Source organism: Streptomyces sp. NPDC056231 (assembly GCF_048270745.1).
GTDB lineage: Bacteria > Actinomycetota > Actinomycetes > Streptomycetales > Streptomycetaceae > Streptomyces.
Genome location: NZ_JBLVKW010000005.1, coordinates 114,752 through 172,422 on the forward strand (window position 1 = coordinate 114,752; position 57,671 = coordinate 172,422).

A 57,671-nucleotide genomic window follows, 5' to 3' on the forward strand; every position below is an offset into this window, starting at 1 on the left:
CGTTGTGTCGTCACTGGATTGTGGGGTGCTTCGGATGGGTGAAGAGCGGGAGTCCGCCTCTGACGGGTTACCAGGTTCAGTGAGCGCGACAGGCGGTAGCGCGGCCGCGGGTGGGAACATCGAGATCCATGCCGAGGACGGCTCGATCGCCGCGCAGCGGATCGGCGAGGTTCACCAGCACCGGCACGTGCACCCTCCTGTCCGGGAGCCGGTGCCGTGGCCGCAGATGGTGGGGAAGATCCCGCCGCGAGCGGGGGCTTTTCAGGAGCGGGCCGAGCGCTCCCGGCTGCGGGACGCAGCCACCAGCGGCGGGACCGTGGTGCTGTGCCAGGTGCTGACGGGGATGGGCGGGGTCGGTAAGACGCAGCTTGCCGCCGACTATGCCGAGCAGGCGTGGAACGGCGGCAGCGGCGTTGATCTGCTGGTGTGGGTGAGCGCGACCAGGCGCGACGCGATTGTGGCGGCATTCGCGCAAGCAGGCGCGCAGGTGTGCGGGGCGGACCTGGCCGATCCTCAGCAGGCTGCCGCTACGTTCCTCGCGTGGCTGCATGCGGGACGGCCCAAGTGGTTGGTCGTCCTCGATGACGTCGCCGACCCGAACGACCTCACCGGTCTGTGGCCGCCCGCCGTGGCGCACGGCCGGACACTGGTGACTACGCGGCGCCGCGACGCAGCTCTCCTTCGAGGGGGCAGACGGCTCGTCGAGGTCGGGGTGTTCACGCCCGACGAAGCCGTCGCCTACCTGACGGACGTACTGGCCGCCAGCGGGCGGAACGAGTCCGACACCGAACTCGCCGCATTAGGAGCCGACTTGGGGTGTCTGCCGCTCGCTCTTTCGCAGGCGGCGGCGTACATCGCGGACGCCGGTATCCGCGTGAGCGCGTACCGGGAGCAGTTGGCGCGGCAGGTGCGCAGGCTCGAAGATCTCAGCCCGGACGCCCTGCCCGACGACCAGCCCGACACCATGGCCGCCGCCTGGAGCTTGTCGGTGGAGTACGCCGACCAGCTCCGCCCCGCCGGGCTCGCCCGCCCCATGCTGGAACTGACCGCCTTCCTCGCCTCGAACGGTATCCCGGCCGCCGTCCTGACCAGCGACCCTGCCCTGGCCTACCTGGCCGCGCACGCCGGTACGTCGGTAACGGCCGATGACGCGCAGGGCGCGCTGCGGGCGCTGCACCGCCTCAGCCTCCTCACCGCACCGTCGGCCGACGAAGCCGACCAGGCGGTGCGCGTTCACCAGATCGTCCAGCGCGCCACCCGTGACACCCTCACCCCCGAGCGGTACGAGCAGACCGCCCACGCGGCAGGCAAGGCCCTGCTGGCGGCCTGGCCGAACATCGAACGCGACACCGCCCTCGCTCAGGCCCTGCGCACCTGCACCACTGCGCTGATCTCCTGCACCGAGCAAGCCGGATGTCTCTACCGGCCCGACGTCAGCGCGGTGCTCGACCGGATCGGCAGCAGCCTGGGCGAGTCCGGACAGGTCAGCGCCGCGATCGCCCATTACCAGCAGTTTGCCGCGGCAGCCAACCGTCACCTCGGCCATGACCACCGGAGCACGCTCGGTGTCCGCTTCCAACTTGCCTTCTGGCGTGGGCATGCAGGTGATTCAGCCGGGGCCGCCGACGCCTTCGCCGCGCTGCTGAACGATTACGTTCGAGTGCTCGGTCACGATGACCCCGACACTCTCGCCACTCGCCACAGCCTCGCGAGTCAGCAGGGTTGGGCGGGGGACCCAGCCGGCGCCGCCGAGACCCTCGCCACCCTGCTGGACAACCGATTGCGGGTACTCGGCCCCGACGACCCCGTCACCCTCGCCACCCGCCACAGCCTCGCCTTCTGGCGGGGGGAAGCGGGGGATCCAGCCGGCGCCGCCGAAGCCTTCGCCGCACTGGTGAACGACTGCCTACGGGTGCTCGGCCCCGACCACCGAGAGACCCTGATCGCCCGAAACAACCTCGCCAACTGGCAGGGGTACGCGGGGGATCCAGCCGGCGCCGCCGAAGCGTACGCCGCGCTGCTGGAGCACCAGGTACTGGTCGTCGGCCCCGATCACCCCGACACCTTCGTCACTCGCCACAACCTCGCCTACTGGCAGGGGCACGCGGGGGATCCAGCCGGCGCCGCCGAAGCCTTCGCCGCGCTGCTGGAGCACCAGCTACGTGTCCTCGACCCCGACGACCCCCACATCCTCAACACCCGAAACAACCTCGCCGGCTGGCGGGAACGGGTCACCAGGGGCGAGCCGTAGACCTTTCCCCAGGCCGGCGGGAATGATCGCACGTCGGAAGGCCGGCCTGAAGAGGGTCCGCGAACTCTTGACCTCGGCGAGGTCAAGGAGCGGTGGCACTGGGAGGGAGGGGTGTGACCGTTGTCTCGGGGTCCACGACCACGGGCTTGGCCGGTGAGCGTGCCGCGAGGGGGCCCTCGAGATCTCTGTCGGTGGCACCGTGGATGATCGGGCGCATGACACATGGTTCCCCGGATGCCCTTCGGGCTCTCGCCTTGCAGCATCTTTCACCGGACATTGCCGGGAAGTGGGTCGGTCTGCTGCGCCCTGGTGTGCGCCTGGAGGCAGCGGCCGGCTCCGACGACGGCGTCGGCCGGCTCGGCGGCCTCCCGTCGTTGCCGGTCGACGTGGAGTGGCCGGTGTGGAATGAGCACGGTCCGCTCTCTTTCGTTGCCTCGATCGACTGTGCACGCCTACCGACGGCTGCCCTGGACATCGATCTTCCCGAGGCAGGAGCGCTGCTGTTCTTCTACTTCGACGGGCAGTTGGACGACGGGGATGCTCTCGTTCTGGCCGAGGACCGGGCGAGCTGGGCAGGCGCCCGCGTGCTCTACGTGGCGGCTGACGAGAAGGTGGCGGAGTGTGGGACGCCTGCCGGGCTCAAGCCGTATCCGATGGTGCCACTGGCCGCCCGGGTGGAGATGACAGCGACCGAGCCCTGGCATCCGTCCGTCCGGGCCGCCTTCGCTCCGGGTGCCCCGCTACGGAACCGGTACGACCATCCCGTCTGCTCGCAGGAGTTCCTCGACGCACTGTGGGGGTTCGACGACGAGGTAGGGCACCAGATCGGCGGCCACCCTCACTCGGTGCAGAACCCGGTGGAGATCGAGATCGCGGAGGCGGTCCTGGACGGCGAGGTGCCCTGGGACGACCCGCGCCTGTCCAAGGAGGCGGCCGCTTGGGTCCTGCTGGCCCAGTTCGACAGCGACGACGCCGCGGACATGATGTGGGGCGATGCCGGAGCCCTGTATTGGCTGATCCGCCCGGAGGACCTGGCCGCGCGACGCTTCGATCGGACGATGTTCACCTGGCAGTGCAGCTGATGGCCGCCGCACCTCCCGCCTGACATCCCTCCATGCTGCGGTGACCCCGTCCTTGAGGTGCCGGCCGGAGCATGTGGTGAGGATCTCGGCGAATGCGCACGGTACACCCACGGCATCGGATGCGTCCTGATCGTTCTGATGCCGCCGGCGGTGGACGAGTTCGCGCGGGCTGCCGCGGCAGTGTGTGCGCTGATCCGGGCCGTGCACCCGTGGGTGGACCGACGGCCGGAGCAGGCCGTCTGATGGCCGTCGTCCACCCGCGCGGAGCGGGGTCCGGCGCGCGGTTCAGCGCCGGGCCCCGCCGAGACGTCCCTCCAGCTGGACCAGCAACTCGCTGAGCTGGGAGCTGAGTTCGCCACGGGTCCGCTCGTCGAGGCCGGACAGCACGGCGCGTTCGTACGCCAGTTGCCTGGGCAGCAACTGGTCGACCAGGGCACGCCCCTCGTCGGTGAGACGGACGTGCGCGACGCGGCGGTCCCGGGCGTCGCTGCGGCGGTCGACCAGGCCGCGCTCCTGGAGGCCCCGGAGGCGTTTGGTGACAGCGGCGCCGGAGGAGAATGTCTCCCTCGCCAGTTCACCGGGGGTGAGTTCACGGTTGGTACGGCGCACCGCGCCGAGCAGGTCGAACTCGGCGCGGCTCAGTCCGGCGGAGCGCAACGGGGCGTCCTCCGCCTGCTGGAGCAGGGCGGCGCAGCGGTTGATACGCCCGATGAGTTCCATCGGTCCGGTGTCCAGATCCGGGTTGACGGCCTGCCACTGCCGTACCACCGAGGCGACGATGTCGTCGGTCACACCGCTCCGTTCTCCTGGGCGGGGACGATCAGCCCCTGCCGTGTTGCTGTCGCCGCGAGCGTACGGTGTCCGGCCTGCTCCGCCGCGAGCACCCGCTCCTCGGGCAGGGCACGCTGCCACCATTCGCCCGCCGCGGTGTCGCCCGCCTCGCGCAGCTCGACGAGCGATCCCGTCAGCGCGCGACGCGCGGCGTCGAGTGCGGCGGGTGCGGGTGCCGGGGCGGCCAGGGTCCGTGCGGCGTGGGCGCGGGCCCGGTCGGTGGCGGCAAGGGCCTGTTCCAGGCGCCCGGCGGCCCGGCGGTTGGTGACGGCCATGGCGGCGAGCAGTCCGACGGCGGCGCCGATGACGGTGTCCAGGACCCGGTCGCCAATGAGTTCACCGGCCGGATGGGTGCCGCCGAACTCGATGACGAGGAGGGCCATCGGGGTCACGGCGATGGAGCCGAGCCAGTAGTTGCGGGTGATCAGCGCCTCGGCGGCGAAGTTGAAGAAGAGGCAGCACCCGATGAGCGCCAGCGGCCCCGTCCGGGTGAGGGGAAGGACGGCGGCGAAGACGAGCACGCCGATGAGGTTGCCGAGGGTGCGCTGCAGGGCTCGGTTCCAGGAGAGCGTGACGTTGGCCTGGTAGAGGGAGGCCGCGGTGACGATCGCCCAGTAGGGGCGGCCGACGCCGAGGGCCATGGAGACGTATCCGGCGAGGGCGCAGCCGATGAGGGTACGGGCGGCGATGGGCAGCAGCGGGGAGCCAGGGGCGAGCGCGCGCAGCAGTGCCCGGCGGGCGTCGCGACGGCTGCCGGTCCCCCGGGCGGCGCGTTCGGCGTCGATCCCGAAGAGCTCCTCGGCGGTGCCGGGGGCGGGCGGCGGGGTCGGGACGGGTCCACGGGTCCGGGCCTGCTCCGCCCAGGCACGCAGTCGGTCGGGATCGGCGGTGCGGGACCCGAGGGCACCTTCGGCGAGGGCGGCTTCGGCGTGCACGAGGAGCCGTTCCAGCGCCCGGCGTACGGGAGTGGGGCGCCCGGCGGCGAGCAGCGTCTGCCAGCCGGCGTGCACGGCGGCGGCCGCGGCATGCCGGGTGCGGTGTCCCGGGTCGGTGGCGTACGCAGCGGCGGCGTTCAGCGCGCGGGCCGTGGCACGGCGCTCCGGGCCCTCCCGGCGGATCAGGGCGGGACTGACGGTGACCAGCCAGGCGACCGCGCCCGCCGCCACGGTGAGCGCGAGGTGCCCGGGTATTTGGCCGAGGTGCTGCGGGGCGAAGAGGGCGGCCGAGGTGACGAACGTGAAGATCACATGGCCGGGAGGCCCGATGCGGGTGGCGTCACAGAGCACCTTCTGCCCGGCTGCGAGGAGTGCGCCGACGGCGATCAGTACGGCCGTCGAGTCGGTGAGCGAGGCCGTGACCAGGGAGATCGCAATGCCGACGAGCATGCCGAGGACGACTCCGGCGACGGTTCGGGCGCGGCGGGCGTACGGGAGGTTGTGGCCGTACAGCGCACAGAGCGAACCGGCCATCGTGTACATGACGAGGTCGAGCCGACCGAAAGCGAAGAGCACCAGGTTCGGCACGGCGGAGGCAGCCACCACACTCAGCGCCGGCTTGAACCACATGTCCGAGGGACGGGCCAGGCGCAGGGCGGGGGCCAGCGGAAGCCTACGGACGAAGGGCTGCCGGGCCTGCATGGTTGTATCACTCACTTAAATATATTAGCAGGTATTACACCTGTAAAACACTTCACCCGACAGCGACGTCGTCGAGCACCCTCAAGGCCGCGCTCACTCTTTCTCGCGTACGCGGCCGTCAGAGGCCGGACGTTCCTGCGCCGAGGGGCTCCTCAGGGTTACGGAGCCCCTCCGCCGCGCCCGAGACCCGGCGCAGCAGATCGAAGAAGACAGTCTGCTCCTCGGCCGAGAGCGGGCCGAGGAAGACCTGGTTCATCCTGGCCGCCCGCAGGGAGATCCTGCGGTGGGTGCGCAGCCCGTCCTCGGTGAGCTGCAGCAGGGAGCGACGGCCGTCCTGCGGGTCGCGCACCTTGTCCAGCAGCCCGCGTCGCGAGAGCCGGCTGACGACCTCGGCGATGGTGGAGCGGTCGAGTCCGACCCGCTCCCCCACCGTGCGCTGATCGAGGCCGGGCTCGGCGATCAGGACATTGAGCACGGCGAACTGCGGAGAGGTCGTCTCTTCCGAGACCATCGTGTTCCACAACAGGTGGTGCGCCTGCTGGAGGCGGCGGGCCAGATGCCCGGGGTGCCTGCTCAAGTCGACCGCGGACACGGACATCACCCTCCCTGCTTCGCCCCTCAACAGGATCTCAGTGTACTGAGGGTCTTGACCCTGTTACCCCAGCATCGATAGCTTCTGGCGCGTCAAGAAATGCTCAGTGCACTGAGCAATGTGTCGGAGGAGAGGGTGATGAGCTGGTCCTCACCGAGCTGCACCCGGTGTCGCAACGCAGCAGGTGCGCGCGCCACCCGCTGGAAGCCTTGCACCGCCGACACGATCGGCACCACCGCGCCACCCGCACCCCGGGGGCTCACCGCGCTGCGCGCCCTCGAGGCCGCGTGACCCGGGCGTCCGGCGCGCCTCGTTCCCCTCGGAATCCAACCGTCTCCGGAGCCGCGACATGACAAACCCCGACATGACCACCTATCCCCTGCCCGACGGGCTGAGTCAGCGGGACATCGACGCCGAGGTCGCCAAGGTCGACGCCGCCGCGCCCGTCGGCGCGCACCATCCGCCGCGCGACTACCCTCCGTACCGCAGCAGCCACTATCGCCACCCGCACCGGCCCCTCATCCCGCTGGCCGATCCCGAGGCCGTCGAGCTGTCCGGACCCGCTTTCGGCGTCACGGACGTCACCGCGCTCGACAGCGATCTGACCCGGCAGCACCGGGGCGAGCCGCTCGGTGAACGCATCACCGTCTCCGGCCGGATCCTGGACCGGGAGGGCCGCCCGGTCCGCGGACAGCTGGTCGAGGTGTGGCAGGCCAACGCCTCGGGGCGGTACGCGCACCAGCTCGACCAGCACCCGGCGCCCCTGGACCCCAACTTCACCGGGTTCGGCCGCTGCCTGACCGACGACGACGGCGGCTACAGCTTCACCACCGTCAAGCCCGGCGCCTACCCGTGGCGCAACCACGACAACGCCTGGCGCCCCGCGCACATCCACTTCTCGCTCTTCGGGACAGCGTTCACCCAGCGCCTGGTCACCCAGATGTACTTCCCGGGCGACCCGATCTTCCCGTACGACCCGATTCTCCAGTCCGTCACCGACCCGGCCGCCCGGGAGCGGCTCGTCGCGACGTACGACCACGACCGTTCGGTCGCCGAGTGGTCGCTCGGTTTCCGCTGGGACATCGTTCTCGACGGACCGTCCGCCACCTGGATCGAGGAAGGCCACCACTGATGACCCACGCCCCGACCCCGTCCCAGACCGTCGGCCCGTTCTACGGGTACGCGCTGCCGTTCGCCGGCGGCGGCGACATCGCCCCGCTCAGCCATCCGGACACGATCACCGTGCACGGGCTGGTGCTCGACGGCAACGGTGACCCCGTCCCCGACGCGCTGATCGAGATCTGGCAGCCCGCCCCCGACGGCTCGCGCACCGGCCGCCCCGGCTCGCTGCGGCACGACCCGGTCACCGGCCGGGTCATCGGCCGCGACGGCGTCGGATTCACCGGCTTCGGCCGCGTCCCGACCGACGCCGACGGCCAATGGGCGGTACGGACCCTGCCGCCGGGCGGTGTCCCGTATCTCTCGGTCGCCGTCTTCGCCCGCGGGCTGCTCCACCACCTGTACACGCGGATCTATCTGAGGGCCGCCGACGGCGCCGTACCGGCCGGTGACCCGCTGCTGGAGTCGCTGGACGCGGAACGCCGGGCCACACTGATCGCGACGCCCACGGACCGGCGCACCCACCGGTTCGACATCCGCCTGCAGGGCGCCGGCGAAACGGTCTTCCTGGAGTTCATGTGACGTACGAGAGCGATGTCGGCCTGCTCGCCCCCGGGCGGGCCGGCGCCCCTGCCGAGGCCAGCACCGGCGACCGCGCCGTCCTGCAGGCCATGCTCGACGCCGAGGCGGCGCTGACCCGCGCCCAGTCCGCATGCGGGCTCGCCCCGGCGGAGGCCGGGCGGGCGGTGACGCAGGCGGCGGACGCCGACCGCTTCGACGTACGGGACCTGGCGCTCCGGGCACGCTCCGGCGGCAACCCGGCCATCCCCCTGGTCGCCGACCTCACAGCCGCGGTACCCGAGGAGGTCCGGCCGTATGTGCACCGGGGTGCGACCAGCCAGGACATCCTGGACACTGCGGCGATGCTCGTCGCCTCACGCACACTGTCCGGGGTGCTCGACGATCTGGTGCGGGCGGCGGACGAGCTGGCGCGGCATGCCGCCGCGCACCGCGATACACCGATGGCGGGCCGTACGCTCACGCAGCACGCCGTGCCGACCACATTCGGGCTCAAGGTCTCCGGGTGGCGTGCGCTGATCCTCGACGCGCGGGACCGGCTGGCTTCCGTACGGGATTCCCTCCCCGTCCAACTCGGAGGTGCGGCGGGGACCCTGGCCGCCTTCTCCGCCTTCTCCTTCGAGGAGAAGAGCGCGGACGGACTCGCCCTCGTCGCCGCGTACGCACGCGAACTCGGCCTGGTGGAACCCGTATTGCCCTGGCACACCCTGCGCACCCCGGTCGCCGATCTGGCCGGGGCGCTCGCCTTCACCGCGGGCGCGCTCGGCAAGACAGCGGTCGATGTGCTCACGCTGTCCCGTACCGAGATCGGCGAGGTCGAGGAGGGCCAGGCCGGCGGTTCGTCCGCCATGCCGCACAAGGCGAATCCGGTGCGCGCCACGCTGATCGCGGCCGCCGCCCGACGGGCGCCCGGCCTGGCGGCCACGCTGTACGGCTCGCTGGCCGCCGAGGACGAGCGGCCCGCCGGGGCGTGGCACGCCGAGTGGGAGCCGCTGCGCGATCTGCTGCGGCTCGTCGGCGGCGCCGCGCGGGACGGCGCCGAACTCGCGGCGGGACTCCGGATCGTCCCCTACGCCATGCTGGAGAACCTCCACGTCACCGACGGTCTGATCGTCTCGGAGCGGCTGGCCGCCGCATTCGCCGAACGCATCGGCCGGGCCCGCGCCAAGGACGTCCTGGCGGGCGCGGCGGACCGGGCCCGGTCCGAGACGACCGACCTCTCCGATGTGCTCTTCGACGTCCTGGACGAGGAGCCGGAGCTCGCCGGTCTCGATCTGGCCGAACTGACCGACCCCGCCCGGTACACCGGATCCGCGGGCCCCCTCACCGACCGCGCACTGGACCGCCGCTGACTTCCCCGCCCGACCGCATTCCGCACCACCGTACGGAGACCCACGTCCGGCCACGACGATCGCAGGCGCGGAGGCATTCAGCGCGGAAGCACCCAGCCCGGCGCCCAGGTTCCGGCGGCGTCGGGACCGGCCGCTGTGGCGGCGAGGTAGGCGCGGAGGGTGGCCAGCGCGGGGTGGGGGTTGTCGCGGTGCCAGAGGAGCGAGTGCGGGTAGACAGGTGTCGGGTCGATCACCGGGATGCGCCGCAGGCCGTGGCCCGCGGGCCAGATGAGGCGGCTGTGCTCGCCCATGAAGGTGGCCAGGGCCGGGGTGTCGGCGATGGTGTCCAGGAGCGCGTCGGAGCCGAAGTTGGGGCCGGTCGCCTCGATGGTGAGGCCGAACTCGGCGACGAGGTCGTCGTAGTAGGCGGTCCACTCGGTACCGGGGACGATGCCGGGCATCCAGATCCGGTGCCCGGTGAGCTGGGCGAGGGTCACCGCCCGGGCGCGCGCCAGCGCGTGGGCGGGGCCGGTGAGGAGCTGGAGCGGCTCGTCGAGGACGCGGACGGACTCGATGTCCGCGGGAAGGGGCCGGCCGGGCGCGGCGACGGCTCGGAAGGAGGCGTCGATCGCACCGGACCGGACGGCGGCGACGGCCGTCTCGATGTCGAACAGCATCACCACGTCGAGGTCGATCTCGGGGTGCGCGCTGTGGAAGCCGCGCATCAGGCCCGACTGCGCGCTGCGCGAGGCGATCACGTCGACGCGCAGCGGACGGTGGCCGGTGCGCACGGACGTGACCGCGCGCTCGGCGACGCGCAGCAGCTCGTGCGCGTGGGGCAGGAACGCCTGCCCGTCGATGGTGAGCTCGGCGCCGCGCGGGGTGCGGGTGAACAGCCGCACCCCGAGGTCGCGCTCCAGCGCGGCGATGCGCTTGGAGACGGCCTGCTGGGTGACCGCCAGCTCGGCGGCGGCCTCCTGGAACTGCCCCGCTTGCGCGACGGCGACGAAGGTCCGGACGGTGTCGAGGTCCATGCCGACACCCTATGGGCACAACCGATGGTTGTGGTCGGCGGCCCTGCAGTTGTTTGATCCCCGGGCACGGTGCTCGCTTTGATGCTTCCGATCACGGATCGGTTGTGCAGGCGAGTGGCGAGGGGTGGCGGGGATGAGGAGCGGGCACCGGCTGGGGCGGCCGTTCGGGTGGTTGTGGGCGGCCTACGGGACCAGCGCGCTCGGCACGTGGCTCGCCTTCGGCGCGTTGCCGCTGATCGCCATCCAGGTGCTGCACGCCGGACCGGCCGAGGTCGCCGCGCTCTCCTCCGCGGGGGCGGCGGTGGGCGCGGCCGTGGCGGTGCCGCTCGGGCCGTGGGTGGAGTTCCGCCGCAAGCGGCCCGTACTGATCGCGATGGACCTGGCGCGGTTCGCTGCGCTGCTGACGATCCCCGCCGCCTTCGCCCTCGGCGTGCTCACCTTCCTTCAGCTCCTGCTGGTCTCGGTCGTCGTCGCGGCGTCCGACATCACCTTCCGCGCGGCCTCCGGCGCGTACCTGAAGACGCTGCTGCCGGCCGAGGACCTGCTCGTCGCCAACGCCCGATTCGAGTCGACAGCCTGGACGACCACGATCATCGGACCGCCGCTGGGCGGCGTGGCAATCGGGCTCCTCGGTCCGGTGGCGACGGTGGTGGCCGACGCGGTCAGCTACCTGCTGTCAGCCCTGGGCATCCGCGCGACGGGCGGGCACGAGCCGCAGCCCGAGCGCCAGGAGGCCGCGCGCGTGCGGGCCCGGGACCTGCTCGACGGCTGGCGTTACATCCTCGCCGACGCGACGCTGCGCCCGCTGTTCTTCAACACCGCCTTGTTCAACGGCCTGGTGATGGCCACCCAGCCGCTGCTGGCCGTCCTGATGCTGGGCCGACTGGGGTTCACACCGTGGCAGTACGGTCTCGCCTTCGCCGCGCCCTCGATCGGCGGGCTGCTCGGTTCGCGGCTGGCCCGACCGCTCGTCACCCGGTTCGGACAGCACCAGGTCCTGGTCGCGACCGGGGCGCTGCGCGCGATCTGGCCCGTCGGCCTCGCCTTCCTGGGGCCGGGCACCGCAGGACTGCTGCTGGTGATCGGCGTCGAGCTCGGACTCATCTTCTGCTGCGGGGTCTTCAACCCCGTCTACGCCACCTACCGTCTCGAGCGCACCGCGACCGACCGGGTCACCCGCACACTGTCCGCCTGGGCCGTGACGACCAAGGCCTCGACCGCACTCCTGACAGCCGCCTGGGGCGTGCTGGGCGGCCTGCTCGGCCCGCGCACGGCCATCGGCCTGGCCGGCGTGCTCCTGCTGGCGACCCCGCTGCTGCTCCCCCGTCGCGCGGCAGCGCTTCCCTCCGAACCGGAGCCGGCACCGAACCACACCTGACGGTCCGTCATCGGCGGCATCACCGGCATCCCGACCTGATCACCGTGGAACCGCTGCTGCTCACCCGCGGCTGCGCGACATCCCGTGCGTGGCCAGATGGACGATGTGGGGCGGTACGGGGACATGCTCCGAGAGCGCCGGGTCCGGTTCCGGTTCCCCCCATTCCGTACGCATGGGGAGAACGCCCGCCCATAGGCCCAGTTCGGCGTCGGGTCCGTCGCCGTCGTCCGGCGGGCCGGTGCGCACTTTGACGGAGGCCTCGTCGAGCGGGAGTGCCAGCAGTGCGGTCGCCGCGAGTTCCTTGCGGTTGGGGAGGCGTGCGTAGCCCCACTGGCCCGCGGCGACGTGCTCGGTGAGGCAGCGCAAGCCGTAGAGCTTCTCCTCGGGGTCGGTCACGGCTCGCGGTATGCCGTAGATCATCGCGCTGCGGTAGTTGACCCCGTGCTCGAACACCGAGCGCGCGAGGACGAGGCCGTCGACGTGCGTGACGGTCAGGCACACCGACGCGTTCGGCGCGGCGAGCAGGCTCCGGCTTGCCACGGAGCCATGAAAATAGACCGTGCTCTCATCCGCTCCGTACACGGTCGGGACCACCATCGGGGCGCCGTCGACGACCACGCCGAGATGGCACAGGAACCCCGCGTCCAGAATCGCGCCGAGATCCGCCCGGCTCCGGCTGCCCTGCTCCCGCAGGCGTCGATGGCGGGTGCGCTCCGTGACGGGCAGGAGGGTGCCTGATGTCTCCTCAGTCATGCTGGCAGACGCTATCGATGTTGGCGATTTCAAGCCACTGATCTGACGATATTCGTTGGGAGTGACTTGTTTCACAACGGATACTGTTGCCCGGATGAAGACCGACCGGCACATGGGGGGCGGGAGGAGGAGCGGGGCTGGGTGCGCGCGGCGTGCGCCCGCCAGGGATTACGGGACAGCCCTCAGGATGGCGTCGGCGCGTGAGTGGTCCGTGGAGCTCGCAGCTCGGCCAGGTGATCGGCGATGACGGCGCGCAGCGCGTCGGGGTGTCGACGTCCGGGCGCATGGCGTCGTGCACGGCGAGCCCTTCCAGCAAGGCGTGGAGCCGGGCTGCCTCCCGCTCCGCCTCATCGGCCGGGGCCGATGAGGCCGGCCACGAGACCGCGGCATCCCGCGCCCCATACGCGAACGCACGAGGGCGCAGGCTGCCGCGTACGGCAGAATCCCGTCAGCCGAGGCCGCGGTCGTCCTGCTTCAGGGCCGTGTCCACGGTCAGGGCCGTCGCCAGGACGAGGCTGAGCAGCGGTTCGGGCAGCTGGTAATGGATCTGCAGCACGTAGTTGTCCGCCGTCGTGAACATCGTCTTCGCGAGGCCTTCCCAGGTCTTGGTGATCCGGGCGATCTCGGCGTCGTTGTGGTCGACGATCGCGAAGTTCCAGGCGCGCCAGTTCTCCGCCTTGATGGCACCGACCTGCCGGCCGTCCACCATGATGGCAAAGTTGATCTTGCCCAGAACGTTCTGCTGCACGATCTCGCCGACCGGCTGCCCGTCCGGGCGCTGCACGACGACCCGGGACTTGATGAGCTTCGCCGGCCGGGTCAGCAGCAGCTGCGGCCGCCCGTACGCGTCACGGATCTCCAGCTTGTGGGTCAGAAACTGATCGACGCTGGAGGCGAACCGCAGCACCTTGCGCAGCACGCTCTGGCCGACCTCGGTGACCGAGCCGATCGCGTTGCCCTGCTGATCGAAGACGCGGTACTCGTTCGTCAGCTCGATCAGTTTGGCCTTCTGGTTCACGACCAGGACCTGCTGATTGAAGAGCGTGGCACCGCCGGGAGCCGCACCCTGCTGCTGAGGGGCGGCCTGCTGGTGGGGCACCTGGACCTGAGCGGGAGCCTGCGCAGGCGCGTGGGACTGCTGTCCGCCGGCCGGGTTCGTGTGCTCGGTCCACTGGGAACCGTCCCAGTAGCGCAGCAATTGGGGCATGCCGTGCGGATCCGGATACCAGCCCGCAGATACGTTCGAATGCGATGTCACCGGGGCACACTATCCCGCCGATCCGGCAGAGCATGCCCCACCCGTCACAGTAGGCCGACCGGCACTCGTTGAAACTTCACACACCGGGTAGCATGCCGGGGATGACCAGACTCAGTGAACGGACCGGCCGACGACGGGACGGCGCCCGCGCGTCGGCCGTTCTCGGCTGGCTGCTCATCGTGCTGACCATGGTCTCGTGCTGTTCGCTCGCCACGATGGGCGCGACCGCACACCACGCCACGGCCCGAACCGCGACCGCGGCGCCGGCCCTGACTCCGGCCCCGGCCCCGGCTGCGCGGATCGTCGTGGCCGTCGCTTCGGAGGACCGGGGCGTCAGCAGTTCCTGCCATGGCGTCTCGGAGCACGCGAAGCCCGTCGTGATGCCCGCCCAGGCCGCACCTGTCGCGCTCCCAGGCTCGGCGGTCACCGCGCCGGTCGGCCCCCTCGTCGGCGCCGCCGGCATCCGCGGCCCCTCCAACGACGCCGTGGGCGCCGTCGACCATCTCCGCCTTCAGGTTCAACGCATTTAGAAGCAGGGCCCGTTCTCCCGCCCTGCCCTCTTTCCGTACATCGTGTTGAACCCGAGGACTCTCCATGGCTTCCGCCAAGAAGCAGAACACACCTGCCGCCGCGCGCCGCGCCAAGCTCGAGGAGGCCCGCCGCAAGGAGCGGGCCCGCGAGCGCAGGAACCGCATCATCACCATCTCCGCCTCCGTCGCCGTCGTCGCCGCACTCGTCGCGGGCGGCGGCTATCTGATGTCCGCAGCCGACAAGCAGGACCAGGCCGAGGAGAAGGCCAAGTCCTCGCCCGTCCAGGGCGAGCGGAGCTGGGACAAGCTCGCCCGGGACCATGTCGAGAAGCCGGTCGACTACCCGATGAACCCGCCGGTCGGTGGCGACCACAACCCCGTCTGGATGAACTGCGACGCCGACGTCTACACCGAAGCGATCCCGAACGAGAACGCCGTCCACTCGCTGGAGCACGGCGCGGTCTGGGTCACGTACAACGACAAGGCGCAGCCTGCCGACATCAAGAAGCTCGCGGACCGCGTCGCCAAGACCCCGTACTCGCTCATGAGCCCTGTGAAGGACCAGGACGCCCCGCTGATCCTCAGCGCCTGGGGCAAGCAGGTCAGGGTGAAGAGCGCGACCGACCCACGCGTGGCGCAGTTCTTCACCAAGTACGTCCAGGGACCGCAGACACCGGAGCCGGGCGCCGCCTGCACCGGCGGGATCGCCAAGTGACGTCCTCGGTCCGCGCGCCGCGGTCGATGGTGCTGGCGGGTGCTGCGGTGCTGCTGCTGGCCCTGGGGCTGGTGGCACTCATGCTCGTACGGCCGTCCTCGTCGTCCCTCGCGCAAGGAGCGGGCCGGTCGGCCCCGCCCGCGGAGACATCGGTCGATGTGGGGTTCGCACGTGACATGTCGATCCACCATCAGCAGGCGGTCGAGATGTCGTTCATCGTCCGGGACCGGACATCCGACGAGGACGTGCGGCGGCTCGCGTACGACATCATCAACACGCAGGCCAATCAGCGCGGCATGATGCTCGGCTGGCTGGAGATCTGGGGCCGCGCCAAGAGTTCCGGTCGCCCGCCGATGGAGTGGATGGGTCACACCGTCGTCCCCCGGGGCGACGGTTCGCTGATGCCGGGCATGGCGACCGACACCGAGCTGGACGCGCTGCGGGCGGCGAAGGGCAAGGACGCCGAGGTGCGGTTCCTCCGCCTGATGACCGAGCACCACCGGGCCGGTGCGGAGATGGCGCAGGCGGCGGCCGACGCTGCGGGCACGGACGAGATCAGGAATCTGGCGGCGGGCATGGTCCTGGGCCAGCAGTCGGAGATCAGGCTGATGGCCGACATGCTGAAGGAGCGCGGCGCCACGGCATGAGCCGGTCGGCCGGGGCGTGGTGGTCCCGTGTACATGTGTACGCGGCCACCACGCCCCGGCCGACGCGGTCCGGGGGACGACGACCGGCTGTGGACGCGCCGGGGCTGCATTCCGTCTGCGGGCTGACCTCGAGCGTGCATGCGTCGCTGCGGCGAACGGCACGTCGGCGACCGCACCCGGTCACCCGCGGTCGCGGTCCGCACCTGAACACGGCGGGTTCCGCCGCATACGGCGAGGGGAGCCGGTGCCCGCTCCGGACCGTACTGACGTGCGCAATCGCATAGGCTCAGCAGCGACATGAAGAGCAACCTCACGACGCTGGGGCCCAAGGCCGACAAGGACACCGTGCGACGGAGCAACCTCAGCCTGGTGCTGCGGGCCGTCCGCGACGAGGGCGAGCGCGAGGCAACCAGGGCCGGGGTGGCCGCACGCGTGGGGCTGACCCGTGCCGCCGTGTCCTCGCTGGTCGAGCAGCTGCTCGACAGCGGGTTCCTCACCGAGTCCGGCAAGACGTTCAGCGGGCAGGCCGGGCGCCCCGGCACCGCACTCAAGGTGGCGCGCACCGGCCCTGCCGGGCTCGGCGTCGAGGTCAACATCGACTATGTGTCGGTCTGTGTCGTGGACCTGGCGGGCACCGGCCGGGTCCGGCTGACGGAACACCTCGACAACCGGGGCGCTCCGCCCGCCGAGGTGCTGGCACGGGCGGCCCGGATCGCGGCCCGCACCCTGGATTCGGCGGCCGAACAGGAGCTGTTCCCGGTCGGGGTGGCCCTGGCGCTGCCCGGACTGGTGTCCGGCGGCACGGTGCGCCAGGCGCCCAACCTGGGCTGGAATCAGGTCCCGGCGGAGGAACTCTTCGCCGCGTCACTCGCCGCGCTGCGCCCCGACCAGCCGGAAGTGCCGGTGAGTTCGGAGAACGAGGCCAATCTGGCGGCGCTGGCCGAGCTATGGTTCGGCGGGCTCGACGAGATCCGCAGCTTTCTGTATCTGACGGGCGAGATCGGCGTCGGTGGCGCCCTGGTCATCGACGGTGAACTGCTGCGCGGTGCGCACGGGTTCGCCGGTGAGATCGGGCATGTGGTGGTGGACGCGCAGGGGCCGGAGTGCCGGTGCGGTTCGCGCGGCTGTCTGGAGCAGTACGCGGGACAGGCGGCGCTGCTGCGGGCGGCCGGGATCGAGGAGACCGGCAGCGGCATCGGGGTGGCCGAGCTGCAGCGGCGCGCCCGGGCCGGGGACGGGCGGGCCGTGGCCGCCGTGGTGGAGGCGGGCCGGATGCTGGGGCGGGTGCTGTCCGGAGCGGTGAATCTGCTCGACCCGGACGCGGTGGTGCTCGGCGGGATATACCGGGGCCTGATGCCGTGGCTGTCGCCGTCCGTCGACGAGGAGCTGACGGGCCGGGTGGTGTCCGGGCTGTGGTCCCCGCGCGGCGGCCGGCTGCGCGCCTCGTCGGTCGCGGGCGACGCGGCACGGGGTGCGGCGGCGCTGGTGATGCAGGACGTACTGACCGACCCGGTGGCGTACGCGGCGCAGGTGGCGTACGCGGCGCAGGTGGCGGGCCGAAACCGGAGCCGGGCCGCGCCCGCCTGAGACAGGTACGACCCGGACTCCAACGCGGGGGCGGGCCTGCCTGGCACAGGTACGGCCCCGCAGCATCCGCCCGTGCTGTCAGCGGACCCCGAGAAGGTGGTCCATCGCCAGCTGGTCCAGCACCTCGAACGCCATGCCGCGCTCGGCCGCCGCGTTCACGTCGAAGTCCTCGAACGCCGAGCGGTCGGCCAGCAGCCCCGCCAAGCCGTCCTCGGCCGTCGGCCGGGCCAGCTCGTCGAGCCGGGACGCGCGGAGCGCCTCCTGGACCGCCGGGTCGGCACGGAAGGCGGCAGCGCGCTCCTTGAGGATGAGGTAGTTGCGCATGCAGCCCGCGGCCGACGCCCAGACACCGTCGTAGTCCTCGGTCCGCGGCGGCTTGAAGTCGAAGTGGCGCGGGCCCTGGTAACCGGCGGTCTCCAGCAGGTCGACGAGCCAGAACGCCTGGCGCAGGTCACCGGCGCCGAAGCGCAGGTCCTGGTCGTACTTGATGCCGGACTGGCCGTTGAGGTCGATGTGGAAGAGCTTGCCCGCCCAGATGGCCTGCGCGATGCCGTGCGGGAAGTTCAGCCCGGCCATCTGCTCGTGGCCGGTCTCCGGGTTGACGCCGACGAGTTCCGGGCGCTCCAGGCGCTCGATGAAGGCGAGGGCGTGGCCGATGGTCGGCAGCAGGATGTCGCCGCGCGGCTCGTTCGGCTTGGGCTCGATGGCGAACTTCAGGTCGTACCCCTGCTCGGCGACGTAGTCACCGAGCAGGTCGAAGGCCTCCTTCATCCGGTCGAGAGCGACCCGGATGTCCTTCGCTCCGCCCGACTCGGCGCCTTCGCGGCCGCCCCACGCCACATAGGTGGTGGCGCCCAGCTCGACGGCGAGGTCGATGTTGCGGAGGGTCTTGCGCAGCGCGTACCGGCGTACGTCCCGGTCGTTGGCGGTGAACCCGCCGTCCTTGAAGACGGGGTGGGTGAAGAGGTTCGTCGTCGCCATGGGCACGACGAGCCCGGCCGCGTCCAGCGTCTGCCGGAACCGCTTCACGATGCTCTCGCGCTCGGTGTCCGACGAGCCGAACGGGATCAGGTCGTCGTCGTGGAAGGTCACCCCGTACGCACCCAGCTCGGCGAGGCGCTGCACGGTCTCGACGGGGTCGATCGCCGCGCGGGTCGCGTCGCCGAACGGGTCGCGCCCCTGCCAGCCCACGGTCCACAGGCCGAAGGTGAACTTGTCCCCCGGAGCGGGCTTGAAGCGTTCCGTCATTGTCCGACCACCTTCGGTGCCATCGGGTCCACGACCGGTGGAGGCCGCCGAATCCCTATTTGTTCAGTGTCATGACTAATCATGCATGGCGCCTGGCGGAGACGTAAACCCCCCACCACGGGGTGTCGAGGGTGACCCCTGTTCCGGGCCGGCTCGATCGCGTAATTTGTTTTCCGTACGATCAAATGGATCGTGCCGGCCCTACCGCCCACCGTGGCCCCCACACCGCGAGAATGAGGTATCCCCATGCCGCCGCGTACCGTCGTCATCGGCGTGGACAGCTCCACCCAGTCCACCAAGGCTGCCTTCGTCGACGCCGCAACCGGTCAGCTGCTCGCCGTCGGACGCGCCCCGCATGTCGTCACGGGCGAGGCGGGGGCCCGCGAGACCGACCCCGTGGTGTGGTGGCAGGCGCTGCGCACCGCCGTCGCCGCCGGCCTGAAGGAGTCCGGCGTGCCCGCCGCGACCGTCACCGGCATCGCGGTCGCCGGTCAGCAGCACGGCCTGGTCACCCTCGACCGTACGGGCCGCCCGCTGCGCCCGGCCCTGCTGTGGAACGACACCCGCTCCGCCCCGCAGGCCGCTGCCCTCACCGCCGCACTGGGCGGTGCGGACGCCTGGACGGCCCGCACCGGCTCGGTTCCGGTGGCTTCGATGACCGCGTCGAAGTGGCAGTGGCTGCGTGAGAACGAGCCGGAGACCGCCGCCGCGGCCACCGCGATCCGTCTCCCCCACGACTTCCTCACCGAACGGCTGACGGGCGCGGCCGTCACCGACCCCGGCGACGCGTCGGGCACCTGCTGGTACTCCACCGCCACCGGCGCGTACGACCCCGAGCTGCTCGAACTGCTCGGCCTGAACGCCGCGTTGCTGCCCGAGGTGGCCGAGACGGGTGCGTCCCGCGCCGGTTCACTGACCGGCGAGGCGGCGCAGGCGCTCGGCCTGCCGGCCGGGATCGCCGTGGCGGCGGGCACGGGCGACAACATGAGTGCCGCCGTCGGCCTCGGTCTCGGCGGCGCCGGACTGCTGGACCACCCCGTTCTCAGCCTCGGCACCTCGGGTACGGTCTTCGCCGCCTCCCGGACCCGGCCCGCATCGGCGGCGCTCTCCGGTTTCGCCGCGGCCGACGGTACGTACCTCCCGTTGGCCTGCACGCTGAACTGCACCCTCGCCGTGGACAAGGTCGCCGCCCTGCTCGGCCTGGACCGCGACGACGCGGCACCCGGCGGCGAGGCGGTACTCCTCCCCTATCTCGACGGCGAGCGGACCCCCGATCTGCCCACCGCCTCCGGCGTGCTCACCGGACTCCGGCACGACACCACCCCGCAGCAACTGCTCGGCGCCGCCTACGAAGGCGCGGTCGCCACCGTACTGCGCGCCCTGGACGAGCTCCTGCGGTCCTGCGGACTCGACCCGGCCGACCCCGAGGTCGCCGCCCGCCCGCTGCGTCTGATCGGCGGCGGCGCGCAGGGGCGCGCCTGGGTGGAGACGGTACGACGGCTGTCGGGGCGGCCCGTGATCGTGCCCGGCAGCGGCGAACTGGTGGCCCTGGGAGCGGCCGCGCTCGCCGCGGCGGCGGCCTGCGGCGAGGATCCCGTCACGATCGCCACCGGCTGGAATGCCGCCGGAGAATCCGAGGCGGACACCGAACTTCCGCCCGTGGAGCGGGACATGGACACCTGGAATCAGGTCAACTCGGTGCTGGAGCGGGCCGCCGGACCTCTGCTCGGCGGGGACCGGTAGCCACCCCGTCACCACGTCCTGCAACGGCCACTGACTGACTGTCACTCGCCCCCGCAGGTCCGGGACACCAGCATCCCGGCAGCCATGGACCGGTTTGGGGATGGCATGTGATCTTCACTAGTATCCGGCGATGATCATAAGAAGAAGGCTGACGGTCGGAGTGGGCATCCTGCTCGCCACCCTGACCGCCGGGCTCGGCACGGCCCTCCCCGCCGCCGCCGCTGAAACCCCCACCAAAGCCTCCCCCAAGGTCGAGCTGGTGCTCGACGTCAGCGGTTCCATGCGGACCCGTGACATCGACGGCCAGTCCCGGATGGCCGCGGCGAAGCAGGCGTTCAACGAGGTGCTGGACGCGGTGCCGGAGCAGGTGCAGCTCGGCATCCGGACCCTCGGCGCCGACTACCCGGGCGACGACCGGAAGGTCGGCTGCAAGGACACCAAGCAGCTCTACCCGGTCGGCCCGCTCGACCGGGTGGAGGCGAAGACCGCGGTCGCGACGCTGGCCCCCACCGGCTGGACCCCGATCGGGCCCGCCCTGCTGGGCGCCGCCGACGATCTCGAAGGCGGCGACTCCACCCGCCGGATCGTGCTGATCAGCGACGGCGAGGACACCTGCGGCCCGCTCGACCCGTGCGAGGTGGCGCGCGACATCGCCGCCCGCGGCATCCACCTCGTCATCGACACGCTGGGCCTGGTGCCGAACACCAAGATCCGCGAGCAGCTGACCTGCATCGCCGAGGCGACCGGCGGCACCTACACCGCCGTTCAGCACACCGATGAACTCTCCGGCCGCGTCAAGCAGCTGGTGGACCGGGCGGCCGAGCCCGTCGTCACCCCCGTGGCCACCGAGGGCGCGGACAGCTGCTCCGCCGCGCCTCAGCTCAAGCCGGGTCTCTACACCGACCGCGAGAAGATCGGCGAGCACCGCTGGTACCGGGTGGACGTGCTGCCCGGCCAGGAGCTGCGCGCCTCGGTGAGCGTGTCCGCGGACCGTGCCGTCAACAACGACTACGGCGTGCTGCTGCGCGCGGTGACCGTGCACGGCCGCGAGATCGTCAGGGGTTCGGAGTCCGGCACCGGTCGCACCGATGCGATCTCGTCCGGGCTGCGCTACCCCAAGCCCGAGCAGGACGGCACGGACAGCGAGGACAAGCCGGCCGCGGAGACCGTCTGCCTGCAGCTCAGCAACTCCTTCTCGGCCCCGGCATCGGTGAAGACCTCACCCGGCATGCCGGTCGAGCTGACCGTCGACGTGGTGGACGCGCCGGACGACGCGGCCGATGCCGCCGCGTTCGGTCTCGGCCGCGGCTGGTGGCTCCTGGGCGTACTCGTCCTGACCGGACTGATCGCGGGTCTGCTCTTCGGCTGGATCTCGCGCTGGCGCATCGCTGTATGGAGGACCAACTGATGGTGCGTACACGACGGGTACTCGCGGGTGCCCTGCTGGCCGGGATGGCCCTGCTGACATCGGCCGGGTCGGCCGCGGCCGACGATCCGTCGGCGAGCCCGAGCCCGAGCGCCTCCGACGTCGGTACGGGACCCACCGAGGCGGGCACCACCTTCCGTAACGCGACGGTGATCCAGCCGAGCCAGCACGCCACCGCCGAGGCATCCACGGGTGACTACCTGTACTGGGTGTTCCCGGCCGACGCAGGACAGCGCGCCACCGTCAAGGCGACGGTCACCCTGCCCGAAGCCACCACCCGGCACGGCGCCTCGACCTGGCAGGTCGACGTGTACGACGGGCTGCGGCGCCGGCAGGCCTGCATGTACGGTCACCAGACCAGGAAGGCGGCCGCCGACGCGTCGACCGTCGAACTCTCCTGCGTCCTGCGGACCGTCCGAGCCTGGTCCGAGCCGTGGGCGAACGACCCGCTGCCGGGCAACTATTACGTGCGCCTGACGGTCGTCGACCTGCCGTCGGCCGACCTCGGGCAGCCGGTGCAGACCGCCGTCGAGGTGACGGCGGCCGACCAGGGCGGCGCCCACGACGTCGACGGCAAGCTGAGCGAACCGCTGGCGCCCATCGGCTACGCGGCGACGCAGCAGACGACGAACGACGCCTCGAACGGCGGCGAGACCCCTCCCCGGGTCCCGCTCAACACCGAGCCGGACGACGGCTGGGCCTCCGGCTGGTGGACGGACCGCTGGATCTGGACCGTCGGCGGCGGCGTACTCGGCGCACTCGCAGCCATGTTCGGCTACTCCCTCACCCGCGGCAATGGCCGCCCGTCCCGGGTCCCGCCGGGCTTCTGACCCGCCCGGCCGCGAACCGGCCCTCATCCGCGGCGCCTTCGTCCCACACCGATGGGGCGAAGGCGCCGCGGTGTTTCCGCCCAGGGCGTGCCGTTGTCCCGACGGTCGCCCATCGTCTCCGTCACGTGGGGACGGAACCGCACGCGGGATCCCGGTGCGCGTCAACGCCGTTGCGACCGCGCTTCCGTAACGAGACCCGGATACCCTCTACAACTCACGTACTCCGCAAGGCCGATGGGGTCACCGTCCCTGCCGGAACCCCGGAGTCCAGCCACGTCGCCGCGTACCGGATGCCGGTGCGCCACCAGGGAGTGGAGACCATTCATGTCCACGGAGACCGGCCCGGCCGCCGATGCCGAACCGCGCGGCCACGTGCCCGTACCGGGCCCGAAGGGGCTGCCGTTCCTCGGGAATCTGCCGCAGTTCGGGAAGAACCCGCTGGAGTTCTTCGAGCGGCTGCGCGGGTACGGGGACATGGTGCGATGGCGCTTCGGCCCCCACCCCTGTGTGTTCATAGCCGATCCGGAGTGCATAGGCGAGCTGCTCACCGAGACGGAACGCACCTTCGATCAGCCGGCCCTGGGCATCGCGTTCCGTACCGTGATGGGCAACGGCGTGGTGGTCGCGCGTGGTCCGGACTGGCGGCGGAAGAGGTCGCTGGTGCAGCCCTCGGTACGGCCCAAGCAGGTGCGGTCGTACGCGGCGACGATGGCGGGCAGCACGGTGGAGCTCGCGGACACCTGGTCCGGCGGTGAACGCGTCGACATCAAACGGGAGATGGCCGCGCTCACGCAGAAGATCGCGGTCCGCACCATCTTCGGGGTGGACACCCCGGCGGACGCCGAGGCGATGGGCCGGGCGATGGATGTCGCCCAGCGGGAGATCGGCAAGGAGTTCAGCGGCATCGGCGCCCTGCTCCCCGACTGGGTGCCGACGCCCGGCCGGGCCCGGATCAAGAAGGCCGCCGCGGTCATCGACGCCGAGGTGGGCCGGGTCGTGGCCCGGCACCGGGACGGCGACGGCGAGCGTCCCGACCTGCTGAGTCGGCTGCTGACCGCGGTGGACGAGACCGGCGCACAGCTCACGGACGAGGAGATCCGCGACGAGACCGTCACCCTGTACATCGGCGGGCACGAGACGACCAGTTCCACGCTGGTGTGGGCGTGGTACCTGCTGTCGCGCAATCCGCAGACGCGCGCGGCGCTCGCCGAGGAGCTGGACCGTGTCCTCGGCGACCGGGAACCGGAATTCGACGACTACGCGCGGCTGACATACACCCAGGCGGTGGTGAAGGAGACGCTGCGGCTGTACCCGACGATCTGGCTGGTGACCGGAGTCGCCAAGGACGGGGCGCGGATCGGCGGAGTGGACATGCCGAAGGGGACGAGGGTCTGGACCAGCCAGTGGGCGACGCACCGCGACGAGCGATGGTTCCCGGAGCCCGATGCGTTCCGCCCGGAGCGCTGGGACGCCGACCACGGCGACGACATCGCGGAATACGCCTGGTTCCCGTTCGGCGGCGGACCCAGGGTCTGCCTCGGTACGCGGTTCGCGATGGTCGAGGCGGTGCTGATCCTGGCGGTACTCGCGCGCCGATTCGAACTGGACGTGGACCCGGGTGACGTCAACCCCGTACCGACGCTCACCCTGCAGCCCGACCGGGACGTGCTGGCCACCGTGCGGGCGCGGTGACTTGGCGGGGAGCGTATCCGTATGGCGGAACACGCGCGGGCGCGATGTGCCCTCGACTTCCGCCGTACGGCATCCTCGTGCTGAACGAGCAGCCCGGCCCCGGAGCGGCGAGAGATCATGCCGGTTCGGGGCAGGCAGTACCCGACGGTGGAGGATGCGGAACCTGATGACTGACAACTCCGACATGGTGGCCTTTGTCCGGGCCCGCCTGGCCGAGGAGGAACAAGTCGCGCGAGCGGCCGGCGGCGAGCGTTGGCGGTGCCCCGCCGAGGCGCCGGGCGAGGTCCACGACCGGACCGGCGCCGTCGCGTTCAGCCTGCGGATGCATGGCTACGACGACCACATCGCCCTGCAGGATCCCGCGCGTACGCTCCGCCGCATCGAGACGAGCAGGGTGCTCCTGGACGAGTACGAGGAGGTCGCCGCCCTGGACGCCGACCGCCCCCTCCACGACTTCCCCTCGGGCCGCGCGGTCGGGCTCGGATTCGTCGTCCGGCAGATGGCGGCGGAGGATGCCGGCCACCCCGATTATCAGGCCAAGTGGCTGCCGCGGTTCACCCAGTGACGAGCCCCTTGCAGGGGATGGTGACCGAGTTACGGGGCCGCGAGCGGTACCGGGCCGGCCCCGGCATCCCGCCGGGCCGGGGTCCGACACCATGAGCGGATCGGTCGCGGCGCGCCGCCGCGGGGCCGCGGCCGGCTCGCTGACGTACCCGGCTCGCACGCCTCGTGTGGCCGCGACTCCGTCCGGTCGTCGCCGGGACACCGCCTCGACCGACCGGGCGCGGGGCGCGTCCCCGCGCCCCGGCTCCCCGTTTTCCCGCCTCCCCGGCAGAAGGTTCACAGCCGTCATAGCGGGCAGGTCGCAACAGAACGGCAGATACTGATCTGGTCCGTCCGCGCCAGCCCTTCGCGGGGACGCGCCGGCCACCCTGCCGCGATCACCGGCCGTCGAGATTCCGGGAGAAGCATCATGCGTCTGCGCCCCACCATCGCCTCCGGCTTCACCGTCCCGGCCGCTGCCACCGCTGTGGTTCTGGCGGCCACGGGCGCCACGGCCGCGGTCGGTACCGCGCCCGCCGCCCCTGCGGCGGCCTCTCGGCTCGGCGTGTGCCAGGAGAAGGCCCTCAGTGTGAAGGCCGCGCCCGGCGGTCAGCAGAACGTGGTGCGCATCAGTGTCACCAACCGTGGCAGTCGCAGCTGTGTCGTCGACCGGATCCCGACCATCACCTTCGCGGGGCTGGACGGCTCCGCCCAGGCCGTGCCGCCTGCCGAGAGCGCACCCTACGTGCTCTCGGCAGGCGAGCGGGCGTATGCCGCCCTCCGTACCGCCGATCCGGCGGGTACCGAGGGGCATGTGGTCGGCAGTGTGAGCGTGGCGGCGGATCCGGCCCACTACGGCGTCACGTTCGGCGCGGCCGGCGTGGGCATGCCCCGGGGGATCCGGGTCTGGGAGCCGGTCACCACACTCTGGCAGGTGTCGGCGGCCGCCGCATCCAAAGCCCTGGCCCACGGTCTGGCCTGATCCGCCCACGCTGTACATCTCGCGGAAGCCCGCCGGCAACCCCGCGCACCGGGCCGCCGGCGGGCCGCTGCCCCCGGGGGTCAGCCCGTCATCGTCCCAGTCCCCTCCCCCCGATCCTGAAGTGGATCAAGGACACCAAGGGCTGGTGGGGCAACGAAGCCATTGGTGACGTCCAGTTCGGCTACGGGATCACGTCGTCGTCCGGCGGCCTGGACATCCAGACGAACGGAATCAGCGTCTCTGCAGGCTGACCCGCACGCATACCCGTACGGCACGGATGAGCCGGCTCCCTCGCGGGGCCGGCTCATCCGTGCCGTACGACTGCGGGGCCGTCCTGGACCGGAGCGCGTCCCGCCAGCCACCGGGCGATCTCCGCCCGGTTCCGGGCTCCGCCCTCCTCCAGTACCGCCGCGAACCGCTCGGGCCGGGCCAGCACGCGCCGGTCCTCGGGGTGCAGCGCCGCATGGGCGAGCAGCCAGCCGGCCAGCACGTGCCGGTCGAGGGGGCCGATGCCGCCCAGCTGTGCCGCGTACGCCTCCAGCGCCGCGCCCGCGTCCCCTGAGACCAACAGCTCGTCCGCCGTCGACGGGGGGCCGGGCTTCTTGCGCAGGTACAGCTGTCCGCGCTCGTCCTGCCAGTGCCCGCGGTCGCCCGCGGGTACGACCACCGGCTCACCGCCCCGTACCGGCTCCGAACAGGAGCGCAACGCCTTGACGAGTGCCTCCTGTTCGTCCTTGCCGCAGCGCAGATTGCGCAGTCGCCACTCCACGCGGTGGCTGACCGCCGCTGCCCTGGCCCGGCCTTCCGCTTCCTGGTCCACCGGTTCCCGCAGCCAGCTGTCGACGGTCTCGGACAGGCGTGTGACGAGCCGTCGCCCAGGCACGGTGAGCGACGCGCGGGTGGCCAGCGTTCGGAGCACCATGCGCGTCTGGAGCCTGCGCAGCGCGAAGAGGAACGGTGCGCGTCCTTCGGGGTCGGCCGCGGTGTCACCAATCAGGTCGAACCAGAATCCGGTCACTCCGACGAAGGCATAGGCACCATGGAGGAGTCCCGGCAGGTGGCGTGGGTCGGAGCGCCACGGCGCGTAGTGGAGTTCGGTCCGGTCGTCGTCGAGCAGGGGGAACAGATGGAGCAGGGCGCCCAGTTTGCTGTGCTGGAATTCGTGTACGAGGGTTTCCGCCAGGGCGAGCCCGTTCCGGGGGCGGGCCACCACCATGGAGGCGAAGGCGTCGCCGGTGGAGGCGCTGAGCCCGGCGGCCGGAACGGGAAGCGTGTGCGCTCCGTCCTTGGCGCGCCAGGGGACGATCCGGCTGACCTCCTCGGGGCGCAGCCCCCCGGGCCCCGCAGCACCGCGTCGCAGAGTCGAGACGGCGTCCCGGAACAGCGCCTGCCAGGAGCGCAGTTCACCGGGATCCAGCCGGCCCGGGGCAATCGGTTCGTCCAGGTCGCGGTACGGATCGAGGTCGTCGAGCTGCACGCCACGGGCCCCGGGCCCGACGAGCAGCGTGTGCACCGGCCACCAGGACGCGGATTCCGGGTCGGTGAGCGGCCGCACGACGACGCCGCCACCGTGGGGCCCGTCCCGGTCCTCACTGCGAAGGGTGACCGTCCCTGCGGACACCACGGCACGGACCGCGTGGAAGTCATCCTGGACGGGCTCCGGGAGCCGGACCAGCCCGAGCGTCGGCAGACTCACGGCCGCGCCCCGGGCAGGCAGCAGCAGCTCGGTATCCGTACCGGCGTGTACAGCGGCCGTCGCGGCCACGGCGGCAATGTGTCCCGCGTCCGCCCACAGCGGCGGCCCGGACGTGGTTCCGTGCAGCCGGCGCAGGGTGTGGGCAAGCCAGCTGCCGACCTGGGGGCTGAGCAACAGCTCCTCGACGGCCTCCGGTGCCTGCGCGGCGGCAGCCTCCAGCGCGGGCCATATCGCCGCCGCGTCCAGCGGGCCGAGGATGCCGGGGCGCTCGTCGAACCGGTCGAGGAGCTCGCGCAGCAGCAGCAGGCGGCGGGTCCGCTCGCCCTTCACCAGGAACGCGACGGCCTGGGGCGAGCCGCCGCCTGCGGCAATCTCGTCGAACAACGGGCCGGGCATGCGGATCGGGGCGTACGCATCGCTTACTGTCATGGACTGTGCCTCCTGGACCGTCTGCGCTATTCGGCCCGTCCGGGTTCGCTGCCGCCCATGGCGTTGCTGCGCGCACGCTGCAGCTCTTCCAGCAGCCGTGGGCCCGGGCCCGGAAGGCGCCGCAGGTCGGCGACGCTCACTGCGGCCAGATCCATGACGTCGGATTCGAGGTGATCAGCTGTGCGGTCGGCGGGTACCGGCTGGTACAAGGCGCGCTCCCCCTTCGCGAGCGGTGGCACAGGATGCCACCGTTTACTCCATGATGACGAACGGGACCCCTTCCCGAAACCCATGTGATCACGCCAGCGGATCACATTCCCGTCCCCGTGCCCCCGAGGAAGTCCTGTATGGCCGAATCGAGTTCAGCCGCTCGCGCGGGTTCGTCGTCGAGTAGCGTCACTGCGCCGTACAGCTCCCACAGCCTGTCCGGCCGCGCTCTGAGGGTACGTACGATGCCGATCACGTCGGTGCGAGGCGTCGGGTGCCGTGGCATGCGCGCGACCACGGCGGGCGGCAACTCGTTCACCAGCGCCTGCCGTTCATCACGGTCGTTCATGAGTGGGTACGCAAGCAGGGCCTCGATGAGCCGGGCCAGCTGCCTGCCCGCCGGAGTGCCACCGGGGCCGGCCGGTGGCGGGAGCGGTGACACCGCCGGACTGCTCTCGGTACGTCCGGGTCTGTGCAGGAGGAGGCTGGGCAACTGGTCGGTGCGGCCTGCCGCCCGCAGTGCGGTCAGCCGGGCCCGCACGGACTCGAACAGGACGTCGGGATCCGGCAGCAGATCGGCTGGGAGTTCGTCCAGCACGATGTCCGAGAACACACCAAGCCGCCGCTCGGGATCGTTGGCCGCACGCTGCCCCCGGCCGGCTGCGAACATCAGGATCTGGTCGTGGGCCTCGATCCGGTGCCCGGCCGGAAACTGCTCACCGGGCAAGGAGCGCGGAAAGTTGTGCCGTTCGTCGAACGTCTGACAGGCGTCGACCATCCAGATCTGCCTGCCGAAGCCCGTCACCGCGTCACTTCTCAGCGTGCTGCGGGCCGATTCGACGTCGATGTTGCGCCGGTCCGGCTCGGTGGCGTCGGTGCAGTAGAGCCGCAGGTGCTCGTCTCGGTCCAGCACACCGTGGCCGCCCCACCACACCCACAGCACGTCTCCGGCGCGGGCCGGGATGTCGGTCACGAAGGCACGCCGCAGGGTGTCGTGGTCGGCCGGCCGGTACGGGACACCCGGATCGGTGCCGCCCGAAGGCGCGAGATGCAGCAGGACGTTTTCCTCGGGGACGCCGAGTTCCAGCAGCCAGTCGCGGAAGCGCAGTGCGTCCCGGACCGGCCCGGGAAGGTTCCAGCTGTCGCCGGCCGCGTACTGCTCGATGCCGACCACCAGTGCCAGGACGCGGCCGGGCTCGACACGTTGGTGGGTCACGGGAGCAGGTCTCCGATCGCCCGGTAGACGGCCCGGTCACTCCAATAGGCGCTGTGTGCAACGGGGAAGGGCTGTCGGCTGTCGGTGGGGATGTCGGTCGCCCGTCCGGGGAAGAGCGGCTCTGCTGCGTAACCGAGCAGGTCGCGCCGGTCGTAGAGATTCAGCCACGGCGGTACATGGCCGGGCAGGGTGTCGGGGTGGGCAAGTGAGGGCAGCGCTCCGGTCTCGTACAGGAAGGGGCCCTGCGAGCCGACCGTCACCAGTAGTTCCACGCCGGCCGGCGGACCCGATATCAGGGTGTCGAGGGCGATGATGCCGCCGAGACTGTGGCCGAGCAGCACCACGGGGGGTTCCAGGGAGGCGACCATGTCCCGCAGTCCCTGCCGCATGGGCTCGCCCCGGGCCAGATACTTGAGGATGTCACCGGCGGCCGGGTGGGCGGCGTCGGTGAGAGCCCGGCGGCGGCGCACGGCGTAACGGGAACCGAGGCGTGCGACGGGCTTCGCAGCCATCCGGAGTACCGGGCCACGGCCGGTCCCCGCCGGGGCGGCGCCGAGCCGTGCGGCGAGGGCGGCCACGGCGGCGTCCCGGGCATCGCCGGTGCCCTGCACCGGTGCGTCGGCCTCGATGGCCGCCGCGACGACCGCGGCCGTCAGCGCACGCGCCAGCGTCCACGACAGTGTCTCGGCGTCCAGTGCCTCGGCAGCCGGGGCGAGCAGCGGACTGCGCGCGAGCTGTGCCGCCGCCTGCGCGAGCCCGGGCCCCATCCGGTCGGCCCGTTCCTCGCCCTCGGCCGCGAGCTCGAGGAGCAGAGCCCTGGGGAGCTCGTCCGGGAAGGCGGCGCCCGGCGGGATGGCCCCTGCGGTGGCTCCGGCCGCCGCCAGAGCCAGTTCGGCCGTGGGGTCGTCGTAGAGGCGCGCCCACCCCTCCGCCTCGTCACCCGGATCTCCCGGGCCCTCGGCACCCCGGCCGGCTCCGGCGCCAGGACCGTCCGGGATGCTGGCCCCCGCTGCCGCGAGGCTCGCCCCGTACTGCTCGCCCCAACGATAGGCGACCAGGTGGACGTCGGGCGCCGCTTCGGCGAGGCCCTCCGTGACCTGTGCGAGCAGGCCCGTGAGGTGTGGTTCACGCACACCTGTGCCGTGAGTGAAGACCACCGTGGTCATGTGCCGCCCCCCTTGCTGTGTTGCTGCCGGGCCGGCCCACTGGCGTCACATGGACGGCGGGACCGGTCCGGCAGTTCTTCCTGCGGATGCGCCGCGCACCGGTCAGATCGGCAGCGGTGCGATATCGCATTCGATGCGCTGGTGAAGGCGCGCAGCTGCCTGCCAGGGATGGTTGTCCCCCAGCACCCGTGACAGGCCTTCGATCGCTGCCGCGTTGAGCCGGTCGGCCTCCGCCGACCGGCCCAGGCCCCGGTGATCGAGGGCGAGGTTGGCCGTGCAGACGAGTGTCAGCGGGTGATCGGGGCCCGCGGTCTCGGTGAGCTGGGGAAGAATGGCGGCATCGGCTTCCTGTGCGCGGGCGAAGTCCAGCCGTGCGTAGTGATTGTTGGCCCCGCTCATGGCAGCGGTGAGGGTGTCGATGTGGTGCTCGCCCAGCCCACTCTTCAGAAGCTGCCACGCCTGGATGTCCAGGGTTTCGGCCTCGTCGATCTCCCCGAGCGCCCGCAGCGTGGCCGCCAGGTTCACCTTGGCGGACTGCGTGTTCGGATGACGGTCGCCGGATACCGCCCGATAGGCGGCCAGTGTCCGCTCCCCCAGCTCCCGGGACCCCGCGAGATCGCCGTTCATCCTGCGCTCGACCATGGTGTGGACCGCGGCGGCAAGGGCATCCATGTTGTTCAGGCCGTACCGGGTGGTGAACCGGTCGAACGTCTGCTCCGCGAGGGCCGCTCCTCCCTCGACCACACCGGCCCTGCGCCGGCACACGGCGAGGTTCAGGGCCGCGCGAATGGTGGCAGCGTTGGTCTCCCCGAAGTGGGTGACGAACGCCTGGTAGTTGGACTCCTGGAGGGTGCGCGCGCCGAGGTAGTCGCCCGCCTCACGAATGTCGATGGCCAGGCCGTTCAGCGTGTTTAGAGTGAGGCCGCTGGCCGGCCCGTAGAGAAGCTCGCGCTGGCGCACCGTCTCTTCGTCGAGCTCCCTCGCGGTCTCGAAGCGGCCGCTCGCCCGTAGTGAGACGCCGTAGTCGTGCGCGGCGCTCAGGGTCGTCGGATCCTCGGGCCCGAACAGATCACTGGCCCTGGTGAAGGCCTCTTCGTCGAGATCGCACGCCGCCTGGATCTCGCCCCGGTGACGCAGGGCCCCAGCCATCTGCCACATGGAGTCGATCAGTTCCTCGTCCGGGATCTGCGCGCCGCGCGAGATCGCCAGGGCGCGTTCGTTGTGGGCGACCGCCTCCTCCGGACGACCGAGAAGCCGGAGATAGAAACCGAGCAGCTTGGTGACCCTGATGACATGCAGGTCCTCGTCGCCGGACTGGGCGCGCCAGGCGGTCCACGCCTGCCGGGCCTGCGCCGCGCCCGACTCGTGCGCGCCCCAGTAGTAGAGGAAGAACACCATGTCGTAGAAGAGGTCGCGGACCCATGGATCGGAGCTCTCCACCGCTCCGGAGGCGATTACATGCGGCAGGATCGCCTGGTAGGCGGGCCACTGGTCGGGGGACGCGGGGGCACCGGGCTTGGCCGTGGTGAGCAGCAGGTGGGCCGCTCGTGTCATCTTGGCCCGCTCCTCGGGATCCAGCCTGGCCACGATGACGTTCTGCATCAGCCGATGCATTTGCAGCGTGCCGGTCTTGTGGTCCAGCCTCACCAGGGACAGCTTGCTGAGGTCGCGGGTGGCGCGGGCGAGCAGTAGCGGGTCGCGCAGGACCGGGTCGAGCTCCGGTGTGATCTCGACGTTCCGGCCGCCCCTGAGCATGTTCAGAGGAATGGGCTCCGGCGCCATGCACGCGCAGATCTCAAGGAGTTGACGGGCCGCCGGGTTGTCCTGCGACAGGCGTCCGAGCGAGATGTCCCAGACTGCAGCGACCGGCAGCGGGTAGTCGGGGGACGGGTCGAGTTCGAGGATCTCGGGCCGGCGCTGTTCCAGCAGTTCGAGGTACTCGTCCACGGGCATGCCGGTGGCGGCGTGCCATGCGCCCGCCTGTTCGACAGCGAGCGGCAGGTCGCCCAGGGCGGCGGCGAGCCGGCCCGCGTCCGTGCTGTTCAGGCCCCGGGCGCGGCGCTGCAGGAGGGTGATGCTCTCCTCCCGGTCGAAGACGTCGACGCTGAGCGGAGTCGCCACCCGTTCCCACTCGCGGTTGCGCGAGGTGACGATGATCTTTCCAGGGCCGCCGTTGGGGAAGTAGGCCCGCACGGCCTCGATGTCCTCGGCGTTGTCGAAGACCAGCAGCCAGTTGTCGAACGGTTTGCCGGTACGGAGCGCCTCGCGCACGGCCGGGACCGCGGCGTTGGCCTGGGGGCCCACCTCCAGGCCCAGGCTGCGGGCAAGGTCGGCAAGGGCGCCGAGAATCAGGTTCTCCTGTTCCGCCGGAATCCACCAGATGACGTTGAACTCGCCGCTGTGGCGGTACACGTACTCGACGGCAATCTGGGACTTGCCGACGCCGCCCATGCCGTGCAGCGCGTGCGGGAGAACTGCTGTCGTCTCGTCCTCCTGCAACTGCCGTTCGACAGCTGCCAGAAGGCTCTCGCGCCCAGTGAAGTTGGGGTTCTTCGGCGGTACATTCCCCATGATCTTCGGCTGGCCGGTCCGGACGAACCGCACATCCGGTGTCGTGACTTCCACTCTCGGGTCATCCCTCCGGGCATCCTGGTCATCTGTTACGGGTGTCGTGGGCGACACGGATCCTCCTGGTGTAACGGCCGGATGCGACCGGGGTGCGTGGGCATTCACATCAAATGCCTCTTTATCATCTCTGGTCGCCTCCGTTGTCTGCCCCGCACCGCGCAGCCGGTCGGTCAGGCGTGCCGCCCGGTGTCGGTACGGCAGCCCTCCCAGGGCGCGCAGTACGGCCAGCTCGATGCGGAGCCACGTGTGGCCGCCCGTGGTGTCCGGGAGAGCCGCTTGCGCCGGGTCCCGCAGCGCCGCCCGGAGCCTGATGCCCTGCGCCTGGCCGGCTCGCGACTCCGCGACAAGGCCGACGGCCCGGGCCAGCTGGGTGCGGTTGCTGGTCGCCAGCAGCGCCTCCCGGACGCCTTCGGCGAAGTCGGGGCAGCCGTCGCCGTCGCGCTCCCAGTCGATGAGGCCGCCCATGAGGATCTCGGCCAGATGGTCGGGCCCGGACTCGGGAAAGGCCCGGTCGCGCAGCTCCTCGATGACATCGAATCGCAGCGGGGCGACGGCCAGCAGCACGGCCAGCTGCCGCGCGAGCGGACTGGCCAGCGAGACGAACTTGCGTACGGCGGCTGCCGCCGCGCGCGGCCCGTCGATCACCGGTGCCCGCAGACCCGGCGCCGGCACGCCCTTGGCCATCGCTCCGGCCAGGACCACCGGGAGCGTACGCCGGACACCGCGTTCACCGGTGAGGAGATCGGCCCAGGCCCGGAACGAGCCGGGGCGAAGGCTGAGCACCGGAACCGGTACGGAGCCGTCGTCCTGGTCGGGCAGCAGGTGCCCCTGGTCGGGCACGCCGTGGAGAGGACGACAGAGGAAATGCCGGTTGAGCGCCCCGAATCCGGCCGCGTCCAGCTGGGCGCGGAAGGGGTAGAGCGAGGATCTGTGGCGCAGATACGGGGGAAGCAGATGGACGAGGGCCGTAGGACCGCCGGCCGAGAGCCGCCCCAGCAGTTCGTCGGCTTCCCGCCCGGCCCAGCCCGCCGCCAGCCCGTCGGTGACGACGAGAAACAGCCGTGACCCGCGTCCGTCGAGCAGCTCCGCCGGGTCGGCGTGCCGGTTGCCCGGCCAGCGCAGGACCGGCATGCCGCGCCCGGGGAGCGCCACCTCGACCGTACGGACGTCGCGGAACGCGCCGCTGCGCACCGCCTCATCGGCCAGTCGGCGGACGGTGCTGCGCCACACGGGCATGCTGGGCGCATTGTCGACGAGCAGCATCAGGTCGAAGGCGCGCTCCTGTACGGGCTCGAGGTAGGGAATCCACAGCCCGTCGCTCAGACCACACTCAGCGGTGCGCGGCTCGTCGAGACGGTTCAGGTAGCGCGAAGGCACACGTCGGCCGAGCCCCCGCAGCGCCTTCGCCAGTGGCAGCGGCACCACGCGTTGCACCGGTCGAGGCGCCGCCTGAAGCACCGCCTTCGGCTGGCCGCTCCGGGTCTCTTCGACGGCTTTCAGCGCCAGCTCTCGCGGGTCGATGCCGATCATGCTCCCGGCGGCCACCACGTCCGGCGAAACTTCACCCGAAGGAGGGGCGGCGACATCGGAGGGTACGCCCGGCTCCGGCTCACCGGATAACTGTTCAGGGGTGTCCGGCTCCTGGCCCGAGGTCAGTCCGGACACGTGCCATGCCGCAGCCAGCCAGGCGGCGTCGGCGATGTCCTGCCAGCTCGGGCCGCCGTCCGCGTCATGGGTGGCGGTGTGGCTCGACGAGGCCGGCACGTCCGGAGCACGCTCCCGTGGCGAGCCGTTCATCAACGGCCTTTCGAGAGGTCGCGGAGCAGCATCTCAATGAGCTTACGCCCGTCCGCATCGGCCTGGAATCCGTTGGCCGTGGTGAGTTGCACAGCGTTCAGGAGCTGATCCACCGACTGCGTGCCCCCGCCGTGCAGCCGCCTCTCGAACTCGTCCACCAGCACTTCGACTCCCTCCGGTCGTTGACGCAGATGGCTGACCACAATGGCAATCAGCTGCTCCCGGCTGGGCGGGCGCATCTCCAGAGGCAGGCAGCGGCGCCGGAAAGCGGCCGGGAATTCACGTTCGCCGTTGCTGGTGATCACGACGACGGGGAATTCCACACACTCGACGCGGCCTCCTCGGACGACGGCCCGGCGTTCGGGATCGTCGGTGAAGACTGACACTTCCGCCGCGTTAGTGCGCACCAGTTCCGGAATGTCGAAGCTGCCGTTCTCGAGAACGTGCAGCAGGTCGTTGGGCAGGTCGATGTCGCTCTTGTCCAGTTCGTCGACCAGCAGGACGCGCGGTCGCTCGTATGCGAGCAGGGCCGTGCCCAGAGGGCCGACGGTCAGGAAGTCCCCAAGGTCGGGCGCGCTGCCGCGGTCGCCCTCCGGCACATCGGCCCGTGTCTCGCCGCCTGCCCGCCAGGCCGCGATGGCCTGCGCCCGCCCGATGGCGTCGTACTCGTAGAGCCCGCCGCGCAGCGTCGTCCGGCTGACAATGCTCCACGGCAGCACCCGCCCGAGCCCCAGCTCACGGGCAATCAGATACGCGAGGGTCGACTTGCCCACCCCGGGCGGTCCAGTGATCAGCAACGGACGGCGCAGCAGGAGCGCCGCGTTGACGGCGTCGATCTCCTCCTCGCGCAGCTGCGGACCGTCCTGTACGACCCCGAGGCGGCGCAGGGCGGCCTGCGCGTCGTCGGGCGGCGCCGGCTGCAGGGGGCTCCCCGAGAAAACTCTCCAGGGCGGCGGGGACGGAAGCCGCGGCGGCTCTCCGGCAGGAGCCTGTCCCGTTGCGTGGAACACCCTCCAGGAAGGCGGCATCACAGGCAGGGCGGTCGCGTCCTGCTCGGTCATGCTGTCAACTCCTCACAGTCGACCAGGCGGTTGGGATCGTCCCAGAAGAACGCAATGTGTCTTCCCAATAGCAGACTGCCACCATCCAGTTCCTCAGCACTTTTACGTAACTGACCTACTTTGGAAACCAGTTGGGCCGGATTATGGCCGAGCAACAGTGTCAGCACCTCACCCGACTGCGCGGGACTTTCCGGCCTGCGGTCCCACGCGGCGAGGCCCACCCCCTCGGCGATGGCGGCGGCGAGCGCCTCCAGACCATGGCCGGGCAGGGCGGGCACGTCGAGTATGACCGCGGTCAGCCGTGGCTCCGATGCCAGCGTGGCACGCCAACGGTCGAGTTGCCCGGCCTCCGAGCTGCGCCAGCGGAACGTCTCGGCGGCACCGGCCCTTTTGAGCCGCTTCCACCGGGCCCGCCACCGCCTCAGCTGCCCGGGGTCACGGGTTCGCATACGCTCGAGACTCCGCAGGTGAATATGGTAGCGAAGGCCTATCGGCAGCGCGTCATGAGAGCGCGTATCCAGCTCGAGCCGAGCCATGTCGTGATTGAGCAACTGGAACGGTAGTACGAACTCGACCTGTACGGGAGGTTCGTTTTCCGTGTCCGGCACATCGGCCCATCGGGCCTCACCACGGTGGATGGCACGTTCGACCGCCACCGCCAGGGTGTCGAGAGTCGCGCGCTCCACAGCACCCGCCACCGGCTCCCAGTAGCCCGGTGCCGCATTGACCCAATGACGTACGTAAATATCGGCCGAACCGTCATCGGCGGGCTCCACCATCACGACGAGAGAGCGTGGCACTTCCGGGTCGGTCCTCGGCAGAGCCGCGATCGCGCGCCGGCGTTCCTGAAGCGCGCCCACCGCATCGGCACCGGCCTCCGCGGCCCATCGGTCCGACCAGTCCCTGAGCCTCTCGCCGAGAATCGCCCCCTGGTCGATGGCGATCACCTCCACCAGAACCACAGCCGGGGGCAGTCCGTCGGCCTGGGCGTTGACGTCCCGCAGATAGTCGAAGCGCCGGAGGGGGCTCAGCCCGTAGGGAATCTCGACGCCGAGCTCATGACCGAGGATCGCGTGCACGCGGCCGTCGTCGAAGTCCCGGACCTCGGCGAGCAACCCTCCGATCTCCTGAACAGCGGTGTCAGCGAACACCGGGGGCAGCTCGGCGACCGTCTCGTCGGGCCAGGCGGTTCCGGCGAGCCTGGCCAGCCGCGCCGAGTCCTCGGGCCCGGAGGCGACACTCACACCGAAGACCAGCGCGTCGAGTCCGCCTTCGCGCAGCAGGACATCCATGACCAGGGACAGCATGTCGACGCGCGGGTTCTTGCGCAGGTAGTTGATCTCCATCCGGAGCTGCATGGCGACCAGCGCCACGAAGTGGATGCACTGATCCGGATCGCGCACACAGTCGAGCGCGCATAATTCGTCGACCAGCGCCCCGACCAGATACGGATCGGTCTCGCGCGGTCCTTTCGGCGCGTGTGCCACCACCGACCATCCCCCGCTGAGCCGGTACTTCCGCCACCACAACTGATCGCGAAGCTATCACGTCATATCTTCAGCAACCAGGTTCATTCCCAGGCCCGTTGACCCAACATCACCCTCCTCACCCCCCCGGCCGCAGACGTAGCGCGCGGCCGTCATCCGGAAACCGGTCCCGAACTTGCTCGCAGCGTCAACTCCGGCATGAGAAACTCCACTTCGTCCGTGCCGCAGCCGTCGAGTTTGGCCACGACGTGCTCCACCACACGGCGGCCCATCTCCTGCGCCGCCGGGATGGCGACCGAAGTGAGGCGCACCGAAGCCTGGGAAGCGACCTGCTCGGGGCAGATGGCCACGACGGGCACATCCTCGGGCGCGGCCCGCCCGCCCAGGGGCCGTGTCGAAGCGCTTCGACACTGGTGATGCCACCGAACGGCCGCCGGGTCGGGGCGGCTGACTCCCACGATAGGCCGACCATGCCCGCGAGCACACAGGTCGGCGCACCGCATGAACACCCGTTGATCGGCCGCCGTGCTCGGGGCCGTGCGGCATCCGGCGGAGCTGCCGTCCCACCGCTTCTTCAGTGCGATCACCGACTTGCTGATCGCCGCGCCGACCCGGCCGAAGGTGCCGCGATCATCCCTGTTCCGTGTGGGCTGCCCCCGTCGCCCCGAGATGCGCGGCAACGGCGGGCAGCCTGTGTTCTTCCCGTTCAGCCGTTCAGCAGCACGGGGAAGGACTCCATGTCGTTCTGCGTCATCACCGGCAGCTTGCGGAGCTCCTCGTCCGGCACGGCGAGCCTCAGCCCGGGAAAGCGGCCGAACAGCGCGGGCAGGGCGATCCCCGCCTCGACCCGGGAGAGCGCCGCGCCGGGGCAAATGTGCGGGCCGTGACCGAAGGTCATGTGGCGGATCGGCGTGGGCCGGGTGATGTCGAAGGCGTCGGCGTCCGCCCCGTGCTGTTCGACGTCGCGGCCGATGGCCCGGTAGGAGATGACGACGCCCTCGCCCTTGGCGATCACCTGGTCGCCGACCTGGATGTCCTCCGTCGCGAACCGCATCAGCAGATGGGTGGTGGGAGTGTCCCAGCGCAGCGTCTCCTCGATCACCGTCTCCCACGGGATCTCGCCGTCGAGCACCATGCGCAGCTGGTCGGGGTTGGCGAGCAGGGCCCGTACCGCATTGAGGATCAGCCCGATGGTGGTCTCGTGGCCCGCCGCCACCATGGCCTTGAGGTTGCCGACCACTTCCTCTTCGGTGAGCGGCTCTCCGCCCTCGTCGGCCAGGATGAGCGCGCTGGTGAGGTCGTCCGTCGGCTGCGCGGTCTTCTTGCGGACGAGCGCCGCGTAGAAGACGTCCAGCTCGGCGAGCAGGGCCAGCCGCTCCTCCTGCGGGGTGAGCATGGAGAAGAAGGCCTTGTACCTCTTCATCAGCATGGGGTGCTCGGCTTCGTCCACACCCATCAGCATGCCGACCACCCGCATGGGCAGCGGCTGGGCGAACACGGACTTGAGGTCGACGACACCGCCCTTGCCCTGCTCGGCCAGCGCGTCCAGCAGCTCCTCGGTGAACTTCTCGATGTCCGGGCGGATGGCCTCCAGCCGGCGTGGGGTGATCGCCTGGGAGATCTTGGTGCGCAGCCGCCGGTGTTCCTCGCCGTCCACGGTGAACATGGACCGCCCGGCATCGATCATGCCGATCAGCGGCCAGGCGTGCGTCACCGCACCGCTCTGCCAGAGCCCCCAGGCGTCGAGGTCCTTCACCAGGCGCGGGTCGACGAGCAGTTGACGCGCCTCGGCATGCCGGGTGACGGTCCAGGCAGGAACCCCGAGCAGCTCGATCCTGGCGAGCGGCCCTGAATCGCGCAGGCGTGCCGTCTCCCCGTCCAGGTCCTGGACCATGGGGTCGACGACCACGGCCCCGCCCCCCGAAGTGGCCTGGTGAGCGGCGGCGTGAGGACAGTTCAAGAGAAGTCTCCTGTCATGGGTACGGGCGTGAACCGGACGGGCAGCGAGGTCATCCCACGCAGGAAGGCGGACTGCCGCCGGACGAGCGTCTCTGCGGGCACTGCGAGGGCGAGGTCGGGCAACCGGTCGAGGAGCACCTCGATACCGGTACGGGCGATGGTCTCGGCGATCTCCTGTGCGGGGAACGGGCAGCGGTACTCGCCGTGGCTGAAGGCCAGGTGGGCACTGTTGCCGCCCTGTCCGGACATTCCCTCGGTGGCGATGCGCTGCCGTACGTGCGGGTCGGAGTTGGCCGCCCCGAGGCCGAGGAGGAGCATGTCCCCGGCGCGGATGTCCCGGCCGGCGAGCCGGGTGTCGCGGGCGGCCCAGCGACCGGCGAGGATCTGGGTGGGGCTCTCCTCCCAGAGAACCTCGTTCATCGCCTCGGCCACACTGTGCCGGCCCCCGGCCAGGGAGTCGGCGAACAGGTCGTCGGTGAGCATCAGCCGCAGGGAGTTACTGATCCAGTCCGCGGTGGTCAGATGTCCGGCGGCCGTGATGGCCATCAGGTCGAGGACGTATTCCTCGTCGGTGAACGGCTCGTGGTACGCCAGCATCCTGGAGGTCACATCGTCTCCGGGCACGGCGCGCTTGGCCGCGACCAGCCGCTGCATGTGCTCCCCGAACCGCGCATGCGCACTCTGCGCCTCGGGACCGCCGTCGGCGAGGTCCTTCAGCACCTGTGCGATGTCCGTTCCCTCCGCGTCCGGGAAGCCGACGAGCCTGGCGAGGACCAGGACGGGCAGCGGCTCGGCGAACTCGGCCACCAGATCGGCCGTACCTCGGGTGCAGACGTCGTCGACGAGACGGTCGGCCAACTCCTCGCAGTGGCGCCGGATCTCGAATGGATCGGTGCACTCCAGGGCCGGCCCCACCATGTCGGCGTGGCGACGGTGCTCGGCGCCCGCGGTGAAGTAGATCGACGGCATGGGGCGACCGACCATCGGCAGCAGTGGCCAGTCCTCGGGAATGCTCTCCCACTGGTTCCACAGCCCGACGTCCCGGGGGAACAACTCGCCGTCACTGGTGACCTGATGGAGTTCCCGGTATCCGATGACCAGCCAGGCGGGGAACCCGCCGGGCAGCTCGACGGGGACGACGGGACCGTGATCACGTCGCATGGCGCGGTAGAGGGCCTGGGGCTCGGTATGGAATTCGGGACCGCTGAGCGGCACCGCGGCCGAGCTGTGGCGCACCGGACAGCCGCCGCCGGTGGGCGTTTCGGGGTCGGGCGCGGGCACGGCGGAAGAGAGGCGCGTCATCGAACTGACTCCTGTGGCGGCGGCTTCGCGTTGCGGACCCAAGATCAACGCGACACCACTATAGGGATGCCGAGTGAAGGTTCAGGCGTCAATCGCGACCGATCTCGACACTTTGGCGGTCACAAGAAGCGGACACCGAGCCATGTTTGACCACAAGCGGGGTGAACTCCCCCAGCGCACCGCCCTTTCCGTACCGCTGACAATCCCGCCGCTGGACCGTTGACATGCACCTGCATGAGGGTGAATCCTCGTGCGGCAAGTTGCGCGATCTCATACATGTTCATGCATTTGCAAACATCCTGTGCTTGGTTCGAAAGGGATGCATCCCGTGCGAAGACTTCAACACCGGTCCCGCTGGACCGCCGTGGCCACGACGGGGCTCGTCGCCGCCCTGGCCGCCGCCCTGCTCGGCGCCCCGGCCGAGTCCGCCCACGCGGCGACCCCCGCGAGCGCCGTGCTCGACGAGGCCCACAAGAGCGTGACCTGGCAGAGCCCCGTCTACCCCAAGGGGACGGTCGGCGGCCCCAAGGAATGCCCGTCCGCCGCCGAGGACCCGGACAACAAGGTCTGCGACCGCTTCGACCTCACCGTGTCGACACCCGAGGGCTACTGGAACGACAACCCGGAGGGCGGGGTGCCGATCTCCATCGAGTGGCAGAAGCCCGCCGAAGACTTCGACATGTACATCTACGACTCCGCCGGCAAGCAGGTCGCCTCCAGCGCGGGCACGGCCGACCCCGAGGCCACGGTGATCCCCCGGGCCAACGGGACGTACCACGTGATCGTCGTGCCGTACGACGTCACCGACAACTCCTTCACCGGCAAGGCGTACCTGCCGGAGACGACCGACTCGGGAAACCTGACCTCCTTCGGCGGGAGCAATGGCAGCTACTCCATCGAGGCGGGAGAGCTCAAGGCGAAGGCAGAGTTCCTGACCGGTGGTCAACTGCGCCTCCAGGCCACGCCGTCAGGAGCGTTCACCGACCCGGCCGGCACGGCGATCATCCGCAGGCAACCCGCCCTGCAGAAGCACACCAGCACCTTCGACAAGGGCGAGTACTACGGGATCCGCTCTCCTGACGCCGTACTCCGCGTCTACAAGAAGCCGCTGCGCTTCGGCCTCTACAAGGCCGACAACCGGACCCGGATCTGGCAGGAGGACAAGCCCCTGCGCTGGTCCACCGGAGGCATGCGGCAGAGTCTGGAGCGCGGTGCGGACGAGCAGTTCTTCGGTGGCGGCGAGCAGAACGGCAGCTTCTCGCACCGCGACAAGACGGTGTACGTCGCCAACAACACCAACTGGAACGAGGGCGGATACAACAATTCCCAGCCCTTCTACCTCTCCAGTGCCGGATACGGCGTCTACCGCAACACCTTCGCGCCCGGCGTCTACCACTTCGGCTCCCCGGTCCAGACCGGTCAGCAGGAACGGCGCCTCGACGCGTACTACTTCATCGGGGACGCGAAGGAGGTGATCGGCAAGTACACCGCCCTGGTCGGCAAGCCGTTCATGCCGCCGGTGTACGGCCTCGAACCCGGTGACGCCGACTGCTACCTGCACAATGCCAACCAGGGCGAGCGCCACACCCTGGACGCGCTGAAGGTCGCCGACGGCTACACGCAGAACCAGATGCCGCTGGGCTGGATGCTCGTCAACGACGGCTACGGCTGCGGTTACGAGAACCTCCCGGAGACCGCCAAGGGCCTCCAGGACCACAACGCCCAGCTGGGCCTGTGGACCCAGAACGGCCTGGACAAGCTCGCCGACCAGGTGAAGGCGGGCCAGCGGGTCGCGAAGCTGGACGTCGCCTGGGTCGGCCAGGGGTACGGCATGGCGCTCGACGCCTGCGACAAGGCCAAGTCCGGCATCGAGGAGAACAGCGACGCCCGCGGCTTCGTCTGGCTGCCCGTCTCCTGGGCGGGTGCGCAGCGCTGCGGCGTGCTGTGGAGCGGCGACCAGTCCCTGTCCTGGGACTTCGTCCGCTGGCAGATTCCGACGTACGCCGGGGCCACCATGTCCGGCATCGCCTACAACACCGGTGACGTCGGCAGCATCTACCGCCACGACGCCAAGATGTACGCCCGCGACCTGCAGGCCAAGTCGTTCCTCCCGGCCCTGATGACCATGGACGGCTGGGCGACGGACCTCACCACCAAGAAGAAGATCAACCAGCAGCCGTGGGTGGACGGCGAACCGTACACCTCCATCAACCGCAAGTACCTCCAGTTGCGGGAGCGGCTGCTGCCCTATCTCTACACCCTGTCCGCCGAGGCCGCGAAGACCGGCGTGGGCGCGGTACGCCCGCTGTGGCTGGAGTACCCGGACGACCCCGACACCCTGGGCGCGAATGCCAAGTACGAGTACCTGGCGGGCTCCGACTTCCTGGTGGCCCCGGTCTACGAGGACTCCGACACCCGTAACGGCATCTACCTGCCCAAGGGCACCTGGACCGACTACTGGACGGGCCGGACCTACCAGGGCCCGACCACGGTCAACGGCTACCACGCCCCGATCGACACTCTGCCCCTGTTCGTCAAGGGCGGCTCCATCGTGCCGATGTGGCCGAAGGGCACGACGTCCTGGCAGACCCGGGACCGGAGCGAGCTGGACTACGACCTGTACCCGCAGGGCACCAGCACGTACACGCTGTACGAGGACGACGGCGTGACCCGCAAGTTCGCCGAGGGCGCCTCGGCGACGCAACGCGTACGCGTGCAGGCGCCCACCGACGGAGAGGCGAGCACCCTCATCAAGGTCGGTGCGAGCGTGGGAAGTTACCAGGGGAAGCCGGCCACCCGGGCGTACCGGTTCACCGTGCACGGCAAGGACGCACCGTCGCAGGTGGTCATGGACGACGGCCGCCTCCAGCACCTGAACTCCGCGACGGCGTTCGCCACGGCCGAGTCCGGCTGGTACACGGACCCCGCGACCGGGATCACGGAGATCAAGACGCCGTCCGTCTCCACGGGCCACGGCTTCACGGTCGAACTGGTAAGCAGCGAGCAGTAATCACAAGACAGTGCCAGGGGCCGTCTCCGGACGGCCCCTGACGCATGTCCGGCAGGGATCCTGACGTGTCCTGGAGCCGGGACCCGCGTACGGGCAGGCTCGCTGTCCGGAGCGAGGCAATCCGCCATCAATGCCGCTCGCCGTTGTCCGGCGCGGCTGCAGTCCCGCCTTCCGCGGCTCACCCCCTGTCCGTGACGAGACGGTGAGCCGCGGCCCCAGCGGCGGACCCGTACCGATATGTCAGGCCTCGGCCTGCACGGCGTCCGGATGCAGGACCCGGGCGAGAAAGGCCTTGGTCCGAGGGTGCTCCGGCCGGGCCAGTACATCCTCCGGGGCGCCCTCCTCCACCACTCGGCCGCCGTCCATGAAGACCACACGGTCGGCGACGTCGCGGGCGAAGCCCATCTCATGGGTGACGACCATCATCGTCATGCCTTCGTCTGCCAGGGTGCGCATGACCCCCAGTACGTCGCCCACCAGTTCGGGGTCGAGCGCGCTGGTCGGCTCGTCGAAGAGCATCAGCCCTGGCCCCATCGACAGGGCCCGCGCGATGGCCACACGCTGCTGCTGGCCGCCGGAGAGCTGCGCGGGGAAGCTGTCCTCGCGGTCGGCCAGGCCGACTTTGGCGAGGTTCTCCCGGGCGACGCGGCCGGCTTCCTCCCTGCCCCGCCCGAGAACCCGGCGCTGAGCAATCGTCAGGTTGTCCAGGACGTTCAGATGAGGAAAGAGGTTGAACTGCTGGAAGACCATCCCGATCCGCCGGCGCATCGCGTCCAGATCGATGTCGGGATCGGTCATGTCGACACCGCCGACGGTGACCGTACCGCTGGTCGGCTCCTCCAGCAGATTCACACAGCGAAGCAGGGTCGACTTCCCCGACCCCGAGGGGCCGACGACGCATACGACCTCGCCGGAGGCGACCGTGAAGTCGATACCGCGCAGCACTTCGACGTCGCCGAACGACTTGTGCAGCCCCTGGATCTCGATCGCCGCAGTCATGTCCGCCATCCCGTGATCACCTCGCCTGTGCATGACGGGCCTCGAGGCGCCGTACGAGATAGCCGAGCGGGACGGTGACCAGGAGGTAGCACAGGCCCGCGACGAAAATGGGGGTGGTGTTGGCCGTCGTACTGGCCAGGTCGCGCCCGAACTTGGTGAGTTCACGCTGCTGAAGGGTGACGCCCAGGAACAGCACCAGTGAGGAGTCCTTGAAGAGCAGGACCAGTTCGTTGGTGAGCGGCGGCACGATGATCCGGAAGGCCTGAGGGATCACGATCGACCGCATCGCAGTGGCGTGCGACATGCCCAGCGTGCGCGCCGCCTCCAGCTGGCCGCGCGGTACGGCCTGGATGCCCGCCCGGATGGTCTCGGCCATGTACGCGGCGGAGACCAGGCCGAGGGCGCAGGCGACCTGCCCGTACGTCTGGCCGGGGAAGACGATCCCCGGGAAGGCGAGCGGAACACCCACCCCGACGAAGATGAAGATCAGCAGGGCGGGCAGGCCGCGGAAGAACTCGATGTACGCCATCGCGAGCCAGCGGTACGGCGCAACGGACGACAGCCGCATCAGGGCCACCACGACGCCCAGGACGAGTCCGACGCCGAAGCCGGTCAGCGTGTACACCACGGTGTTCAGCAGCGCGACCGTGATGAGTTCGGGGAAGAGCCGCTGGGCGACCGACAGGTCCAGAAACTGCTTCTGGAGCTGCTGCCAGTCGGCCAGCGCACCCACGACCACCACGGCGGCCACGAAGACGGCGTACTGCACCCCGCGGGAGACACGGCGCCGGCGTCGCGGCGACATCCGGGGCCGCGCAGCCGTCTCCTCCCGGTCCTTGCCGGTGATCAGGGAGGTCACTGGGCGTCGACGCCCTTCGGCATGGGTCCGATCCACTGCTCGTACAGCTTCTTGTACGTGCCGTCGGACTTCGAGTCCTTGATGGCCTGGTCGATGGCCGCGAGAAGCTTGGGGTTGCCACCCTTGCGGACCGCGAAGCCGTACTGCTCACCGGTGTCGAGATTGCCCACGATCTCGAACTTGGCCGAGTTGGCGGGATCCTTGAGCCAGTTCTGCACGACCGGGTAGTCCTGCACGATGAGATCGACCTGGCCGGTGCGCAGTCCGTTGAGCTCGGCATCGGAGCTTTCGAAGGACTGCGGGTCGGCGCCGTGCGCACGGGCGAATTCCTCGCCGGTGGTGGAGGACTGGGAACCGAGCTTGAGCTTCTGCTTGGTGACGTCCTCGACAGTCGCCGCCTTGACGCCCTTGCGGGCCAACAGGGCCTGGGTGGCGTCGAAGTAGGGGACGGAGAAGTCCAGATTCTGCTTGCGTTCGTCGGTGATCGTCATGCCCGCGGCTGCCACGTCACAGACACTGGCATTGAGGTCGGCGCCGGTCTTGATCGTCTCGAACGACTTGTCCACGACGACCTGCTTCACACCTAGATCCTCGGCGACCAGATCGATCATCGAGACATCGAAACCGACCACCTTTCCATCCTTCTCGGACTGGAAAGGTGCGTAGGGCAAGTGCGTACAGGTGGTTATCTGGCCGGACTTGATCAGCTTTGCACCTTTGACGGTTGCACCATCATCGCTGCTGCTACAGGCACTGAGCGGAAGAGCAAGCGCGACGGCCACGCAGATGGCGGCGATCCGGCGGGAGGGCAGGCGGGACAAGCTCATGAGAGTTCCCCTTGTGCACGAAGGACGGACTCGCGGACGGAGATGAGGTCGGACTCGCGGATCGACGCCGAACCGCGATCAAGGCCCGCACAGAATGTCGGAGCACCGGCCGAAAGTCCACCCTGCCCGGGTGGTTCGGGACTTCGTCCCGCTTCACTCCGGGGGCTCACCCCGCGAGGCTGCTGCGCGGGCCTTCAGCTCCCTGGGCTTCCTGCGGTGAGGGAAGGTCAGCCGTACGGTCCCGTTGTGGCACTCCAGCAGGAAGCGGCGGCCTCCCGGAGAGCGTGTTGTCGAAGGCGTTCGCGTGCACCCACGCCGACGACAAAGCGACCCGCTCCGGTGGGAACGGGCAACAGGAGTAACGGATCCAGATCGTCGCGGAGAAGTGCCAGAGCGGCTTTTGGCGAACGCCCTGGCGGGCCCCTGATCCGCAGCGCCCCCGCCCCTCGTGGCGAAGAATTCGTCGCGAGGAGGGCGTGGACGTCGCGGCCTGATGGCCGGGGGTCCGTACGCACATGTGGGACCCGCCACCGATGGCGCGCAGCAGGTCCCACGGGGTGCGTACGGCTCAGGCCGACCGGTCGGCGGCCAATCCGACGAACCCGGCCCAGGCGTGCGGGGAGACAGTCAGGACCGGTCCGGCGGCGACCTTCGAGTCCCGGATGTGTACGGCTCCGATGGCGTTGGCCACCTCCACGCACTCACCACCCTCACCACTGCTGTAGCTGCTCTTGAACCAGACCGGCTCCGGCACAGTCGGCATGGTCTCCCTGTTGGTCATGTCTCTTCCAGCAGTTTCTCGACGAAGGTCAGCGATTCACGCGGAGTCAGCGCCTGGGCCCGAAGGATTCCGTACTGCTCCTCCATCTCCCTGACCGCCGACCTGTCGGTGTGAAGGTTACTGTCCCGCTGAACCTCAACGTAGGCCATCCTCCGCCCGTCGCGGTTCTCGATCAAGGTGAACGGACCGGCCAGACCGCAGTGCTCCGTGCGGTCGTTGGGCATGATCTGGATCTCCACATTGCGGCGATGCCCGTGCAGCAGAATCTGCTCAATCTGCCCTTGAATCACCGCCCAGCCGCCGATGGGGCGTCGAAGCACCGACTCCTCAATCACGAAGCTCAGGGTCGGCATCGGCCTGCGGGAGAAAATTTCCTGCCGGGCCAGCCGGGCCGCCACACGCTGCTCGACCGTGTCCTCGTCAAGTAACGGGCGCCGCATGCCGAACACAGCGCGTGCGTACCCCTCGGTTTGCAACAGGCCGGGGACCGCCTGGGCTGCGTATACGTGGAGCGCGACCGCTTCCACCTCCAACCGCGCCATGTCCCGGAAGAACGCCGGATACTGCGCCCGCGCGGCCTCTTCCTTCAACGCCTTGAGCACACCCCCGGCATCCAGCACGTCATCCGCCCGGTCAATGAACGTCGGCGGCGGGATACGCCGCCCCTGCTCGAAGGACGCGACCGACTGCCCCGCGTAGCCCACGTGCTTCCCGAACTCGGGCCGCTCCAGCCCCGCCCGCATCCGCAGGAGCTTCAGCTGCCGCCCGAACGCGGTCACCACGCCCGAGCCCGGTTCGTCCTCCGGCCGCCTCCCCGCCTCCGCCGCAACCGCCTCGTCCTGCGTCATCGCCACCGCCTGTCCCACGTACGTACACGCCGCACGGCCGCCGCGTACAAACGCCTTGCGACGGCGCGTCACCGCTGGTCACGCTACGCCACCAAGCCGCAACGTGGAGGCATGAACAGCAACCCGTCACCCCTGCCGGTACGTCCCATCCGCCGCACCCAACCCCGCTTCCCCTGGCACCACTTCACCATGCGGTTCAGCTCCACCCCACGCGGCGCCCGCCTTGCCCGACGCCTGGCTGCGGAACGCCTCTACGCCTGGGGCATCCCGTACGGAAGCGACGCCCACGACGTGCTGACGCTGATCGTGGCGGAGCTCAGCGCGAACGCCGTACGCCACGGGCGCGTACCCGGCCGCGACTTCCGCCTCCGGCTCTCCGTCGAGGGCGCGACCCTGCGCGTGGAGGTCACCGACTCACGCGGCGAGAGCATCCCCGCCCTCACAGAACCGTCGGACGACCTGGACGCAGGCCGCGGCCTCCTCCTGGTGGCTGCACTCACCGACCGCTGGGGCTGGTATCCGTCCGTCGACGGACCGGGCAAGACGGTGTGGGCCGTACTGGACATAGGGCTGGCGTAGGCGCTCATCCGCTCACGTAGCCGACCCGAAACCCCGCCGCCCAACGCTATGAATGTCCGGCTACTCGACGCGAAATCTGCCGAGCACCCTGGGCCGGCGTAGAGGCTTCCATGCCTGCCCTGGCTCGGGCTTGGACCTCGCCACCGGCGAATCCGGTCGTCCGCCCGTAGGCGCCGACATCCTACGCACGGAGCCCGGGTGGTGTCGTTGCCGTACGAAGAGCCCGAGGCCCCACGCAGCGCACCCTTCTCCGCAGCCGGTCAGCCCGTCAGGGTTTTCACCTGCCAGTCCCAGGTGACCGCTATCTTCTTCGGACCGGCGGCGATGTCCCAGCCGTCAGAGCCCCTGGGGACCGTGTCGGTGGGGCGTCGACCTTCGTACCGTCCAGAGGATGAGCTCGTACGGCAGCCTCGCGATGGAGCCGAAATGGCAGGCTCATACCATTTTCTCGCCGGTCTGGAATCAGCTCCGGGCGGGCATGAACACACCTCATGGAAAGGGAGCACCGGTGGGCAAGGAACTCGGCTCGCTCGCACTCGACCCTAAGACGGGAAACCTTGTGATCCCGGCGGGAGAGTCGAAGTTCGCACTGGGTGTCGGACTCTGGGACGACGCGGTCGACACCTATGTGCGCTTCGTCCAGCATGAACTGTCCGCCGCTGAGAAGCGGGGAACGGCGAGGACCAAGGGTTCAGGACCGGGCAGTGAAATGGTCCTGTCGGTGAAGGTGCAGATCGTCCCCCGCCCCGACAACGCCTACAACCCGAACGCAATCAGCGTGGCCGCACCCCCGGAGCACGCCGGGACGGACATCGAACGGCATCTCGGCTACATGTACGACCGGAACCTGGTGTCACTGGGAGGTCCGCTTCGCGGCCTGGTGTCCGTTTCCGATCATCCCGTGTGCTGCCACGCCTTCATCGGACTCACTGCCCCCTTCGAGGAACAGCTCGAGGACGAGGCCGACGAGTTGGGCTCCAACTCCCTTCACGTGCGAGACGCGAACGGCACGGTGTACTGGGTCGACCCGCCCCGCTTGATGCTGCCGTGGTGGGAAGACCTCCAGGCGGTCGTCATCGCCTACTCGCGGCAGCATCAGCCTCACAGGATCCTGCCGTTCGTCGACCACTGGGCTTCGTGGAAGCCAGGCACCCGTGAAGAGCTTGCCCGCCGCACCGAGGACAAGTCGTTCGCCATAACTCTCCGCGCCGACGGGAACAGCCTCGCCGCCTACTACGAGGAGATACAACTGGCCGAACTGATGCCGTCCTCACGCGACTTCTTCGACCACACGATGCAGCGAGTGCGGAAGCTGGGCGGCGTCGCCACGGCACACGCGGAGGAGCACCAGGGCGCGTTGAAGGTCTTCGTGGAGAGCCACACTCCCCTGCCCGGCTCAGACAACTCGCCGGTGGGGTAGATTTTTTTGTTGCCGAGCACATTCCCGGAGGGTACGGACGTCTTCCTCCCCCTCACGTGGCGCTGGGTTCACTTGCCTCGCGCAGACCGCGCTCCGTGCGCGGAGTCCGGCGCCCCCGCCCCGCTGCCGGGCCGCCCCACCCGCAGCAGCTCCCGCCACCGTTCCTGGCTCCAGTCGGCCGGGGTCGTGCTGCGCACGAAATCCTCGACCAGGGCACGGAAGCGCGCGGGATCGCTGTGGAAGGGGAAATGGCCGGCGCCGTCGAAGATCTCCAGGCGGCTGCCGGGCATCGCCGCGTGCGCGCGGTAGGCGTGCCGGACCGGCACCACGCTGTCCCGCGATCCCCACAGCAGCAGCGTGGGCATGCCCTCCGCCAGATAGCAGCGGTCGAGCATGGTCACCACCTGGCCCTGCCAGTCGACCACCGACCGCAGGGTGCTGATGAAGGCGCTGCGCGACGTGGCGTCGGGCAGGGCGTCCACGACGTTGAGCAGCTCTGCGCCATCCTGTCCCAGGTCGGTGTCGAGCAGCTTGATCAGGCGGTTGAAGAGGCCGATCTGGCTGCGCATGCCGGGCAGTCTCAGCGAGGACAGCATCAGGTTTGCGCCCGGCAGCGACACCGCTCGCAGGACGGGGTTGACCTCGCGCCCCACGCCGCCCGTGCTCACCAGGATCAGGCGGTCGGTCCGCTCGGGGAACTGGTACGCGAACTGCATGGCCACGCCTCCGCCGAGCGAGTGACCGACCAGGGTGGCACGCTCGATGTCCAGCACCCCCAGCAGATCACGCATGCCGTTCGCGTATGCAGCCACCGAGTAGTCGGCCCGCGGCTTGTCGGAGGCCCCGTGGCCCAGGAGGTCGGGGGCGATGACCGTATGGCTGCGGGCCAATTCTGGGATCAGATCCGCCCAGGTCGCGGAGGAGTCGCCGATGCCGTGGATGAGCAGGATCACCGGACCGTCGCCGGCGATCCGGTACGCCCGGCGGTAGCCGTGCACCACGTGGTGGCGCAGCGGCACCTCCTGCCCGGCCACCGAACGCAGCCGGCCCGCCCGGGGCGGGCGTGGTTCAGGTTCTGGGGCGCCGACCACAGGCTCGTCTCCCGTCTGCTTCTCCCCCGCTTCCTCTCTCGAGCGTAGAACCTCCGGCGCACAGGGGATTTCCGGGACGTTTGAGGCAGTGCGCCACTGCTCGGCGAATCCGACCGGGAAGAAAGTGCAAGGATTCCCGTCGAATCGGCATGCAACCACGTGTCCGCGCATTCCGTAACACGGACGTAGCAGTCGGGTGAGTCTGCGCCTCCTATGATCACCCCCAGCGCACCCAGGCGGGACTTTCGAAACACGCCCTAGTACCGCCGCGCTCAGCCTCAACCGGCCGGATTCCCTCTGTCCGGCACTGAAGCCTGAGACCGGTCGAGCCTCAGAGCCTGTCGGGTGACCTTCGATCGGAGTGCGGACGCGGCATGGTGCGTGCGATTCCAAGGCGCCGGGATGGCCTCGTAGCAGAGCTACTAGGCCATTTCGGCAACGCCGGAAGCGTGCGTGCCATGCCGCGTCCGCCCGATCAGAGGTCACCCGACAGGCTCTCAGGCGTGCGAGAACCCGGAGCGGCGCAGTGCCTGGTCCAGTGACCAGAAGGCCTTGTCGATGGCGTGGTGCGGGAAGGTCGCGGTGCATGCGTCGGCGGCTTCGGGAAGAGTGGCGCAACCGTCTTCGGCCAGCACGAGGACGCGGTCGAATCCGTGGCGCCCCTGGAAAAGGCCGATCTCATGAATGACGTTCTGCCGAGCGACCCGGTGGCCTTCATCGGTGGTGTCCTCGGCGGTGAGCACGCAGATCGCGAAGGTGCAGCGCTGCAGGTAGTCCTGAAGGGCTTCGGTCACCGGACGGCTGCCCCAGGAGTTGGACTCGAAGGAGTAGACGGGCAGCCCGAAGCGCTGCTCCACGAAAGCCTTGACCGCGAGCCAGTCAGGGTTGCGGCCGTGGGCGATGAAGACGCCCTCCGGCGCCGCCGTGGATCGTCGCGCATGATCAAGGGACCGGATGAAGTCCTTGGCGACCTGGGCCAGTTGAGCGTGGCCGTGACTGCCCACGTAACGGAGCTTGTGCCTGGCCAGCGTCATACCGAGGAGGCAGCCGAGCTCGGTCTGGAGCCGTTCACCCGTCATCACGGCGAGCAGTCCGGCGGCGAATACGTCACCGGCTCCGGTGTCGTCCTCGATCTGGTCGTCCGTCAGCACGAGTTGGGGGTAGAAATCACCGAAGACCTTACTTCCGTCGCGCTGCCATGCATGAATGCCGGAGCGGCGCTTGACGACGAGCTGGGACCGGTCGTTGGCGAGGAGGTCCAGCACTCGGGCTGCGTTCCCCTCGTCGGAATTGTCGGCATCGCTGGAATCGGCCGCACCGTCGGAATCAGCGGAACCAGGAGGGCCCGAGGATTCGACGGCACGGTGCGCGCCTCCGAGTTCCTGAAACTCGCGGTGGTTGAGGAGCAGATAGTCCGCCAGCGCGATGATGCCGCCAACTGCTCCTGCGGCGTTCTGACTCCACACGTGACCGGGGTCGACACAAATGAGCGTGGCCGGGTTGACGCGCTTCACCTCGGCAAGCAGGGCAAGCAGTCGGCGGGGAGTGTCGGGATCAAAGAAGCTGGTGACGTGAATAACGTGAGTATCTGCCAAATACGCCACCAGCCCGTCGAAGTCGCGTGCCAGGTAGTCCGCCATGCCCGTGTTCGCGCCCGGGTGGGTCAGCAGCGTCCGTTCACCATCCTCAGTGAAGGAGAAACACACGCCGCACAGCCGGTCCGGATCCTGGAAGACGTACCGGCTGTCGATCGCGTCGGCGCTCAGCTGCTGCGCCGCTGTGAGTCCAGGGCCCGGTACGCGCCCGGCGACACCGATGTATCCCAGGCGCAGGTCGAGTTGGAGCGCTGCAAGCGTGTGGAGCGCGTTGTAGGCGGAGCCGCCAAGTGACGTCTGCAGTGCCTCGGCATCGGCTGCTTCGAGGGCGGCGTACACGGTCTGCTCGTCCACCGCGACCTCGGTGCCCCATTCCGGCGCCCTCTGCCCCGGCTCCAGAAGGTCCCCGATGCGGGTGCTGAGACGCTGACGGTCGCCGCGGGAGCGATGGTCGGCGGGAATGATGTAGTCGAGGTTGAGGGCGCCGATGCCGACCACGTCCCGGGCGAAGCCGGTACGCGGGGCTTGGCGGTGCGAGTCACTGCTCACCTGGTCTTCTCCCATGCAGAAACCCTTCCCTCTCCAGCATGCGCTCCAACTCCCAGAAGACGGACTCGATTCGCCCGGAAGGGAAGTCCAGCCGGATCAGGCCAGCGATGTTCGAGGGTGCCTCACGCCCCTCCTCGACCAGAATCGCGACCCGGCCGAATCCGTAAGAGCCCTGGAGGATTCCCACCTGATGGACGACGGTCTCCCCGGCGCGGCGTGACCCGCCGGCCATGGTACGGGTGGCCCCCAGTACGCACACGGCGAACCCGCAGCGCGCGAGTTGCGCCTCCGTCACGGGGCCGCGTATGCGGGGACGAGGATCCCCTGGTTCTCCCAGGGAAGGAGCGGACAGATCGATCCCGCGCACGGGAAGATCAAGGTCCTCGGTCAGGAACCTGTCCAACTTCACCCATCCGCTCTCGCCCTCATGGGCGACCAGCACCGCCCTCGGACGGCTGCCGGGCCCGGTCAGGTCTTCCGGTACCTGGACCAGTGACGCCTCCGCAGGCGCGGCAGGCAAGGGTCCCCGACCGGTGCGGCGCCTCATCACCCCGAGGCTGAGCCGGGCCCCCAGTTCTACCTGAAGGGGTCGGGAGACACGGGCTGCAAGCACGGATGCCGAGAACACATCGCCGGCCCCGGTCGCGTCCTCCACGCTGACCTCGCGGAGCGGACGGCGCAGCTGGAAGCGGCGTGCCTGTGCCCCGGTAGCCGACTTCCGGAATGCATCCACCGCGTCGTAGCGCTTGGTCACGAACACGGTGGCAGTCGGGACGATACGTTCCACGAGCCGGGCGGCCAGGACCTCGTCCGACTCCCCCACGGTGTAGTCGGCGAGTGCCTTGAACTCACGGTGATTGACGAAGATGAGGTCCGACAGGGCGAGAATCCCCTCAATGGCGGGGGTGGGGTGCTTGGCCCAGTCGAAACCCGGGTCGAAGCTCACCAGCAGAGCCGGATTGCGTTCTTTCGCATCGCGCAGTACATCCAGGAGAAGCGGTGGCGTCGCTTCATCCAGGAACGAGGTGACGTGCACGATGCGGGCAGCGGCAAGGTAGGCGGCGATCGCGTCTGCCCGGGAGCGCAGATGGTCAGCCATCGCGAAGTTCGCTCCAGGGTGCGTGAGCAGGACACGTTCCACATCGTCCAGGTAGGACAGGCAGACGCCGCACAGGAGGTCGGGGCGACGGGTGACCATGGTGCGGTCGATGCCGAGCCGGTCCATCTGCCCCAGAAAGGAGAGACCAGGTGTCTCGATCCGGCCCGCCACACCGATATATCCGAGCCGTACGTCGAGACGCAGCTGCGCGAGAGTGAAGATGGTCAGCCATGCGGAGCCGCCGAGCGAAGCATCGAGCGAAGCCGCTCCGAGACGCTCGATGGCCTTGACGACGGACGCCTGGTCCACCGGTCCCTCGGTGTTCCATTCGAAGCGAGCCACCGACTCCTGGACCTGTTCCGCCATGAGCTGCGACAACCGGGACGCGGAGGCGATGTAGTCCACGTTCAGCGCCCCAACGCCGACAACCTCGACTGCTCTCGGTTCCCTCACTGCAACCCCCGATGCGGTGATGCTGCACATGGTGCGCGCCCAACTCACCTATACCCGAAGTAACTTGAGGATTACCGCATGAGCGAGGCGAGTGCCGGACGGCCTCCACAGCGGGGATACCGCAGGGGTTTCCCCCCGGGGCCCCTGGGGGGAAACCCCCAATGAAGTCGGGGATCAACCCGGTCGCTCGGACGACGCCCGGTCCGTAGGTTCTGGGGTGGAATCGGAACACCGTTCCACTCAGCCTACGGAGGCCCCTCGTGACCGCCCCTTCGCGCCCGCAGACCCGCACTCTTCATCCGCTCGTCGCGGCCTTCGTGCGGTTCGTCGTGTGTGGTGGCGGTGTCGGGCTGGCATCCAGCGGGGTACTCGTACTGCTCAACGACCGGATACCGATGGTCGTTGCCAACGCGCTGGTCACCGTCGTCTCCACGGTCATCGCCACCGAATTGCACGGGCGGGTCTCCTTCCGGAGCGGGCGGAAGGGATGGAGGGTTCACCTTCAGTCCGGGGTGACCGTCGCCGTGAGCTATGCGTTCACGACAGGGGCGCTGTTCTGCCTGTACTCCGTCCGGTCCGAGCCCTCGGCCCTGGTCGAGCAGACGGTCTATCTGTCAGCGTCAGCTCTTGCGGGGATCGGACGCTTCATGGTGCTGCGGGTCGTGGTCTTCGCCGAGCGGACGACGGCCGGCGAGACCGCGCACGGCAGGGCTTCGATGGCGATGGCGGCGTGACGCCGGTACGGGAGCGGGCCGACGGTGTCGGCCCGCTCCCGCGAGGTCAGTCGCCGGCCGGAGTGCCCGTCACCTTCAGGTGACGGACGCGGCCCTCGTTGTCGAAGGACCCGAAGCCCACCCGGCCCGAGGCGAAGACCGGAGCGGTGGCCGTGATCAGCGGGTTGGGGCTGCCGTCCAGGTAGACGGCGGTCTCACCGGTGTCGGCGCAGTGGGTGAGGCTCACCTTGTGCCATCCGTCGTCCTTGATCGCCGGAGGTGCGCCGAAGGTTCCGTTCCACTGGTCGTCGATGCGCAGCCGGTCGGCGTCGTTGACTGTGAACATACCGTTGTGCGGGTAGATGCTGTTGTCGGTCGACAGGTGCGCGTACTGGAACCGGGTGTCCGACTGATAGTCCCAGATGAGAATGACATCACGGTTGGTGATCTCGACGGGGGTGTCGATCCGTACCTCCGCCTCGACGGTGACGGAGGAGTAGCGCGGGCCCGCGGTCAGGACGGCGTACTCGAAGGGGCGGCGCGGTCCCGGGCGGGCGACACCCGGCTCGGCCAGGATCGTCTCGCGTTCGGTGTATGCCCACTTGGCCGGGGTGACCGGCGCCCAGTTGTCGGGGCCGGTGGTGTGGGTGGTGGGGGTGTTGCCGATCTCGCAGTCGGCGAAGGTGCGGGTCCCGGTCACCTTCCAGACCTTGCCGTTGGCCTTCGAGACGATGTACAGGCCGCCGCTGCGGTCGGAGCCGAAGCGCAGGTCGACACGTTGGTCACCGGCGAGGTCGCGCATGGTGACCGACTTCCCGGTGGACTTGTCGAACAGCATCAGCTGCTCGAGCGGCGCGAGGTCGGCGCCGCGGTGCATGTCACGGGTGTTCGCGGCCAGGATCCGACCGTCCACGAGGTCACCGAAGATGTACTTTCCACGCAGCGCCGGCGCGTCCTTGCCGCGGTAGACGAAGCCTCCGGCAATGGCGCGGCCCACATCGGACCGGCAGTCCCAGCCGGGCTTCGGGTCGTGGTCGTAGGCGGCGACCGGGTAGGTGTAGCCGTACTGGGCGTCGTCGGCGGGGAGGGGGAGGATGCGGGCGCACGGGTCGGTGGTCTTCTTGTCGAACGCGAAGGGGCCCTCGCGCTCGCTCCAGCCGAAGTTGTCCCCGGCCTTGACCTCGTACACCGACTCGATGGCGTGCTCGCCTATGTGGCCGAGATACATGCGGTGGCTGCCGCCCTCGTCCCAGCTGAAGCGGTGCGGGTCCCGCATGCCTATCGCGTAGATCTCCCCGAGCGAACCGGGCTCACCGACGAACGGGTTGGACGCGGGGATGCCGTACCGGCCGTTGGCGCTGTCACGGCCCGCGGGGTCGATCCGGAGAAGCTTGCCGTGCGGGAGCGTCAGGTTCTGCGGCTCACTGTTGCCGACACCCTGTCCTCCGTCGCCCACCGCGAGGTAGAGAAGGCCGTAGTCCTCGTCGTGGGGCTTGGCCGTCGGATTGAAGTCGATCTGCTGGATGCCGTGGACCTGGCCGCTGAAGCCGATACGCAGCACCTCGCGACGGGTGCCGTGGAAGACGTCGGCGGAGGGGTCGTCGGCGGTCCACTCAGTGATGATGCCGTGATAGGTGGGCGTGCCGGCCTGCTGGTAATCGGGAGTCTCGGTGGCCTGCGAGGCGAGCTCGGTGTGGACGGTGTAGAAGCGCCCGTTCGCTGCGAACTCCGGGTGGAATGCGGCGTACCCGAAGCCCTGACCGAGACCGCGGCCCGAGAAGAAGTGCGGGAATGCCGCCTTGACGTCCAGGTAGGGGTGCGGGGTGCCCCCGGAGGTGCGCGTCGCGGCGCCGGGGTCGGTGAGATACAGGGTGCCGTTGAGGTCGGGGGTCGCCATCCGGCCGGAGCCGTCGGGCAGTTCATTGATGGTATTGATCCGTGCGTGGCGCATCAGGCGCGGATCCGTCGGCGCCGGGACAGGTTCCGACTTGGGGAAATGTGCGAACTCCTGCAGGACGAGTCCCGTCCTGGACTGGACGGGCTTCTGCGGAATGGGGTCGGTCAGGGCGGCTGTCGCCGCGGCGGGCTCGTCGGCATGGGACGGCGCGGCGA

General features: G+C 70.0%; 46 protein-coding genes and 1 pseudogene (1 of these 47 cut by a window edge). 21 read left to right on the top strand and 26 right to left on the bottom strand.

Annotation, left to right across the window (positions count from 1 at the left end; all coding sequences use genetic code 11):
- Positions 1-79: 79 nt before the first annotated feature.
- A complete protein-coding gene (locus ACNPQM_RS07000) occupies positions 80-2,251 on the top strand; it encodes an NB-ARC domain-containing protein (protein WP_418083301.1) in 2,172 nt (723 codons plus the stop codon).
- 215 nt (positions 2,252-2,466) lie between these two features.
- Entirely contained in the window at positions 2,467-3,333 is an 867-nt protein-coding gene (locus tag ACNPQM_RS07005; protein ID WP_418083302.1) for a YwqG family protein, read from the top strand.
- 285 nt (positions 3,334-3,618) lie between these two features.
- Here ACNPQM_RS07005 and ACNPQM_RS07010 read toward each other — a convergent pair whose 3' ends face one another.
- The 3 genes from ACNPQM_RS07010 to ACNPQM_RS07020 form a co-directional block, all read right to left on the bottom strand.
- The gene (locus tag ACNPQM_RS07010) at positions 3,619-4,125 is read right to left on the bottom strand and encodes a MarR family winged helix-turn-helix transcriptional regulator (RefSeq protein ID WP_418083303.1); all 507 of its coding nucleotides are present in this window, start codon (positions 4,123-4,125) and stop codon (positions 3,619-3,621) included.
- The gene (locus tag ACNPQM_RS07015; RefSeq protein WP_418083370.1) at positions 4,122-5,801 is read right to left on the bottom strand and encodes an FUSC family protein; all 1,680 of its coding nucleotides are present in this window, start codon (positions 5,799-5,801) and stop codon (positions 4,122-4,124) included. Before ACNPQM_RS07015 ends, ACNPQM_RS07010 begins: the two co-directional genes overlap by 4 nt.
- 118 nt (positions 5,802-5,919) lie before the next feature.
- Positions 5,920-6,393 carry a MarR family winged helix-turn-helix transcriptional regulator gene (locus ACNPQM_RS07020; RefSeq protein ID WP_418083304.1) on the bottom strand — a complete coding sequence of 158 codons (474 nt, stop codon included), beginning with the start codon at positions 6,391-6,393 and terminating at the stop codon, positions 5,920-5,922.
- Positions 6,394-6,531: 138 nt separating this feature from the next.
- On the opposite strand from ACNPQM_RS07020, the gene ACNPQM_RS07025 reads away from it, so the two are divergent.
- The 4 genes from ACNPQM_RS07025 to pcaB all read left to right on the top strand — a co-directional run bounded on the left by ACNPQM_RS07025 (position 6,532) and on the right by pcaB (position 9,443).
- Positions 6,532-6,684 carry a hypothetical protein gene (locus ACNPQM_RS07025; protein WP_418083305.1) on the top strand — a complete coding sequence of 51 codons (153 nt, stop codon included), beginning with the start codon at positions 6,532-6,534 and terminating at the stop codon, positions 6,682-6,684.
- A gap of 73 nt (positions 6,685-6,757) precedes the next feature.
- Positions 6,758-7,525 carry a protocatechuate 3,4-dioxygenase subunit beta gene (gene pcaH, locus ACNPQM_RS07030; protein ID WP_418083306.1) on the top strand — a complete coding sequence of 256 codons (768 nt, stop codon included), beginning with the start codon at positions 6,758-6,760 and terminating at the stop codon, positions 7,523-7,525.
- Positions 7,525-8,094, top strand: coding sequence for a protocatechuate 3,4-dioxygenase subunit alpha (pcaG, locus tag ACNPQM_RS07035; RefSeq protein WP_358860647.1), 570 nt, complete (start codon positions 7,525-7,527; stop codon positions 8,092-8,094). The genes pcaH and pcaG overlap by 1 nt, the downstream gene beginning before the upstream one ends.
- Positions 8,091-9,443 (top strand): 3-carboxy-cis,cis-muconate cycloisomerase, encoded by a 1,353-nt coding sequence (pcaB, locus tag ACNPQM_RS07040; RefSeq protein WP_418083307.1) that lies wholly within the window; start codon positions 8,091-8,093, stop codon positions 9,441-9,443. The genes pcaG and pcaB overlap by 4 nt, the downstream gene beginning before the upstream one ends.
- Before the next feature lie 77 nt (positions 9,444-9,520).
- On the opposite strand, the gene ACNPQM_RS07045 is transcribed toward pcaB, so the two are convergent.
- Complete coding sequence (locus ACNPQM_RS07045; protein WP_418083308.1) at positions 9,521-10,456, bottom strand: LysR family transcriptional regulator; 936 nt, start codon at positions 10,454-10,456, stop codon at positions 9,521-9,523.
- A 133-nt stretch (positions 10,457-10,589) separates the two neighbouring features.
- On the opposite strand from ACNPQM_RS07045, the gene ACNPQM_RS07050 reads away from it, so the two are divergent.
- On the top strand, positions 10,590-11,834 hold the full coding sequence (locus ACNPQM_RS07050; protein WP_418083309.1) for an MFS transporter: 1,245 nt from the start codon (positions 10,590-10,592) through the stop codon (positions 11,832-11,834).
- 60 nt (positions 11,835-11,894) lie between these two features.
- On the opposite strand, the gene ACNPQM_RS07055 is transcribed toward ACNPQM_RS07050, so the two are convergent.
- Together ACNPQM_RS07055 and ACNPQM_RS07060 are read right to left on the bottom strand one after the other, a co-directional pair.
- Positions 11,895-12,587, bottom strand: coding sequence for a pyridoxamine 5'-phosphate oxidase family protein (locus tag ACNPQM_RS07055; RefSeq protein ID WP_418083310.1), 693 nt, complete (start codon positions 12,585-12,587; stop codon positions 11,895-11,897).
- A gap of 448 nt (positions 12,588-13,035) precedes the next feature.
- Positions 13,036-13,845, bottom strand: coding sequence for a phospholipid scramblase-related protein (locus ACNPQM_RS07060; RefSeq protein ID WP_418083311.1), 810 nt, complete (start codon positions 13,843-13,845; stop codon positions 13,036-13,038).
- Between the two features lie 101 nt (positions 13,846-13,946).
- On the opposite strand from ACNPQM_RS07060, the gene ACNPQM_RS07065 reads away from it, so the two are divergent.
- The 4 genes from ACNPQM_RS07065 to ACNPQM_RS07080 all read left to right on the top strand — a co-directional run bounded on the left by ACNPQM_RS07065 (position 13,947) and on the right by ACNPQM_RS07080 (position 17,324).
- Entirely contained in the window at positions 13,947-14,375 is a 429-nt protein-coding gene (locus ACNPQM_RS07065) for a hypothetical protein (protein ID WP_418083312.1), read from the top strand.
- 64 nt (positions 14,376-14,439) lie between these two features.
- Positions 14,440-15,090 (top strand): DUF3105 domain-containing protein, encoded by a 651-nt coding sequence (locus ACNPQM_RS07070; protein ID WP_358860655.1) that lies wholly within the window; start codon positions 14,440-14,442, stop codon positions 15,088-15,090.
- A gap of 26 nt (positions 15,091-15,116) precedes the next feature.
- The gene (locus ACNPQM_RS07075; RefSeq protein ID WP_418083371.1) at positions 15,117-15,737 is read left to right on the top strand and encodes a DUF305 domain-containing protein; all 621 of its coding nucleotides are present in this window, start codon (positions 15,117-15,119) and stop codon (positions 15,735-15,737) included.
- A gap of 297 nt (positions 15,738-16,034) precedes the next feature.
- Positions 16,035-17,324, top strand: a complete 1,290-nt coding sequence (locus ACNPQM_RS07080; protein WP_418083313.1) for an ROK family protein — start codon at positions 16,035-16,037, stop codon at positions 17,322-17,324.
- A 78-nt stretch (positions 17,325-17,402) separates the two neighbouring features.
- Here ACNPQM_RS07080 and xylA read toward each other — a convergent pair whose 3' ends face one another.
- Complete coding sequence (gene xylA / locus ACNPQM_RS07085; protein WP_358860658.1) at positions 17,403-18,572, bottom strand: xylose isomerase; 1,170 nt, start codon at positions 18,570-18,572, stop codon at positions 17,403-17,405.
- Between the two features lie 246 nt (positions 18,573-18,818).
- Here xylA and xylB point away from each other — a divergent pair, with 246 nt between their 5' ends.
- The 6 genes from xylB to ACNPQM_RS07115 all read left to right on the top strand — a co-directional run bounded on the left by xylB (position 18,819) and on the right by ACNPQM_RS07115 (position 25,788).
- Positions 18,819-20,315, top strand: a complete 1,497-nt coding sequence (gene xylB / locus ACNPQM_RS07090; RefSeq protein WP_418083314.1) for a xylulokinase — start codon at positions 18,819-18,821, stop codon at positions 20,313-20,315.
- 130 nt (positions 20,316-20,445) lie between these two features.
- A complete protein-coding gene (locus ACNPQM_RS07095; RefSeq protein WP_418083315.1) occupies positions 20,446-21,723 on the top strand; it encodes a VWA domain-containing protein in 1,278 nt (425 codons plus the stop codon).
- Complete coding sequence (locus ACNPQM_RS07100) at positions 21,723-22,571, top strand: hypothetical protein (RefSeq protein ID WP_418083316.1); 849 nt, start codon at positions 21,723-21,725, stop codon at positions 22,569-22,571. The genes ACNPQM_RS07095 and ACNPQM_RS07100 overlap by 1 nt, the downstream gene beginning before the upstream one ends.
- 324 nt (positions 22,572-22,895) lie before the next feature.
- Positions 22,896-24,263 carry a cytochrome P450 gene (locus ACNPQM_RS07105; protein WP_418083317.1) on the top strand — a complete coding sequence of 456 codons (1,368 nt, stop codon included), beginning with the start codon at positions 22,896-22,898 and terminating at the stop codon, positions 24,261-24,263.
- A 166-nt stretch (positions 24,264-24,429) separates the two neighbouring features.
- The gene (locus ACNPQM_RS07110) at positions 24,430-24,828 is read left to right on the top strand and encodes a DUF6221 family protein (protein ID WP_358860663.1); all 399 of its coding nucleotides are present in this window, start codon (positions 24,430-24,432) and stop codon (positions 24,826-24,828) included.
- A 408-nt stretch (positions 24,829-25,236) separates the two neighbouring features.
- Positions 25,237-25,788 (top strand): DUF4232 domain-containing protein, encoded by a 552-nt coding sequence (locus ACNPQM_RS07115; RefSeq protein WP_418083318.1) that lies wholly within the window; start codon positions 25,237-25,239, stop codon positions 25,786-25,788.
- A 304-nt stretch (positions 25,789-26,092) separates the two neighbouring features.
- On the opposite strand, the gene ACNPQM_RS07120 is transcribed toward ACNPQM_RS07115, so the two are convergent.
- From ACNPQM_RS07120 to ACNPQM_RS07165, 10 genes and pseudogenes are all read right to left on the bottom strand, one after another.
- Positions 26,093-27,913, bottom strand: a complete 1,821-nt coding sequence (locus tag ACNPQM_RS07120) for an aKG-HExxH-type peptide beta-hydroxylase (RefSeq protein WP_418083319.1) — start codon at positions 27,911-27,913, stop codon at positions 26,093-26,095.
- A 26-nt stretch (positions 27,914-27,939) separates the two neighbouring features.
- Positions 27,940-28,122 carry an aldo/keto reductase gene (locus ACNPQM_RS07125; protein ID WP_358860666.1) on the bottom strand — a complete coding sequence of 61 codons (183 nt, stop codon included), beginning with the start codon at positions 28,120-28,122 and terminating at the stop codon, positions 27,940-27,942.
- A 101-nt stretch (positions 28,123-28,223) separates the two neighbouring features.
- Positions 28,224-29,336: an effector-associated domain 2-containing protein gene (locus ACNPQM_RS07130; RefSeq protein WP_358860667.1), complete on the bottom strand. Its 1,113-nt coding sequence runs from the start codon at positions 29,334-29,336 to the stop codon at positions 28,224-28,226.
- Entirely contained in the window at positions 29,333-30,502 is a 1,170-nt protein-coding gene (locus ACNPQM_RS07135; RefSeq protein WP_358860668.1) for a hypothetical protein, read from the bottom strand. Before ACNPQM_RS07135 ends, ACNPQM_RS07130 begins: the two co-directional genes overlap by 4 nt.
- Positions 30,503-30,604: 102 nt before the next feature.
- Complete coding sequence (fxsT, locus tag ACNPQM_RS07140; protein ID WP_418083320.1) at positions 30,605-34,927, bottom strand: FxSxx-COOH system tetratricopeptide repeat protein; 4,323 nt, start codon at positions 34,925-34,927, stop codon at positions 30,605-30,607.
- On the bottom strand, positions 34,927-35,988 hold the full coding sequence (locus ACNPQM_RS07145) for an AAA family ATPase (RefSeq protein WP_418083321.1): 1,062 nt from the start codon (positions 35,986-35,988) through the stop codon (positions 34,927-34,929). Before ACNPQM_RS07145 ends, fxsT begins: the two co-directional genes overlap by 1 nt.
- Entirely contained in the window at positions 35,985-37,475 is a 1,491-nt protein-coding gene (locus tag ACNPQM_RS07150) for an effector-associated domain 2-containing protein (protein WP_418083322.1), read from the bottom strand. The genes ACNPQM_RS07145 and ACNPQM_RS07150 overlap by 4 nt, the downstream gene beginning before the upstream one ends.
- Positions 37,476-37,627: 152 nt before the next feature.
- Positions 37,628-37,855, bottom strand: a pseudogene (locus tag ACNPQM_RS07155) (substrate-binding domain-containing protein); the annotation flags it as partial.
- Between the two features lie 326 nt (positions 37,856-38,181).
- The gene (locus tag ACNPQM_RS07160; RefSeq protein ID WP_418083323.1) at positions 38,182-39,435 is read right to left on the bottom strand and encodes a cytochrome P450 family protein; all 1,254 of its coding nucleotides are present in this window, start codon (positions 39,433-39,435) and stop codon (positions 38,182-38,184) included.
- Positions 39,432-40,736, bottom strand: a complete 1,305-nt coding sequence (locus ACNPQM_RS07165; protein WP_418083324.1) for a cytochrome P450 — start codon at positions 40,734-40,736, stop codon at positions 39,432-39,434. Before ACNPQM_RS07165 ends, ACNPQM_RS07160 begins: the two co-directional genes overlap by 4 nt.
- A 328-nt stretch (positions 40,737-41,064) precedes the next feature.
- Between ACNPQM_RS07165 and ACNPQM_RS07170 the strand changes: the two genes are divergently transcribed.
- Positions 41,065-43,746: a TIM-barrel domain-containing protein gene (locus tag ACNPQM_RS07170; protein WP_418083325.1), complete on the top strand. Its 2,682-nt coding sequence runs from the start codon at positions 41,065-41,067 to the stop codon at positions 43,744-43,746.
- Positions 43,747-43,986: 240 nt separating this feature from the next.
- On the opposite strand, the gene ACNPQM_RS07175 is transcribed toward ACNPQM_RS07170, so the two are convergent.
- The 5 genes from ACNPQM_RS07175 to ACNPQM_RS07195 form a co-directional block, all read right to left on the bottom strand.
- On the bottom strand, positions 43,987-44,754 hold the full coding sequence (locus ACNPQM_RS07175; protein WP_418083326.1) for an amino acid ABC transporter ATP-binding protein: 768 nt from the start codon (positions 44,752-44,754) through the stop codon (positions 43,987-43,989).
- 7 nt (positions 44,755-44,761) lie between these two features.
- A complete protein-coding gene (locus tag ACNPQM_RS07180; protein ID WP_418083372.1) occupies positions 44,762-45,550 on the bottom strand; it encodes an amino acid ABC transporter permease in 789 nt (262 codons plus the stop codon).
- Positions 45,551-45,600: 50 nt separating this feature from the next.
- Entirely contained in the window at positions 45,601-46,431 is an 831-nt protein-coding gene (locus ACNPQM_RS07185) for a transporter substrate-binding domain-containing protein (protein ID WP_418083327.1), read from the bottom strand.
- A 568-nt stretch (positions 46,432-46,999) separates the two neighbouring features.
- On the bottom strand, positions 47,000-47,212 hold the full coding sequence (locus ACNPQM_RS07190) for a DUF397 domain-containing protein (RefSeq protein ID WP_418083328.1): 213 nt from the start codon (positions 47,210-47,212) through the stop codon (positions 47,000-47,002).
- Positions 47,209-48,060, bottom strand: coding sequence for a helix-turn-helix domain-containing protein (locus ACNPQM_RS07195; RefSeq protein ID WP_418083329.1), 852 nt, complete (start codon positions 48,058-48,060; stop codon positions 47,209-47,211). The genes ACNPQM_RS07190 and ACNPQM_RS07195 overlap by 4 nt, the downstream gene beginning before the upstream one ends.
- Positions 48,061-48,171: 111 nt before the next feature.
- Between ACNPQM_RS07195 and ACNPQM_RS07200 the strand changes: the two genes are divergently transcribed.
- Together ACNPQM_RS07200 and ACNPQM_RS07205 are read left to right on the top strand one after the other, a co-directional pair.
- Positions 48,172-48,639, top strand: a complete 468-nt coding sequence (locus ACNPQM_RS07200; protein WP_418083330.1) for an ATP-binding protein — start codon at positions 48,172-48,174, stop codon at positions 48,637-48,639.
- A gap of 391 nt (positions 48,640-49,030) precedes the next feature.
- Positions 49,031-50,059 (top strand): hypothetical protein, encoded by a 1,029-nt coding sequence (locus ACNPQM_RS07205; protein WP_418083331.1) that lies wholly within the window; start codon positions 49,031-49,033, stop codon positions 50,057-50,059.
- 68 nt (positions 50,060-50,127) lie between these two features.
- Here the strand turns inward: ACNPQM_RS07205 and ACNPQM_RS07210 are convergent, their stop codons facing one another.
- The 3 genes from ACNPQM_RS07210 to ACNPQM_RS07220 all read right to left on the bottom strand — a co-directional run bounded on the left by ACNPQM_RS07210 (position 50,128) and on the right by ACNPQM_RS07220 (position 54,798).
- Positions 50,128-51,093, bottom strand: coding sequence for an alpha/beta fold hydrolase (locus tag ACNPQM_RS07210; RefSeq protein ID WP_418083332.1), 966 nt, complete (start codon positions 51,091-51,093; stop codon positions 50,128-50,130).
- Between the two features lie 554 nt (positions 51,094-51,647).
- Positions 51,648-53,309: a PfkB family carbohydrate kinase gene (locus ACNPQM_RS07215; protein WP_418083333.1), complete on the bottom strand. Its 1,662-nt coding sequence runs from the start codon at positions 53,307-53,309 to the stop codon at positions 51,648-51,650.
- Positions 53,284-54,798, bottom strand: coding sequence for a PfkB family carbohydrate kinase (locus ACNPQM_RS07220; protein WP_418083334.1), 1,515 nt, complete (start codon positions 54,796-54,798; stop codon positions 53,284-53,286). Before ACNPQM_RS07220 ends, ACNPQM_RS07215 begins: the two co-directional genes overlap by 26 nt.
- Positions 54,799-55,106: 308 nt before the next feature.
- On the opposite strand from ACNPQM_RS07220, the gene ACNPQM_RS07225 reads away from it, so the two are divergent.
- Positions 55,107-55,580 carry a hypothetical protein gene (locus ACNPQM_RS07225; protein ID WP_418083335.1) on the top strand — a complete coding sequence of 158 codons (474 nt, stop codon included), beginning with the start codon at positions 55,107-55,109 and terminating at the stop codon, positions 55,578-55,580.
- Between the two features lie 46 nt (positions 55,581-55,626).
- Here ACNPQM_RS07225 and ACNPQM_RS07230 read toward each other — a convergent pair whose 3' ends face one another.
- Positions 55,627-57,671, bottom strand: the 3' portion of a protein-coding gene (locus ACNPQM_RS07230) for a PQQ-dependent sugar dehydrogenase (RefSeq protein ID WP_418083336.1). The gene runs 34 nt beyond the window's last position; only the last 2,045 of its 2,079 coding nucleotides appear in the window; the start codon falls outside the window, past its right edge — the gene reads right to left on this strand; its stop codon occupies positions 55,627-55,629.

What these genes read in the sequence shown, in the direction of transcription:
- ACNPQM_RS07005 (WP_418083302.1), top strand. Translation starts at nt 2,467, where the DNA reads ATGACACATGGTTCCCCGGATGCCCTTCGGGCTCTCGCCTTGCAGCAT.
- ACNPQM_RS07015 (WP_418083370.1), bottom strand. Translation starts at nt 5,801, where the DNA reads ATGCAGGCCCGGCAGCCCTTCGTCCGTAGGCTTCCGCTGGCCCCCGCC.
- ACNPQM_RS07025 (WP_418083305.1), top strand. Translation starts at nt 6,532, where the DNA reads ATGAGCTGGTCCTCACCGAGCTGCACCCGGTGTCGCAACGCAGCAGGT.
- pcaH (WP_418083306.1), top strand. Translation starts at nt 6,758, where the DNA reads ATGACCACCTATCCCCTGCCCGACGGGCTGAGTCAGCGGGACATCGAC.
- pcaG (WP_358860647.1), top strand. Translation starts at nt 7,525, where the DNA reads ATGACCCACGCCCCGACCCCGTCCCAGACCGTCGGCCCGTTCTACGGG.
- ACNPQM_RS07045 (WP_418083308.1), bottom strand. Translation starts at nt 10,456, where the DNA reads ATGGACCTCGACACCGTCCGGACCTTCGTCGCCGTCGCGCAAGCGGGG.
- ACNPQM_RS07050 (WP_418083309.1), top strand. Translation starts at nt 10,590, where the DNA reads ATGAGGAGCGGGCACCGGCTGGGGCGGCCGTTCGGGTGGTTGTGGGCG.
- ACNPQM_RS07055 (WP_418083310.1), bottom strand. Translation starts at nt 12,587, where the DNA reads ATGACTGAGGAGACATCAGGCACCCTCCTGCCCGTCACGGAGCGCACC.
- ACNPQM_RS07065 (WP_418083312.1), top strand. Translation starts at nt 13,947, where the DNA reads ATGACCAGACTCAGTGAACGGACCGGCCGACGACGGGACGGCGCCCGC.
- ACNPQM_RS07070 (WP_358860655.1), top strand. Translation starts at nt 14,440, where the DNA reads ATGGCTTCCGCCAAGAAGCAGAACACACCTGCCGCCGCGCGCCGCGCC.
- ACNPQM_RS07075 (WP_418083371.1), top strand. Translation starts at nt 15,117, where the DNA reads ATGGTGCTGGCGGGTGCTGCGGTGCTGCTGCTGGCCCTGGGGCTGGTG.
- ACNPQM_RS07080 (WP_418083313.1), top strand. Translation starts at nt 16,035, where the DNA reads ATGAAGAGCAACCTCACGACGCTGGGGCCCAAGGCCGACAAGGACACC.
- xylA (WP_358860658.1), bottom strand. Translation starts at nt 18,572, where the DNA reads ATGACGGAACGCTTCAAGCCCGCTCCGGGGGACAAGTTCACCTTCGGC.
- xylB (WP_418083314.1), top strand. Translation starts at nt 18,819, where the DNA reads ATGCCGCCGCGTACCGTCGTCATCGGCGTGGACAGCTCCACCCAGTCC.
- ACNPQM_RS07095 (WP_418083315.1), top strand. Translation starts at nt 20,446, where the DNA reads ATGATCATAAGAAGAAGGCTGACGGTCGGAGTGGGCATCCTGCTCGCC.
- ACNPQM_RS07100 (WP_418083316.1), top strand. Translation starts at nt 21,723, where the DNA reads ATGGTGCGTACACGACGGGTACTCGCGGGTGCCCTGCTGGCCGGGATG.
- ACNPQM_RS07105 (WP_418083317.1), top strand. Translation starts at nt 22,896, where the DNA reads ATGTCCACGGAGACCGGCCCGGCCGCCGATGCCGAACCGCGCGGCCAC.
- ACNPQM_RS07110 (WP_358860663.1), top strand. Translation starts at nt 24,430, where the DNA reads ATGACTGACAACTCCGACATGGTGGCCTTTGTCCGGGCCCGCCTGGCC.
- ACNPQM_RS07115 (WP_418083318.1), top strand. Translation starts at nt 25,237, where the DNA reads ATGCGTCTGCGCCCCACCATCGCCTCCGGCTTCACCGTCCCGGCCGCT.
- ACNPQM_RS07120 (WP_418083319.1), bottom strand. Translation starts at nt 27,913, where the DNA reads ATGACAGTAAGCGATGCGTACGCCCCGATCCGCATGCCCGGCCCGTTG.
- ACNPQM_RS07135 (WP_358860668.1), bottom strand. Translation starts at nt 30,502, where the DNA reads ATGACCACGGTGGTCTTCACTCACGGCACAGGTGTGCGTGAACCACAC.
- fxsT (WP_418083320.1), bottom strand. Translation starts at nt 34,927, where the DNA reads ATGAACGGCTCGCCACGGGAGCGTGCTCCGGACGTGCCGGCCTCGTCG.
- ACNPQM_RS07145 (WP_418083321.1), bottom strand. Translation starts at nt 35,988, where the DNA reads ATGACCGAGCAGGACGCGACCGCCCTGCCTGTGATGCCGCCTTCCTGG.
- ACNPQM_RS07165 (WP_418083324.1), bottom strand. Translation starts at nt 40,736, where the DNA reads ATGACGCGCCTCTCTTCCGCCGTGCCCGCGCCCGACCCCGAAACGCCC.
- ACNPQM_RS07175 (WP_418083326.1), bottom strand. Translation starts at nt 44,754, where the DNA reads ATGGCGGACATGACTGCGGCGATCGAGATCCAGGGGCTGCACAAGTCG.
- ACNPQM_RS07180 (WP_418083372.1), bottom strand. Translation starts at nt 45,550, where the DNA reads ATGTCGCCGCGACGCCGGCGCCGTGTCTCCCGCGGGGTGCAGTACGCC.
- ACNPQM_RS07185 (WP_418083327.1), bottom strand. Translation starts at nt 46,431, where the DNA reads ATGAGCTTGTCCCGCCTGCCCTCCCGCCGGATCGCCGCCATCTGCGTG.
- ACNPQM_RS07190 (WP_418083328.1), bottom strand. Translation starts at nt 47,212, where the DNA reads ATGACCAACAGGGAGACCATGCCGACTGTGCCGGAGCCGGTCTGGTTC.
- ACNPQM_RS07195 (WP_418083329.1), bottom strand. Translation starts at nt 48,060, where the DNA reads ATGACGCAGGACGAGGCGGTTGCGGCGGAGGCGGGGAGGCGGCCGGAG.
- ACNPQM_RS07200 (WP_418083330.1), top strand. Translation starts at nt 48,172, where the DNA reads ATGAACAGCAACCCGTCACCCCTGCCGGTACGTCCCATCCGCCGCACC.
- ACNPQM_RS07205 (WP_418083331.1), top strand. Translation starts at nt 49,031, where the DNA reads ATGAGCTCGTACGGCAGCCTCGCGATGGAGCCGAAATGGCAGGCTCAT.
- ACNPQM_RS07215 (WP_418083333.1), bottom strand. Translation starts at nt 53,309, where the DNA reads ATGGGAGAAGACCAGGTGAGCAGTGACTCGCACCGCCAAGCCCCGCGT.